Annotated in this window: 45 protein-coding genes and 21 pseudogenes (1 of these 66 only partly in view); 37 read left to right on the forward strand and 29 right to left on the reverse strand. The window is 57.7% G+C overall.

The window, feature by feature from the left end:
• On the reverse strand, nucleotides 1-183 hold the start of the coding sequence (locus H1Y61_RS24270; protein WP_156556108.1) for a transposase. It extends 207 nt beyond the left edge of the window; 183 of the gene's 390 nt are visible here — the first part of the coding sequence; the start codon lies at nucleotides 181-183; its stop codon lies off the left edge, out of view.
• A 480-nt stretch (nucleotides 184-663) separates the two neighbouring features.
• Here H1Y61_RS24270 and H1Y61_RS24275 point away from each other — a divergent pair.
• The 4 genes and pseudogenes from H1Y61_RS24275 to H1Y61_RS24290 form a co-directional block, all read left to right on the forward strand.
• Nucleotides 664-2,875: pseudogene (locus H1Y61_RS24275) on the forward strand (putative bifunctional diguanylate cyclase/phosphodiesterase).
• Nucleotides 2,876-2,889: 14 nt separating this feature from the next.
• Entirely contained in the window at nucleotides 2,890-3,312 is a 423-nt protein-coding gene (locus H1Y61_RS24280; protein WP_409068208.1) for a helix-turn-helix domain-containing protein, read from the forward strand.
• Nucleotides 3,309-4,253 (forward strand): sensor domain-containing diguanylate cyclase, encoded by a 945-nt coding sequence (locus H1Y61_RS24285; protein WP_156556106.1) that lies wholly within the window; start codon nucleotides 3,309-3,311, stop codon nucleotides 4,251-4,253. Before H1Y61_RS24280 ends, H1Y61_RS24285 begins: the two co-directional genes overlap by 4 nt.
• Before the next feature lie 513 nt (nucleotides 4,254-4,766).
• A pseudogene (locus H1Y61_RS24290) lies at nucleotides 4,767-5,447 on the forward strand (IS5 family transposase); the annotation flags it as partial.
• 3 nt (nucleotides 5,448-5,450) lie between these two features.
• Here H1Y61_RS24290 and H1Y61_RS24295 read toward each other — a convergent pair.
• A pseudogene (locus tag H1Y61_RS24295) lies at nucleotides 5,451-5,864 on the reverse strand (transposase); the annotation flags it as partial.
• Nucleotides 5,840-6,229, reverse strand: a complete 390-nt coding sequence (locus H1Y61_RS24300; RefSeq protein WP_156556108.1) for a transposase — start codon at nucleotides 6,227-6,229, stop codon at nucleotides 5,840-5,842. The pseudogene H1Y61_RS24295 and the gene H1Y61_RS24300, both read right to left, overlap by 25 nt.
• A gap of 268 nt (nucleotides 6,230-6,497) precedes the next feature.
• Between H1Y61_RS24300 and H1Y61_RS24305 the strand changes: the two are divergent.
• Together H1Y61_RS24305 and H1Y61_RS24310 are read left to right on the forward strand one after the other, a co-directional pair.
• A pseudogene (locus tag H1Y61_RS24305) lies at nucleotides 6,498-6,971 on the forward strand (IS630 family transposase); the annotation flags it as partial.
• 63 nt (nucleotides 6,972-7,034) lie between these two features.
• Nucleotides 7,035-7,736: an IS6 family transposase gene (locus H1Y61_RS24310; protein WP_071202394.1), complete on the forward strand. Its 702-nt coding sequence runs from the start codon at nucleotides 7,035-7,037 to the stop codon at nucleotides 7,734-7,736.
• Between the two features lie 54 nt (nucleotides 7,737-7,790).
• On the opposite strand, the pseudogene H1Y61_RS24315 reads toward H1Y61_RS24310, so the two are convergent.
• Nucleotides 7,791-8,669, reverse strand: a pseudogene (locus H1Y61_RS24315) (DEAD/DEAH box helicase family protein); the annotation flags it as partial.
• A 51-nt stretch (nucleotides 8,670-8,720) separates the two neighbouring features.
• On the reverse strand, nucleotides 8,721-9,437 hold the full coding sequence (locus H1Y61_RS24320) for an IS6 family transposase (RefSeq protein ID WP_180575595.1): 717 nt from the start codon (nucleotides 9,435-9,437) through the stop codon (nucleotides 8,721-8,723).
• 306 nt (nucleotides 9,438-9,743) lie between these two features.
• Between H1Y61_RS24320 and H1Y61_RS24325 the strand changes: the two genes are divergently transcribed.
• The 5 genes from H1Y61_RS24325 to ku (H1Y61_RS24345) all read left to right on the forward strand — a co-directional run bounded on the left by H1Y61_RS24325 (nucleotide 9,744) and on the right by ku (H1Y61_RS24345) (nucleotide 12,498).
• Entirely contained in the window at nucleotides 9,744-9,974 is a 231-nt protein-coding gene (locus H1Y61_RS24325; protein WP_156557742.1) for a hypothetical protein, read from the forward strand.
• Nucleotides 9,975-10,002: 28 nt separating this feature from the next.
• The gene (locus tag H1Y61_RS24330; RefSeq protein ID WP_180575596.1) at nucleotides 10,003-10,491 is read left to right on the forward strand and encodes a cupin; all 489 of its coding nucleotides are present in this window, start codon (nucleotides 10,003-10,005) and stop codon (nucleotides 10,489-10,491) included.
• Nucleotides 10,488-10,676: a hypothetical protein gene (locus H1Y61_RS24335; RefSeq protein WP_156557745.1), complete on the forward strand. Its 189-nt coding sequence runs from the start codon at nucleotides 10,488-10,490 to the stop codon at nucleotides 10,674-10,676. Before H1Y61_RS24330 ends, H1Y61_RS24335 begins: the two co-directional genes overlap by 4 nt.
• A gap of 109 nt (nucleotides 10,677-10,785) precedes the next feature.
• A complete protein-coding gene (gene ku, locus H1Y61_RS24340; RefSeq protein ID WP_156557747.1) occupies nucleotides 10,786-11,673 on the forward strand; it encodes a non-homologous end joining protein Ku in 888 nt (295 codons plus the stop codon).
• Between the two features lie 3 nt (nucleotides 11,674-11,676).
• A complete protein-coding gene (ku, locus tag H1Y61_RS24345) occupies nucleotides 11,677-12,498 on the forward strand; it encodes a non-homologous end joining protein Ku (protein ID WP_156557750.1) in 822 nt (273 codons plus the stop codon).
• Nucleotides 12,499-12,561: 63 nt separating this feature from the next.
• Here ku (H1Y61_RS24345) and ligD read toward each other — a convergent pair whose 3' ends face one another.
• Entirely contained in the window at nucleotides 12,562-15,243 is a 2,682-nt protein-coding gene (ligD, locus tag H1Y61_RS24350) for a DNA ligase D (protein WP_180575597.1), read from the reverse strand.
• Nucleotides 15,244-15,769: 526 nt separating this feature from the next.
• Here ligD and H1Y61_RS24355 point away from each other — a divergent pair.
• From H1Y61_RS24355 to H1Y61_RS24365, 3 genes and pseudogenes are all read left to right on the forward strand, one after another.
• The gene (locus tag H1Y61_RS24355; RefSeq protein ID WP_012648926.1) at nucleotides 15,770-16,747 is read left to right on the forward strand and encodes a TIGR03885 family FMN-dependent LLM class oxidoreductase; all 978 of its coding nucleotides are present in this window, start codon (nucleotides 15,770-15,772) and stop codon (nucleotides 16,745-16,747) included.
• Nucleotides 16,748-16,806: 59 nt separating this feature from the next.
• A complete protein-coding gene (locus H1Y61_RS24360; RefSeq protein ID WP_156557756.1) occupies nucleotides 16,807-18,468 on the forward strand; it encodes an alpha-amylase family protein in 1,662 nt (553 codons plus the stop codon).
• A gap of 169 nt (nucleotides 18,469-18,637) precedes the next feature.
• Nucleotides 18,638-19,029, forward strand: a pseudogene (locus H1Y61_RS24365) (IS66 family transposase); the annotation flags it as partial.
• 27 nt (nucleotides 19,030-19,056) lie between these two features.
• Here H1Y61_RS24365 and H1Y61_RS24370 read toward each other — a convergent pair.
• Nucleotides 19,057-19,893: pseudogene (locus tag H1Y61_RS24370) on the reverse strand (recombinase family protein); the annotation flags it as partial.
• 50 nt (nucleotides 19,894-19,943) lie between these two features.
• Between H1Y61_RS24370 and H1Y61_RS24375 the strand changes: the two are divergent.
• A complete protein-coding gene (locus H1Y61_RS24375; RefSeq protein ID WP_180575598.1) occupies nucleotides 19,944-20,660 on the forward strand; it encodes an IS6 family transposase in 717 nt (238 codons plus the stop codon).
• A 196-nt stretch (nucleotides 20,661-20,856) separates the two neighbouring features.
• Nucleotides 20,857-22,641: a methyl-accepting chemotaxis protein gene (locus tag H1Y61_RS24380; protein ID WP_156557643.1), complete on the forward strand. Its 1,785-nt coding sequence runs from the start codon at nucleotides 20,857-20,859 to the stop codon at nucleotides 22,639-22,641.
• A gap of 353 nt (nucleotides 22,642-22,994) precedes the next feature.
• Here the strand turns inward: H1Y61_RS24380 and H1Y61_RS24385 are convergent, their stop codons facing one another.
• On the reverse strand, nucleotides 22,995-23,273 hold the full coding sequence (locus H1Y61_RS24385) for an HU family DNA-binding protein (protein WP_156557640.1): 279 nt from the start codon (nucleotides 23,271-23,273) through the stop codon (nucleotides 22,995-22,997).
• 756 nt (nucleotides 23,274-24,029) lie between these two features.
• On the opposite strand from H1Y61_RS24385, the gene H1Y61_RS24390 reads away from it, so the two are divergent.
• The 6 genes and pseudogenes from H1Y61_RS24390 (at nucleotide 24,030) to H1Y61_RS24415 (ending at nucleotide 26,818) form a co-directional block, all read left to right on the forward strand.
• Complete coding sequence (locus tag H1Y61_RS24390) at nucleotides 24,030-24,365, forward strand: ArsR/SmtB family transcription factor (RefSeq protein WP_156557637.1); 336 nt, start codon at nucleotides 24,030-24,032, stop codon at nucleotides 24,363-24,365.
• Nucleotides 24,366-24,536: 171 nt separating this feature from the next.
• Nucleotides 24,537-24,917: pseudogene (locus H1Y61_RS24395) on the forward strand (IS6 family transposase); the annotation flags it as partial.
• A 61-nt stretch (nucleotides 24,918-24,978) separates the two neighbouring features.
• A pseudogene (locus H1Y61_RS24400) lies at nucleotides 24,979-25,768 on the forward strand (IS6 family transposase).
• Between the two features lie 65 nt (nucleotides 25,769-25,833).
• Nucleotides 25,834-26,094: pseudogene (locus H1Y61_RS24405) on the forward strand (hypothetical protein); the annotation flags it as partial.
• 50 nt (nucleotides 26,095-26,144) lie between these two features.
• Nucleotides 26,145-26,505 (forward strand): annotated as a pseudogene (locus H1Y61_RS24410) (type II toxin-antitoxin system RelE/ParE family toxin).
• Entirely contained in the window at nucleotides 26,495-26,818 is a 324-nt protein-coding gene (locus H1Y61_RS24415) for a helix-turn-helix domain-containing protein (RefSeq protein ID WP_156557634.1), read from the forward strand. Before H1Y61_RS24410 ends, H1Y61_RS24415 begins: the two are co-directional and overlap by 11 nt.
• Before the next feature lie 251 nt (nucleotides 26,819-27,069).
• Here the strand turns inward: H1Y61_RS24415 and H1Y61_RS24420 are convergent, their stop codons facing one another.
• On the reverse strand, nucleotides 27,070-27,549 hold the full coding sequence (locus tag H1Y61_RS24420; protein ID WP_180575613.1) for an Lrp/AsnC family transcriptional regulator: 480 nt from the start codon (nucleotides 27,547-27,549) through the stop codon (nucleotides 27,070-27,072).
• 94 nt (nucleotides 27,550-27,643) lie between these two features.
• Here H1Y61_RS24420 and H1Y61_RS24425 point away from each other — a divergent pair, with 94 nt between their 5' ends.
• Nucleotides 27,644-28,576 carry a DMT family transporter gene (locus H1Y61_RS24425; protein WP_156557631.1) on the forward strand — a complete coding sequence of 311 codons (933 nt, stop codon included), beginning with the start codon at nucleotides 27,644-27,646 and terminating at the stop codon, nucleotides 28,574-28,576.
• Nucleotides 28,577-28,832: 256 nt separating this feature from the next.
• Nucleotides 28,833-28,943 (forward strand): annotated as a pseudogene (locus H1Y61_RS24430) (IS6 family transposase); the annotation flags it as partial.
• Here H1Y61_RS24430 and H1Y61_RS24435 read toward each other — a convergent pair.
• A pseudogene (locus tag H1Y61_RS24435) lies at nucleotides 28,928-29,197 on the reverse strand (hypothetical protein); the annotation flags it as partial. The pseudogenes H1Y61_RS24430 and H1Y61_RS24435 sit on opposite strands and share 16 nt — an antisense overlap.
• A 231-nt stretch (nucleotides 29,198-29,428) precedes the next feature.
• Here H1Y61_RS24435 and H1Y61_RS24440 point away from each other — a divergent pair.
• Nucleotides 29,429-29,764 (forward strand): helix-turn-helix domain-containing protein, encoded by a 336-nt coding sequence (locus H1Y61_RS24440; protein WP_012650504.1) that lies wholly within the window; start codon nucleotides 29,429-29,431, stop codon nucleotides 29,762-29,764.
• Nucleotides 29,757-31,001 (forward strand): type II toxin-antitoxin system HipA family toxin, encoded by a 1,245-nt coding sequence (locus H1Y61_RS24445; RefSeq protein WP_156557628.1) that lies wholly within the window; start codon nucleotides 29,757-29,759, stop codon nucleotides 30,999-31,001. The genes H1Y61_RS24440 and H1Y61_RS24445 overlap by 8 nt, the downstream gene beginning before the upstream one ends.
• 454 nt (nucleotides 31,002-31,455) lie before the next feature.
• Here H1Y61_RS24445 and H1Y61_RS24450 read toward each other — a convergent pair.
• From H1Y61_RS24450 to H1Y61_RS24465, 4 genes and pseudogenes are all read right to left on the reverse strand, one after another.
• Nucleotides 31,456-32,345, reverse strand: a pseudogene (locus H1Y61_RS24450) (transglutaminase family protein).
• Nucleotides 32,346-32,438: 93 nt separating this feature from the next.
• On the reverse strand, nucleotides 32,439-33,539 hold the full coding sequence (locus H1Y61_RS24455; RefSeq protein WP_174113313.1) for an extracellular catalytic domain type 1 short-chain-length polyhydroxyalkanoate depolymerase: 1,101 nt from the start codon (nucleotides 33,537-33,539) through the stop codon (nucleotides 32,439-32,441).
• 32 nt (nucleotides 33,540-33,571) lie between these two features.
• Complete coding sequence (locus H1Y61_RS24460) at nucleotides 33,572-33,898, reverse strand: DUF1398 domain-containing protein (protein WP_180575599.1); 327 nt, start codon at nucleotides 33,896-33,898, stop codon at nucleotides 33,572-33,574.
• 40 nt (nucleotides 33,899-33,938) lie between these two features.
• Complete coding sequence (locus H1Y61_RS24465; RefSeq protein WP_174113312.1) at nucleotides 33,939-34,400, reverse strand: MarR family winged helix-turn-helix transcriptional regulator; 462 nt, start codon at nucleotides 34,398-34,400, stop codon at nucleotides 33,939-33,941.
• 460 nt (nucleotides 34,401-34,860) lie between these two features.
• Here H1Y61_RS24465 and H1Y61_RS24470 point away from each other — a divergent pair, with 460 nt between their 5' ends.
• From H1Y61_RS24470 to H1Y61_RS24500, 7 genes and pseudogenes are all read left to right on the forward strand, one after another.
• Nucleotides 34,861-35,370: a response regulator transcription factor gene (locus H1Y61_RS24470; protein ID WP_234627317.1), complete on the forward strand. Its 510-nt coding sequence runs from the start codon at nucleotides 34,861-34,863 to the stop codon at nucleotides 35,368-35,370.
• 17 nt (nucleotides 35,371-35,387) lie between these two features.
• Nucleotides 35,388-36,302 (forward strand): PhnA-like protein, encoded by a 915-nt coding sequence (locus tag H1Y61_RS24475; protein WP_180575600.1) that lies wholly within the window; start codon nucleotides 35,388-35,390, stop codon nucleotides 36,300-36,302.
• A 63-nt stretch (nucleotides 36,303-36,365) separates the two neighbouring features.
• Nucleotides 36,366-36,863 (forward strand): YciE/YciF ferroxidase family protein, encoded by a 498-nt coding sequence (locus H1Y61_RS24480; protein WP_156557620.1) that lies wholly within the window; start codon nucleotides 36,366-36,368, stop codon nucleotides 36,861-36,863.
• 93 nt (nucleotides 36,864-36,956) lie between these two features.
• Entirely contained in the window at nucleotides 36,957-37,238 is a 282-nt protein-coding gene (locus H1Y61_RS24485; protein ID WP_174113311.1) for a hypothetical protein, read from the forward strand.
• 111 nt (nucleotides 37,239-37,349) lie between these two features.
• A complete protein-coding gene (locus tag H1Y61_RS26815) occupies nucleotides 37,350-37,535 on the forward strand; it encodes a hypothetical protein (RefSeq protein WP_234627319.1) in 186 nt (61 codons plus the stop codon).
• 613 nt (nucleotides 37,536-38,148) lie between these two features.
• Nucleotides 38,149-39,009: pseudogene (locus H1Y61_RS24495) on the forward strand (transglutaminase-like domain-containing protein).
• A gap of 136 nt (nucleotides 39,010-39,145) precedes the next feature.
• A pseudogene (locus tag H1Y61_RS24500) lies at nucleotides 39,146-39,587 on the forward strand (cation:proton antiporter domain-containing protein); the annotation flags it as partial.
• A gap of 24 nt (nucleotides 39,588-39,611) precedes the next feature.
• Here the strand turns inward: H1Y61_RS24500 and H1Y61_RS24505 are convergent.
• Both H1Y61_RS24505 and H1Y61_RS24510 read right to left on the reverse strand, forming a co-directional pair.
• Complete coding sequence (locus H1Y61_RS24505) at nucleotides 39,612-40,010, reverse strand: response regulator (protein WP_156557615.1); 399 nt, start codon at nucleotides 40,008-40,010, stop codon at nucleotides 39,612-39,614.
• Between the two features lie 63 nt (nucleotides 40,011-40,073).
• Complete coding sequence (locus H1Y61_RS24510; protein ID WP_180575595.1) at nucleotides 40,074-40,790, reverse strand: IS6 family transposase; 717 nt, start codon at nucleotides 40,788-40,790, stop codon at nucleotides 40,074-40,076.
• 7 nt (nucleotides 40,791-40,797) lie between these two features.
• On the opposite strand from H1Y61_RS24510, the pseudogene H1Y61_RS24515 reads away from it, so the two are divergent.
• Nucleotides 40,798-41,145 (forward strand): annotated as a pseudogene (locus H1Y61_RS24515) (helix-turn-helix domain-containing protein); the annotation flags it as partial.
• An 853-nt stretch (nucleotides 41,146-41,998) separates the two neighbouring features.
• Here the strand turns inward: H1Y61_RS24515 and H1Y61_RS24520 are convergent.
• Complete coding sequence (locus tag H1Y61_RS24520) at nucleotides 41,999-42,700, reverse strand: IS6 family transposase (protein WP_180575601.1); 702 nt, start codon at nucleotides 42,698-42,700, stop codon at nucleotides 41,999-42,001.
• Between the two features lie 63 nt (nucleotides 42,701-42,763).
• Nucleotides 42,764-43,036: pseudogene (locus H1Y61_RS24525) on the reverse strand (IS6 family transposase); the annotation flags it as partial.
• 772 nt (nucleotides 43,037-43,808) lie between these two features.
• Here H1Y61_RS24525 and H1Y61_RS24530 point away from each other — a divergent pair.
• The gene (locus H1Y61_RS24530; RefSeq protein WP_180575515.1) at nucleotides 43,809-44,261 is read left to right on the forward strand and encodes a hypothetical protein; all 453 of its coding nucleotides are present in this window, start codon (nucleotides 43,809-43,811) and stop codon (nucleotides 44,259-44,261) included.
• Here H1Y61_RS24530 and H1Y61_RS24535 read toward each other — a convergent pair.
• Both H1Y61_RS24535 and H1Y61_RS24540 read right to left on the reverse strand, forming a co-directional pair.
• Nucleotides 44,218-44,466: pseudogene (locus H1Y61_RS24535) on the reverse strand (DUF1612 domain-containing protein); the annotation flags it as partial. The gene H1Y61_RS24530 and the pseudogene H1Y61_RS24535 sit on opposite strands and share 44 nt — an antisense overlap.
• Nucleotides 44,467-44,483: 17 nt before the next feature.
• Nucleotides 44,484-45,124, reverse strand: a pseudogene (locus tag H1Y61_RS24540) (Tn3 family transposase); the annotation flags it as partial.
• Nucleotides 45,125-45,186: 62 nt separating this feature from the next.
• On the opposite strand from H1Y61_RS24540, the gene H1Y61_RS24545 reads away from it, so the two are divergent.
• Together H1Y61_RS24545 and H1Y61_RS24550 are read left to right on the forward strand one after the other, a co-directional pair.
• Nucleotides 45,187-45,888 carry an IS6 family transposase gene (locus H1Y61_RS24545; protein WP_174113316.1) on the forward strand — a complete coding sequence of 234 codons (702 nt, stop codon included), beginning with the start codon at nucleotides 45,187-45,189 and terminating at the stop codon, nucleotides 45,886-45,888.
• Between the two features lie 54 nt (nucleotides 45,889-45,942).
• A pseudogene (locus tag H1Y61_RS24550) lies at nucleotides 45,943-46,338 on the forward strand (IS6 family transposase); the annotation flags it as partial.
• Nucleotides 46,339-46,431: 93 nt separating this feature from the next.
• Here the strand turns inward: H1Y61_RS24550 and H1Y61_RS24555 are convergent.
• From H1Y61_RS24555 to H1Y61_RS24595, 9 genes are all read right to left on the reverse strand, one after another.
• Nucleotides 46,432-47,952 carry a sensor histidine kinase gene (locus H1Y61_RS24555; RefSeq protein ID WP_180575602.1) on the reverse strand — a complete coding sequence of 507 codons (1,521 nt, stop codon included), beginning with the start codon at nucleotides 47,950-47,952 and terminating at the stop codon, nucleotides 46,432-46,434.
• Between the two features lie 12 nt (nucleotides 47,953-47,964).
• On the reverse strand, nucleotides 47,965-48,594 hold the full coding sequence (locus tag H1Y61_RS24560) for a chemotaxis protein CheX (RefSeq protein WP_156557723.1): 630 nt from the start codon (nucleotides 48,592-48,594) through the stop codon (nucleotides 47,965-47,967).
• Nucleotides 48,591-48,974: a response regulator gene (locus tag H1Y61_RS24565; protein ID WP_156557725.1), complete on the reverse strand. Its 384-nt coding sequence runs from the start codon at nucleotides 48,972-48,974 to the stop codon at nucleotides 48,591-48,593. Before H1Y61_RS24565 ends, H1Y61_RS24560 begins: the two co-directional genes overlap by 4 nt.
• An 89-nt stretch (nucleotides 48,975-49,063) precedes the next feature.
• The gene (locus H1Y61_RS24570; protein ID WP_156557727.1) at nucleotides 49,064-49,324 is read right to left on the reverse strand and encodes a hypothetical protein; all 261 of its coding nucleotides are present in this window, start codon (nucleotides 49,322-49,324) and stop codon (nucleotides 49,064-49,066) included.
• Nucleotides 49,321-51,282, reverse strand: a complete 1,962-nt coding sequence (locus H1Y61_RS24575) for a chemotaxis protein CheA (protein ID WP_180575603.1) — start codon at nucleotides 51,280-51,282, stop codon at nucleotides 49,321-49,323. The genes H1Y61_RS24570 and H1Y61_RS24575 overlap by 4 nt, the downstream gene beginning before the upstream one ends.
• Nucleotides 51,283-52,149 (reverse strand): CheR family methyltransferase, encoded by an 867-nt coding sequence (locus tag H1Y61_RS24580; protein WP_071204593.1) that lies wholly within the window; start codon nucleotides 52,147-52,149, stop codon nucleotides 51,283-51,285.
• Entirely contained in the window at nucleotides 52,149-53,234 is a 1,086-nt protein-coding gene (gene cheB / locus H1Y61_RS24585) for a chemotaxis-specific protein-glutamate methyltransferase CheB (RefSeq protein WP_180575604.1), read from the reverse strand. The genes H1Y61_RS24580 and cheB overlap by 1 nt, the downstream gene beginning before the upstream one ends.
• Nucleotides 53,231-54,652 carry a chemotaxis protein CheW gene (locus H1Y61_RS24590; RefSeq protein WP_180575605.1) on the reverse strand — a complete coding sequence of 474 codons (1,422 nt, stop codon included), beginning with the start codon at nucleotides 54,650-54,652 and terminating at the stop codon, nucleotides 53,231-53,233. Before H1Y61_RS24590 ends, cheB begins: the two co-directional genes overlap by 4 nt.
• Nucleotides 54,653-54,656: 4 nt before the next feature.
• A complete protein-coding gene (locus tag H1Y61_RS24595) occupies nucleotides 54,657-56,465 on the reverse strand; it encodes a methyl-accepting chemotaxis protein (RefSeq protein WP_234644453.1) in 1,809 nt (602 codons plus the stop codon).
• Nucleotides 56,466-56,546 lie beyond the last annotated feature (81 nt).

A 56,546-nucleotide genomic window follows, 5' to 3' on the forward strand; every position in this document is an offset into this window, starting at 1 on the left:
GACACTGTTCCAATGTCCATAGCGCTCCGGCAGACCGCGCCAGGTGATATTGTTGACGGAGAAATAGTGCAGGGCCTCCAAAAACAGCCGGTCATCTCGACCCTTGTCGCCCCGCCGCGGAAGCGAGGCGCGGAAAACCTCAAGTGCGACCGTCCAGTCCGCTTCTGTCATCTTCGTCAGCATCGCCGATCTCCTCTGAAACCGGCAACCCATGAATCATTCAAATACGGATTTGGGAATCGCAGAAATTAAACTTGCGGCAATCCGTCCACACCGCCTAAAACATTAACCTGTTCCATTGTAAAACAAATTGGGGCTGCGCGCAGCCTTGGGGCGTAGTAACCCCGAAGTACGTCGGTTGGTGCCTGCCGACAAGGTACCGGATTCCTTGACCTTTTTGGGTCGGGGAGCCATGGGCGCATGTCCAGGTTCCTCCGAACTAAAGGTCCATGGGACTGGGCGTACTCGGTTTACTAACTCCCCGATCAAGGGGTCAGGAAAGAGGCTTGGGGGCGTACCGCAGATTCTCCTACTGAGGCGACCGGAAAGGCTGGCTTGAGAACACTCTCCCTTGTGTTAACGGCATGATGCCGTGCTGTTGCGTCGGATGAGAAACCGGCGGTCGGGTCATTGTGATTGCGACACCACGGGAAGGTTCTGTTCATGAAGCCGTTGATTGATAAATTTCGGCGTGCACTGGAGGTTTCGGGCGAAAACCCTGAATTGCTGAAAGCACAATATCTCGCGTTCTCACCGCAAATGCCGTTGATGTACCTCATTTTGCTTTCGAGCACCTGGGTGGTCGCGGGAACCCACATGCCGGTTGCACCTCTCTGGCTCTCGATAGGCATCCCAAGCATTCTGACAATCGGATGCGTTATGCGCATCGTCCACTGGTGGAGATCCCGCCACTCCAAGCCAACGCCATTCACCGCGCTGAATGCCCTGCGATGCACAAACCGATTGGCGTTCGTAATCGCGATCGCTTTCAACGGCTGGTCATTCTTCCTCTATCCTTATGGCGACGCCCACGCCCGCTCACACCTCGCCTTCTATATGGCGATCACGGTGATTTCCTGCATCTTCTGCCTGATGCATCTGCGCTCGGCCGCTATGACGGTAACAATCATCGTCAACGGCGCATTCATTTTCTTTTTCGCTGCGACCGGGCAACCGACTTTCATCGCCACCGCCATCAATATCGCACTGGTTTCGATCGGCATGCTGGTGATCCTCAACATCAACTATGCCACTTATCTCGCAGATGGTGACGAGGCAGACCGAAGCACGCCGCAAGCAGGAGGAACAGGGGCGGCTGCTGCGCATGATCGACGACATGCCGGTAGCGGTGATGACCGTCGAACCCGAAGGTTTTACGATCACCTATGCAAACGAAACCTCGAAAGATCTCATCCGCAGCATCGAGCATCTTCTGCCCCTGAAGGCCGACGGTCTCCTTGGTTCGTCTATCGATGTCTTCCATCGCCATCCCGAGCACGAACGACGCATCCTATCAGACCCCAAAAACCTGCCGCACAATGCCCGCATCGATCTCGGCCCGGAAGTTTTGGACCTGAAGGTGTCCGCGATCATGGCGGATGACGACACATATCTCGGGCCGATGCTGACTTGGGCGATCGTCACAAAGGAAGTGGAAGCGGAACGGCAAATCCGCCACCTCGCCCATTACGACACACTGACCGGTCTCGCCAACCGTGTGACGTTCAACGAGAACATGGATTCCGCCCTTGCCCTTCCGGGCGACGGACCCGCCCTCCTGTTTATTGATCTTGACGGCTTCAAAATAGTGAATGACACCAGTGGTCATCGTGTCGGTGACGAGTTCGCCATTCTGGTTCCGCATGTTGAAACATCCGAACTTGAAACTTTTGCGTCCCGTATCATTGAAACGCTGTCTCTTCCCTACGATCAAATCCTGATCGGTGCGTCCATCGGAATAGCTATCGCGCCAATACACGGCAACACCGGAGAATCGCTGCTGGCGCGTGCGGACATTGCTCTTTACGCTGGGAAAGCGGCGGGCAAGGGGACACACAGGACGTTTAGCGAAAATATGGAGAGCCGGATACAGAAACGGGTCCGCCTCTGTGCAAAGCTCCGGACGTCGCTTGCAACACGTCAGGGCATGTTCGTTTTCTATCAGCCGATTATTGACGCTCACACCAAGAAGATAACTGCACGCGAAGCCCTTATCCGCTGGCTTCACCCTGAGCGGGGTTGGATTTCGCCCGCCGAATTCGTGCCGATCGCTGAAGAAAGCGGGCTGATCGACCAGCTCGGCGACTTCGTTCTAAATACCGCGTGCCTTGATGCGGCCGGGTGGAGCGATGCTGCACGGGTGGCGGTCAACGTATCGGCCGCGCAACTCGGAAAAGGAACCATCGCATCGGCCATTCTAGCGGCACTGACCCGTTCCGGGTTGTCCCCTTACAGGCTGGAAATCGAAGTGACCGAAACAGCTATGCTTTATGATGAACATGGTGCGATTGGCGATTTGCGCCGCATCCGCGACATGGGTGTTCGCGTGGCGCTGGATGATTTCGGGACCGGCTATTCGTCCCTTACCCATCTGCGCGCCTTCCCCTTCGACAAGATCAAGATCGATGGCTCATTCGTGAAAGATGCCGTCGAGCGGCCGGAGTCGGCCGCGATCGTCAGGGCAATCGCTGATCTGGGCAAGCGTCTCGGCGTCACGACCGTTGCTGAGGGCGTAGAGACGGAAGCGCATCTGATCCGCGTTCTTGAAGAAGGATGCACCGAAGTTCAGGGCTATTTTTATGGCAAACCGGTCCCGAGCGAACGGGATGCAGGAACGATAGCAGAGTTGAACCATAGGAAGGTGAAAACAGCATGAGTAATTTCGAGGACATGAAGAGAGGACCAAAGGTACCTAATCCCGTCGATATCGAAGTGGGGGAGCGCATTAAAACACGGCGGCGCATACTTGGAATGAGCCAGGGCAAGCTTGCCGAAGCTCTGGGCGTGACATTCCAGCAGGTTCAGAAATACAAAAAGGGCAAGAACCGCGTCGGCGCAAGCCGGCTGCAGAACGTCGCAACCATCTTTGGTGTGCCGTTTTCGTATTTCTTTCCCGATCAGAGTTCCGGAACTGAGGGCGATATCACGTCGAATCCGGGCAAGGAGATCACCGCGTTTCTCGCAAATAACGAGGGCCTTGATCTGAACAGGGCTTTCGCCCTGATCAGTTCACCACTCGTTCGCAAACGCGTCGTGGGCCTCGTAAAATCGATCTCTGAAGCAGGTCTTGGTGAAGCAGGGAGTGGGGGATGAAGGAACTTTTCGAGCGAGCGGAAACGGGTTCGGCAACATCATTCCGCGACCTGCATATCATCCTCGATGCCATGCCTGTTGCCATGTCCTGGGCGACCCTTCCGGGCGGGGACATCCGTTTCGTCAATCGCACCTTTATCAGGTTGTTCGGATATCCTGAAAGCCGTTTCGCAACCGTCGATGAGTGGATTGCAGAAGTCTACGCAACGTCGGCAGAGCGGCGTACCGCCCGCGAACGTTGGGCCGCTCTCTGGAGGGGAGACCAATCGGGCATTGCGGAAATCGATCCGCTTGAATGCCGGGTGCGTTGTGCTGATGGGACATATCGCACAACGCTCCACCGCGGGACCTTACTTTGGGATGTCGGGATAGGGATCGCTACTTTCGAGGACATTTCAGATCGCAAAATTGCCGAAGACGCCATCCGTCGCATCGCAATGGAAGATCCTCTTACCGAACTCGCAAACCGCCGGGCGTTGCACGAGCGCTGGGAAACCGAAGTCACATCGGCACCAACGAAAGCCAACCTCAAGCTGGGGGTCCTGCTCGTTGACCTCGACGGTTTTAAGCCGGTCAACGACCGTCTGGGGCACGAGGCTGGCGATCAAGTCCTGAAGATGGTTGCCGATCGCCTGCGCAACGCCGTCCGCGATACGGATCTCGTCGGCCGGATTGGTGGCGATGAGTTTGTGGTTCTGTTGTCCAGCCTTCAGAGCGACACACAGGCAGAGGCTATCTGTGATCGCATCAATGCCACCTTTGACGCGCCATTCGTATTTGATGTGGAAACGATAACCCTTGGCGCGAGCATCGGGGTCAGCCGTTATCCGCAAGACGCCACAGATCTGGCCGGTCTTATACGGCAAGCCGATCAGGCTCTTTACAGACGAAAAAGGACAGGGCGGGGTGGTTGGGAATGGTTCTCCAATCCCGCCGCATAAAGCAGAGCAAGCGCCACGGCATCGTAATGTTAACCCCTCGGCGATTGCCCTGTGCGATTTTGCGGCATGACCCAAACCGTTCGTGATCCCCTTTATCGCCACCACCGGTTCCCAGCTGAAGTGATTGCTCAGCGACGGCGTTGTCCAGATCGGCGATTCATGCATCTAGGAGGCCCGGATAGCTAGCCAGAAGCGAGCCAATCCGGGCCTTAGCTTTGCCCAGGCAATGTGGGGCATTCGGGGCAAAGCGTTAGACATCGAGATCGGTGGCAACGATCCGACGGTTATAAAATATACCAAATATTGTTCTTGGTCTTTAAAGTTATTTCCCATCGTGTGATCGTGTAGACGTATTTGATGACGAGAAGTAGCCTCGGATACTGGAGATTGGCGCTTCCTATGCTACCGGCGGATCTGCATCCTGTAAGAGCCTGACTGAAAAAGAGTTGAGTGAAATCAGCCAGTTGTGCTTCCTTTCGGATTTGCTTAAGATTCGATGGAGACCGCAATGGGCTGACTGATTTCATCCGTCGTCAATATGGCCGACGGACGGGGGCGTTATGCAAGTGATGTTACCGACAGGGAGTGGTCGCTGATCGCTCTGTTTATCCCGACGCCACGCAGGCTCGGCGGCCCCCGCAAGACGGAGTTGCGCGAGGTTTTGAACGCACTGCTTTATATCGCGTCTTCCGGATGCCAATGGCGGATGTTGCCGAAGGATTTTCCACCCTATTCAACTGTGCAGGGTCACTTCTACGAGTGGCGGGCGACTGGCCTTTGGCTGCGGATCAACCATCATCTCGTCATGGAGACGCGTGAACTGGAGGGAAAGGAAGCCTCGCCAACGGCGGGGTGATCGACAGTCAGAGTGTCAAAACGACTGAAAGCGGCGGGATTGCGGGCTATGACGCGGGCAAGAAGATCAAAGGTCGCAAGCGTCATATCGTTGTCGACATGCTCGGTTTGATGGTGGGGCTCGTCGTCCACAGCGCTGACATTCAAGACCGCGATGACGCAGTGGCGGCTCTCAAAACCGTCCTCCGACGCTTTGAAGTGCGGCCGCGTCGCTGGGTGGTGGAGCGCACATTCGCCTAGCTTGGCCGATGCCGGCGACTGGCCAAAGATTGGGAGAAGTCAATCGCTTCCGCTGAAGCCTGGATGCTCATCGCCCACATCCGAATTCTCACCCGCAGGCACCTAGGTGTGGACGGATTTGATCAAGATGAAGCCTGCGGCGATTGCGACGATGGAGGAGAAATTTTGTTTGGTCTTCTCGCATCGTAGCGCAACGCGCTTGAAGCGCTTGAGTTTTCCGACTGCTTGCTCGATGCGGGCGTGACCTTTGTAGAGCGCTTTGGGAAAGAAAGTCGGCTTTGATTTTGCCGTTGAACGATAAGGAATGACGGGAACCGCACCCCGCCTTCTTGCGGCCTGGCGGTTAGCCTCGCTGTCATAGCCCTTGTCGCCCATGGCGGCGCGGGGATCTACATCGGGGCCAAGGCCAAGCAGGATTGGAAAGTGCGGAGCGTCACCTTTCTCGCCCCCGGTCAGATCAAAGGCGATGGGATGTCCGTCGAAATCGGTCTTCAGGTGGATTTTGGTCGAGAAGCCGCCTCGCGAGCGGCCAAGCGCTTGGCCATATTGCCCCCTTTTGCTCCTGCTGCCGAAACATGCGCGCGCACCACGGTGCTGTAGAACATCTGAACCAGATCGGCCGACGTGCTCAGGCTGGCAAGGTGCTCGAAGAAAATCTCAAAAACACCCGCCTTGCTCAATCGGGAAAAGCGCTTCCAGACACTGTTCCAATGTCCATAGCGCTCCGGCAGACCGCGCCAGGTGATATTGTTGACGGAGAAATAGTGCAGGGCCTCCAAAAACAGCCGGTCATCTCGACCCTTGTCGCCCCGCCGCGGAAGCGAGGCGCGGAAAACCTCAAGTGCGACCGTCCAGTCCGCTTCTGTCATCTTCGTCAGCATCGCCGATCTCCTCTGAAACCGGCAACCCATGAATCATTCAAATACGGATTTGGGAATCGCAGAAATTAAACTTGCGGCAATCCGTCCACACCGCCTAGCAAGGTACCATTTCTATTGAGTTCTTTTCGAATCAGGTTCCAACGCTACTGATTTCAGCATAAATAACAAGACCAGATGAGCGATTTACGGCGGCAAAGCCGCTAGTAACGTTGAACTAAAGTAGGCATCATTTTATTTTGCTTCTGTTGTAACAGCGGGAGTTTGATTGATGGTCGGCAGGCAAGCGGGCTTTGTCGCTCTGAGCGACGAGGATAGAAATTTTCTTGAGTCTCAGGTGCGTCGGCACAAGGCGCCGCGCTCGCTGTCGGATCGATGCCGGATAGTTTTGCTGTGCGCGCAGGGCTTGCAGAGCAAAGATGTTGCCGAACGCCTTGGCGTCCACGAGCACACGGTTGGCAAGTGGCGCCGCAGGTTCGTGCAGGGTGGCATTGACGGGCTGACCGACGAATATCGCGCAGGTCGGCCACGAACCGTCTCTGACGCCCAGGTAGCTGAGGTCGTCGAACGGACATTGAACACCACCCCGAAGGATGCCACGCACTGGTCTATCCGTTCGATGGCAGCCGACCGCGGGCTGTCGCACACCACCATCCGTCGGATATGGACCGCGTTTGGTTTGCAGCCGCATCGTTCGGAGACATTCAAGCTGTCTTCCGATCCCCTGTTCGTTGATAAGGTGCAAGGGTGTTGTCACGTTAATCGGCTCACAGTTGGCTGCGTTTCGGGTTGGTCGTAGATTTCGACGATGCAAACATCCGATATCAGTTTCAAGCGTCACCGTTTTCCTGCGCAAATCATTGCTCATGCAGTCTGGCTTTACCTGCGGTTTAATCTGAGCCTGCGTGAAGTTGAGGAAATGCTTCTTGAGCGTGGTGTCGACGTTTCTTATGAGACGGTCCGCCGCTGGGTCGCCAAGTTCGGACCCCAGATTGCTCGCAATTTGCGGCGGCGACAGCCGCGCCCAGGCGATGTTTGGCATCTGGACGAAGCCGTTGTGAAATGTGCTGGAGAGAAGTTCTGGCTTTGGCGTGCGGTCGATCAGCATGGCACTGTTCTTGAAGAAATCTTGCAGAAGCGACGCAACAAAAAGGCGGCCAAGCGCCTGCTGGTGGCGTTGATGAAACGCTATTGCTTTGTTCCCAAACGTATCATCACTGATAAATTGCGCTCCTACGGCGCAGCAAAGGCGGACGTGGCACCCCGCCTCGTTCATTGGTCACACAAAGGCCTCAACAATCGGGCTGAAAACAGTCACCTGCCGTTTCGAAAAAGGGAACGAACCATGCAGGGCCACCGATCAACGGGAGCATTGCAACGGTTCGTCTCCATGCACTCCGCTACCCGGAATTGCTTTTCAGTTCCATCCCGCCGCCGAGCCGCACAAACAATTCGCTACCATCGCCTCGAAGCTTTCGACGCATGGAAAATTGCGGCTTGCATCCCCTGAAAATCCGAGAACCTCAACCCATTCTCGGCATGGGAAACTTAACGTGACAACACCCTTTTCCCTGACGAAGTTGGTTTCGTCAGCGACCAGGATGCGGGCATTCGGATAGAGCGCCAGAAACTCGCGGGCGGCCTGCGCCAGGCAATGGCCGGGCACGACGAGCATCGCCTTGTTGATCAGGCCGAGGCGGCGCTGTTCCATGATGGCGGCCGCCATGGTCAGCGTCTTGCCGGCGCCGACGGCGTGCGCGAGGTAGGTGGCGCCGGCGGAGATGATCCGCCAGATCCCGCGTTTCTGATGGCCATACAAAGAAAAGGCGCCTGAGGCGCCGGGAAGCTGGAGATGATCGCCGTTGAAGGCTCGCGGCGCGATGTTGTTGAAAGTGTCATTATAGACCCGCGCCAATCGATCGGTGCGATCCGGATCGGACCAGATCCAGGACTGGAAGGCGGTCTTGATCTTGGCGAGCTTTTCCTTAGCGGCTTCCGTCTCCACGGTGTTCAACACTCGTCGCTCGGTCTCGCCGTCGCGGACGGTGTCGAAGATCTGCGGCACGGACGAGTTCAAGGCGTCGGATAGAAGCTGGCCGGCATGGCGGCGATGGGTGCCCCAGTCGGTGGTGCCGGCAGCCGACCATTCCAGCTGCCGCGCATTGACCGTCCAGGTCGCCAGTTCCGGCAGATGATATATGGAGATATCGGCCTCCATCCTCTGTTTGACGAAGGCGACGACATCATCGGCCGGGATCCATGGCGCACCGAGGCGTGCGGTGATATCCGAGGGCCTGAGATCGGCGGGCTGGACGCGCTCCAGCGCCGCGACATTCCGCAGAAAGACCGGATCCAGGTCCGCCGCCGCCCGCGCGATTACCAGCTTCGACCGGACCGCACGGGACAGATAGGCATCAGCCATCTGCCATGAACCATCGGACGGGCAATGTAAACTTAGCGCTTCGCAGTCATGATTTGGGGTTGAGGTTCTGGTTTAGGCGGCTTGAATGCCAGCGATTTGGTACCATGTTTGCATGGCTGTTTCTCGCAATTCGCGATGATGGGTGGATGGAATGTCGTGGCGGGGAACGTGAAAGAGGTTGGCAATCGGATCGTGGATGGAAACGAACCGTTGAAGGTGCCTCGCTGACTTGAAGCGCCTCATAATCCTTTCACGCCGTCGGACAGGCTGATGAGAATTCTCGGCCCGATTGTTCAGGCCCTTGTGCGAGCGATGTTCGATACCGGGCATGATATCACGCTTCGCCGCACCGTAGGATCGAAGCTTGTCGGTGATTATCACACGCGGCGCACGGCATTGCCCTTTCAGAAGCTTTCGCATCAAACGCTTTGCCGCCTTGGCATCGCGGCGGCTTTGCAACAGCACGTCGAGAACAAAACCGTCCTGATCGACGGCGCGCCAGAGCCAATGTTTCTTGCCGGCGATCGTGATGACAACCTCGTCGAAGTGCCAGTTGTCACCGAGCCTGCCGGCAGATCGCTTGCGGATATCATTGGCAAAATGTCTACCGAACTTCTCCGCCCAGAGCCTCACGGTTTGGTGAGAGACGATGAGGCCACGGGCAGCCAGCATATCCTCGACCATCCGCAGGCTCAGCGGAAACCGGAAATAGAGCCAAACGGCATGGGCAATCACCTCGGCTGGAAATCGATGGCGACGATAAAGAGGATCACGGGCAAATCTGGTCATGCCACAAGATCCCAAATGTTGATCGATGCCAGGTTAACTTTACAGTGCCGCGGCAGCAGTTCGCCTCCCGCAAGACCGGTTCAATAGGGTTGCCGCAGGAGGTTTAGCATAGCGCCGGCCAAAGCCCGAAACCGGGACCGACGGCCCCCGGCGCGCGGGTCCGCTTTTAACCAACCTAATCACGGGCCTTCCAAACTCGTGCCCAAGGTCGTTTCGAAGTCGGCCGCAGCACTGCTTTTGATCGGAGACGGAACCACCAATGCTCTCGAAATGTTTACCCCGCGGAGAAAACCGGGGAGATACGAAATGGAAAACGCATCGAAAGCTCTGGCTGATGAGTATCGGGCCCTCGGAGGCCGCCGAGTGGCTGTGATCGACGACAATGTCGGATCATCACGCGACTGGGATGGCGATACAGCGGAAGCGGCTGCATTCTGGAACGAACGTATCGCAACCTTGCCGGACCGGGAAAAACGTGATGTCGAGACTTTCCTCCCGTCCTTGAACGATGGGAGTGACGAGCCAGCCTCCAAGTGACATCGGCGCCCAGCGTAGGTTATCCCAGATGAATGTCGAGAAAGTGCTTTTTCCACGAAGCGACTGGGTACCGAATAACCAACGGTTTCCAGTTCTGGTCTATCGAGCCGCCATGCTGGATTGCCAGTCTTCCGACTTCGAACATACCTTCGCACGGAATGGATGGATCGGCATCTGGCGCAACGGCGTTTTCGATTATCAGCACTATCACTCCGGCGCTCATGAGGTGCTCGGGGTCGGGCGCGGCAACGCCACGCTCCTGATAGGCGGTCCGACCGGCAAGGCGTTCGAAGTCGCGACGGGCGACTGTCTTATCCTCCCTGCGGGAACAGGCCATCGCAAACTGGAGTCGTCGCCTGATTTCCAGGTCGTCGGCGCTTATCCGCCGGGTCAGCACGCCGACATCCAGACAGAAGCGGCCTCACCCGAAATGCAAGAGGCAATCTCGTCATTGCCACTGCCGGATACAGACCCTCTGTTTGGATCATCCGGTGGCATACTGGAGACGTGGCGATGAGAATTCCGACTTCGGACGATCCGGCACCCGAAAGGCGCCGTGCCCTTTCCCGTCTTCGCCAGATGGAGATCATAGAGGGCCTCCTGGAATTCGACCTCGCCAGCCTTGAGCAATATGCGGACGCCGTCGCCGAGGAGCGGCAAAATCTTACGAAACGATTTTTGCCGACCGGGTCCGGTTGCTAAGTGGCCTTGCTCACGTAATTTTGGCTTGAGCGCCCACTTGGTGAAAGCATTGTCCGGAACAAAGCCGCCGTGCTACCGTTTATGCGCGCAAGGACTTGGAGGGACACAGATGGCAGCGCATCGGGCTCAGTGGAAGGGTCACTTGAAGGTCGGCGAACTGAGCTGTGCCGTCGGGCTTTACACCGCAGCGTCCACATCAGAGCGGCTCAGCTTCCACATGATCAACGAGGCGACGGGAAACCGTTTGAAGCGCGAATTCATCGACAGCGAGACCGAGGAGACAGTAGAACGCGATCAACAGGTGAAGGGCTTTGAGACCGGCAACGGTGATTATATCATGATCGACCCGGAAGAAGTCGCGGCAGTCGCGCCGGACTCCGACAAGATGCTGGAGGCCGAAGCCTTTATCCCCTGCGGAAAAATCGATGACGTCTATTTCGACAAGCCCTACTACCTCGTCCCGGTCGATGATGCGGATCATGACGCTTTCACCAGCATTCGGGATGCCTTGGTCAAGACCAGTGCCACGGCAATTGCGCGGACGGTCCTCTTCCGCCGGATGCGAACCGTCCTGATCCGGGCGCATGGTAAAGGCATTATCGCGACGACCCTCAACTTTGACTACGAGGTCCGATCCTCCCAGGAGGCATTCAAGGATGTTGCGAAGATCAAGGTCGAAGCCGAAATGCTTGAACTGGCCAAGCATATTATCGGAGCAAAGAAGGGTGACTTCGACCCGGCCAAGTTCGATGACCGCTATGAAGACGCACTGGCCGCCCTGGTAAAGGCAAAGGCCGAAGGCAAGGCCCTTCCGAAGCCGAAGCCCGTCAAGGTCTCCAAACCCAACGATCTCCTGAAGGCGCTGCAGGAGAGTGCTGGCATGGGTAAGCCGTCGGCGAAGAAACCGAAGGTCGCCAACGCCAACGCGGGCAAGAAAGCGCCTGCTTCAAAGTCCACCAAGAGCCGGGCAAAACCCGCAGCTAAGAAAGCGAGCTGATCGATGGCACCGCGTCGTCCCTATTGGAGAGGTTACCTCAAGCTTTCGCTCGTCACTTGCCCTGTGGCCATGACCCCGGCGACCTCTGAATCGGAAAAGGTTCGCTTCCACACGCTCAATAAGGACACAGGCAATCGTGTCGTCTCGCACTATGTCGACAGCGTCACCGGAAAACCCGTGAAGGACGAGCAAGAGGCCAAGGGCTACGAGCGTGGCGAGAACGACTACGTACTTCTGACAGACGAGGACCTGGAGTCCGTCGAGCTGGAGACGGTCCGCACGATCGATATCGAGAAATTCATCCCACGCGGAAGCATCGAATGGGTTTACTTGGAAACGCCCTTCTATCTTACGGCTAACGACAAGATCGGCGACGAGGCTTTTGCGGTCATCCGACAAGCCATGGAGGCCGAGGACGTCGTCGGCGTATCTCGCGTTGTCCTGGGTCGCCGCGAGCGGGCGGTTGTGCTTGAACCACGCGGCGAAGGCATCGTCGTCTGGACGCTACGCTTTGGCGATGAAGTCCGGCCGGAAAGCGAGTATTTTACCGGCATCGAGAAAAAGTCGGATGCAAAGGGCGTGTCGGCCGTCGAGGCAGTTATCAAAAAGCGCATGCAGGACTGGTCACCGGAGATGGTGTCCGATCCTATTCAAGAAAGCTTGCTGAAGCTCATCGCCGATAAGAAGAAGGCAAAGAAATCGAGCAAAGCGAAGGCTTCGAAATCCACAAAGGGCGACGACGAGGAAAAGAGCAACGTCGTCAACATCATGGATGCCTTGAAAAAGTCGGTTGCCAAAGAACTCAAATCCCGCAAAGCCGGATGATCTCTGCCTATCTTGAGCGGCGGCGACGCCACCTAATGGCTTCTTGAAGCGGGCAATGTATGGTTACGCAGCCCGCCTCATAAGTTTCTCCAAGCGCTTGATCGCCTGCTCTAGCGGCCTTTGACCATCGCAATAGTCCTGCCACGCCGTATTATCCTTCAGAAGTCCAGGCACCGTGCGAATTGTGAACCGCTTCGGATCGAGGCCTTTTTTTACTTGAGCCCAGTTCAAGGGCATCGAGACGGTTGCTCCCGGCCGGGCACGGGGCGACAGGGGAGCCACCGCCGTCGAGGTGCGGTCGTTTCTCAGATAATCCAGGAAGATACGGCCTTCACGCTGCGCCTTGGACATCTTGGTCAGGTAAAGCTCGGGATTGTCGCGGGCCATCTGCAGACACACGTCGTGCGCGAAAGCCTTGCCTTCGTCCCAGCTCAGCTTCTTGCCCTTCGAAACAGCGAGCGGCGTTACAACATGGAGCCCTTTGCCGCCCGTCGTCTTGCAGAAGCTGACCAGACCCAGCTCTTCAAGCCGATCCCTGATTTCTCGTGCACCTTCTACCACTGTCGCAAAGTCGACATCCGGGCCTGGGTCCAGATCGAAGACGAGACGACCGGGGACTTCAGGCTGATAGGGTTCGCAGTTCCACGGATGTAGCTCGGCGCCGCCGATCTGTGCGATCGCGGCCAAACCCTCGACGCGGCCGATCTGGAGGTACGGCTGCTTGTCGCCTGAGACTTTCACCTGTTCGATCAGGTTTGATGTCCCCTGCATCGCATGCCTTTGGAAGAACTGCTCCCCGCCAATACCGTCAGGCGTGCGAATGATTGAGCACGGCCGGCCCTGGATATGATCGATGAGCCAAGGCCCGACTGCCTCATAATAGTGAGCGAGGTCCACTTTCGTTACGGGTTCGCCATCAAGTGCGTCAGGCCACAACTCCTTGTCCGGGCTGGAGACCAGGACGCCCATGACGTCGACCTTTGCACCCTTGCGAAGACGGGAAGATGTCGTCGGCGTCGGGGCCGGCTTGCGAGCGGTTTCCGGGTCGGGCGTATCGACTTCGGCAGGTTCTGCCGGCTTCTCGGCCTCGACTTCTTTTGCGGGCTTATCCTCTCGCAGCCCCTTGAACGCAGCCTGGCGCACTTGCCCATCAGCCGTCCAGCCGGCGAATTCGATCTCGGCTACCAGTTCCGGCTTCAGCCATACGATCTCGGCGGCTTTTTTTGGGGCGCCTATTCCGGTGAACGGCGATTTCGACGCTTCCAACGCTTGAAGCTTCGGTAGGATCTGGTCGACGACCTTCGCTCCATAGCCCGTTCCCACCCGTCCGACATAGACGAAATGGTCGCCCCGATAGACACCGACCAGCAGCGATCGGAAGGCACCGTTGGTCGTGGCATAGGCTCCGATGACCACCTCGTGCCCGGCCCGGCACTTGGATTTCGTCCAGGTGTCACTCCGGCCGGATTGGTATGGTGCATCGCCCTTTTTCGACACGATGCCTTCCAGCGAAAGTCGGCACGCCGACTTCAGCACGGCGTCTCCGCCTGTCTCGAAATGCTCGACGAACCTCAGACGCGGATCGTCACCCGCATCGGACAGCATTGCCGACAATCGTTCTTTGCGCTCGGTGAGCGGAGCTTCGCGGAGATCTTCCTCACCTTCGAATAGCAGATCGAAACCGAAGAAGACGAGGTCATCGGTCTTTCCTTCCGAAAGTGCTGCCTGAAGGGCGGCGAAGTCCGGCGCACCATGATTGTCGAGAGCGCAGATCTCTCCGTCGATAATACAATCGGGAAGTGACGAGGCAGCCTTGGCGATAGCGGGCCATTTCGCAGTCCAGTCCAGGCCTTTGCGGGTTTTCAGGGTGACATTGCCATCCACCACCCGCATCTGGATCCGGTAGCCATCGAACTTGACTTCGTGGATCCATCCCTCGGCAGAAGGCGGGCGGGAGAGCGTTTCGCAAAGCTGCGGTGGCACGAATTCCGGCATACCGGTGTTCGGCTGCTTTGCAGCAGCGGCGCCTTTCTTGGTCGGCTTTGCCTTCGTCTTCGTTCCGGCCTTTCGCTCGTCGGCGGCCAGGCCCTCGGTGCTATCCCAGACAGCATCAGCCTCGACGACAGAGCCCTGCGTCATGAAAGGTTTCGGCTTGCGGCCCTTTCCCGACGCGATCGCCTCCATCGTGCGACCGGACGCAACGGAGGTGTCGTTCTCCTCCAGGATGGCTGCGCCGTTCTCCTCAACCGCATGGTCGTCGTGGTGCTTAATCAGGAGCCAATTGGTGCGCTTCTCGCCCTCGCGTCCGCGCATCCGGACGAGCACAAAACTACCGTGCAGGCGCTCGCCTTCGAGCGTGAATTTGAAATCGCCCTTGGCCAGGCCTTGTTCCGCCGTTTTGTTTCCCTCGGGTTCCCAATATCCCCGGTCCCAGAGCATGACGGTTCCGCCACCGTATTGACCCTTGGGGATGGTGCCTTCGAAGTCGCCATAGTCGAGCGGGTGATCTTCGACCTCGACCGCCAATCTCTTGTCATGTGGATCGAGTGATGGACCTTTGGTGACCGCCCAGGATTTGAAAACACCATCCATCTCGATCCGAAGATCGTAATGGAGCCGTGTAGCGTCGTGCTTCTGGATGACGAAGCGACGGCGGTTCGATGACTTCACCCCGACTTCACCGCTGGGCTCGGCGGTTTTCTTGAAGTCGCGTTTCTCGCGGTATTTCGAGAGATTATCGGGCATCGGCGTCTCACGGTTGATTTGCAATGCAAATGTTGTCCGTGCGGCGTTTGTTCCACCTCTCGTCTCGCAAAAGCTGTGCATTCATCGGAAGGGGTAGCAAGATCCCAATTGTTAGCGTCATTCAACGAATGTGGAAGCTACACCCAACTCTACCGGTGCCTTCCGAAGCTGCCGAGATGCCCGCTCTCTTAGGTCAGTAGATAACATGTCGACGGTTCTGATCTCTTCAAGTCGCTTATCTCTATACAAGGTCGTTAGGCGCAGTAACGTGCTGAGTTGATAGACGATACGGTTATTCGGCTCACGATTGGGTAACTACCGATTAAGCCCGCGGCCCACGGTGGGATCGCGGTTGGGCAGCAAAAAAACATCTCGCTCAGCAGGCCCAAGGCCACACTCACCCCGTTGACAGGGAACCATCGAACTACGCAGCGCGTTCTCGTTTTTGGTGGATGCCTCGCGGGTGCTCGTAACCCCCATGCAATCGGCCAAACCCACGTCGAGCGAGAATGACAGGAAGCTGCGCATGATCATCGGATACCATGCATCTCATGAGCAGTTTGCGCCCAGCGATCTATTATCATATGTGCAAGCTGCGCAGGATGCTGGTTTTCAAGCCATCATGACTTCTGATCACATCGCCCCATGGTTGAGCCGTCAGGGTAATTCCGGGAACAACTGGGCGTGGCTTGGTGCAGCCATGGCCAAAACGTCGCTCCCGTTCGGCAGTCTAGCGATCCCAGGCGGCTTGCGCTATCACCCGACGGTCCTTGCACATCTTGTCGGAACGATCAGCGAAATGTTTCCCGGCCGATTGCGCTGGATCGCGATGGGGAGCGGGGAGGCTCTCAACGAACATGTCGTCGGCGGCAAATGGCCTGCAAAGGCAGAACGCAATGCGCGCTTACTCGCAGGCACCGAGATTATCCGCGCCCTTCTGCGCGGCGAAGAGGTGGACCGGCATGATCGCTGGTTTACGGTCGACAAGGCGCGGCTCTGGTCACTGCCAGCTACGCCACCAGCCCTGTTTGCCGCGGCATTGTCCAACGAGACAGCACAATGGGCGGGCGAATGGTCCGACGGACTGGTTACGGTCAACAAACCGAAGCAGAAGCTTGATGAGATGAGGGACGTTTACCGCCATGGTGGCGGGCAGGGCAAGCCGCTTGCATTGCAGGTACAAGTTTCCTGGGCGCAAACCGAGGCCCAGGCGAGAGCAGCAGCTTTTGAAGAATGGCGGAACGCAACTTTGCCGCCCGCTGCCTTGGCGGATCTTCCGATGCCCAAGGATTTCGAGAGGGCAACGCGGCACGTCAAGCCCGAGGACATCGATGAGGTCATTCCGCTTGTCACGGGTCCGGATAGGCTATTCGAGCTGATCTTCGTGGCAAAAGACTGCGGATTTGAGGAGATGTTCATCCATAACGTCTCTCGTGACCAGATAGGTTTTATCAATTTCATGAAACGTCAGGTCCTCCCCGCACTGCGCGTATCCGAAACCTGACATGCACGAATTATCGTCGCGCTGAGCGCCTGGGCTTTATTACCGGAAAGGAAAGCAGCTTGATCAACGACCTCTGGTACAAGAACGCTGTCGTCTACTGCCTGTCCGTCGAGACCTTCATGGATGCCAACGGCGATGGAGTGGGCGATTTTCAGGGGCTGCAACGGCGGTTGGATTATCTGGCCGGTCTGGGCGTCAATGCCATCTGGCTGATGCCGTTTCAGGCCTCTCCGGGTCTCGATGATGGCTACGATGTCTCCGACTATTACAACATCGATCCCAGATACGGCACCCTCGGCGACTTCGTCGAATTCACCCATAGCGCAAAGCAACGCGGTATACGGGTGCTGATCGACCTCGTCGTCAATCATACGTCCGATCAGCATCCCTGGTTCAAACAGGCCTGCGCCGACAAGAATTCCCGATACAGGGACTGGTACGTATGGTCTGAGAAGAAGCCGGAAAATGCCGACGAGGGCATGGTCTTTCCTGGTGTACAAAAGACCACATGGACACGGGACGAAAAGTCCGGCGAATACTATTTTCACCGTTTCTTCAAATTCCAGCCGGATCTCAACACCGGCAATCCACATGTCCAGGCGGAAATCCTCAAGATCATGGGTTTCTGGATACAGCTCGGCGTATCGGGTTTTCGCATGGACGCCGTTCCCTTCGTGATTGCCGAAAAGGGTGCAGATGTGAAGGAATCGAAGCCGCAGTTCGATCTGTTGCGCAGTTTCCGCGAGTTCCTGCAGTGGCGCAAGGGTGACAGCATCATCCTTGCGGAGGCCAATGTCGTGCCCAAGGAGAACCTGCAGTATTTCGGCGACGACGGCGATCGTATGCAGATGATGTTCAATTTCCACGTCAACCAGGCTCTGTTCTACGCGCTCGCTAGCGCCGATACCCGGCCCCTTGACAAGGCGATGAACGAGACCCGGGAGCGACCGCAAACGGGGCAATGGGGAATATTCCTGCGCAACCACGACGAACTCGATCTTGGCCGGCTGACGGAAAAACAGCGGCAAGCCGTGTTTTCCGCCTTCGGTCCAGACAAGGACATGCAGCTCTATGATCGGGGGATACGGCGTCGCCTAGCGCCGATGCTGGGCGGCGATACCAGGCGTCTCAGGCTTGCTTATAGCCTGATGTATTCGCTGCCGGGCACCCCGGTCCTGCGATATGGTGACGAGATCGGCATGGGAGACGACCTAGCATTGGAGGAGCGCAACTGCGCCCGCACGCCTATGCAATGGTCGACCGAGCCGCATGGCGGCTTCACCAAGGCGGAAAAACCCGTCTTGCCCGTCATCGAAGGAGGTCCCTATGGGTTCGAACATGTCAATGTCGCGGCACAGCGGCGGGACGCGGAATCGATGCTGAACTGGACCGAGCGGATGATCCGTATGCGAAAGGAAGCCCCTGAAATCGGATGGGGAAGTTTCAGCGTTCTGGACTGCGGCGATACCGGTGTCCTGGCGATGCGCTACGACTGGCGCCACAACGCCGTCGTCATCATCCACAATCTCCACGACAAGCCAGTCGATATCTCGTTCGATCCCGGCGTAGGTGAGAGTGGACGCGTCCTGATCGACATCGCCGACGGCAGCGACAGCAGCGCGGACGAGAAAGGCCGGCATAACATGGTGATCGAGCCATTCGGTTATCGCTGGTACCGCGCCGGCGGGCTCGATTACCTGCTCAAGAGAAGCGACATCTGATCCCGCACCGGAACCTCGGCTTTGCTCCACCCGTTGCCCGATAGGCGAAGCGGCGTCTCTTGCCGTCCGTCATTCCGCCAGCCGACTCAAATCAGCGAGATCCGCAATGCCTGTAGTTGCTCCCGACAATCCGGTTCCCGATATCAAGTGGTGGCACACCGCGACCGTGTACCAGGTCTACAAGAAGCTCTACGGTAACAGATCATCGAGGCCGCCTGCATGGCGCATGTGCGCCGCAAGTTCCATGATGTGGTCAAGCTGAAGCCATCTCCGATCGCTGACGAAGGGCTGTCACGCATCGGTGCGCTCTACGATATCGAGGATCGCATCCGCGGCATGCCGGCCGACGAGCGACGCAAACTGCGCAAGGATCACGCCAAGCCCATTCTATCGGACCTGAAGGGCTGGATTGAGGCTACGCTTTCGACGTTGCCGCAGAAGTAGAAGCTGGCCGAGGCAATGCGATATGCCCTCTCTCGATGGGCAGCCTTGAGCGTCTACATCGACGATGGCCGGGTCGAAATCGACAACAGCGTCGAGCGGACCATCAGGCCCCTTGGCGGACCTGAGTCATTGTGCAATCCTTCTCTAAGTATCGGTAAACATTGGAATCGTCTCCGCATCAGCAATGCGACACGGGCGACCCTTTCGCGCTATCGCGGCTCGGACGGTCGCAGAATTGAGGTCACTGGCCCGGATTTGATACGGTGCGCCGGGAACCACCTGCTCGGCAGACAACACCCTCGTCTTGATCAAGTGTCGTATCCGGTGGTTGGTCACGCCCAAAGCCGCCGCAGCCTCGGTCATGGTCAGCCAGTCGCCGTCTTTGTCGGCTGATTTGTATGCGTGGATGGCGCGTACGCGCCTCACCGAAGCGACACGGTGCGCGGTCCAGGTTTTTCCTTGCCCGGTCGGCATGCCCATTCGATTGAGCGACGCGGCGATATGTTCATCGGACCAGCGTCCAACCATGCTCCGCATCACCGCCAAGGCGTCTTCCGTTGTGGCGCACCCATGTTCACCGCTCTGAGGCTTGCGAACTCTCAGCTCCGAGTGCTGACCGCCCTTCCAATGGATCGTGAGCACCACGTCGCGCACCGCATCATCAACATCGACCACAATGTCGGCGATCAGTGTACGTAGCAGTTGCTGGCGCACGCGCATGGTGACATCGGGCGTCGACGAGGCCGCTTGCAGATTGTCAGCGAGGTTTACGAAATTGCCTGGGTCAACTTCTATGGTTGAGGGGCAATCTGCAGGTTTGCGCACTTCCAGATCACGAACGCGGCGGAGCGCCGTTTCCCAATTCTTCTCTAGCTGTGCAGCAATCAAGCGATTGCCTGGATCGCATGCCGCATAACGCCGCTCGGCAAGGCTTGCCTCGTAGCGGTCCTGCCGCAGTTCTAGGTCGTGAATGTGGCGCTGTGGCACTGTAAAGTTAACCTGGCATCGATCAACATTTGGGATCTTGTGGCATGACCAGATTTGCCCGTGATCCTCTTTATCGTCGCCATCGATTTCCAGCCGAGGTGATTGCCCATGCCGTTTGGCTCTATTTCCGGTTTCCGCTGAGCCTGCGGATGGTCGAGGATATGCTGGCTGCCCGTGGCCTCATCGTCTCTCACCAAACCGTGAGGCTCTGGGCGGAGAAGTTCGGTAGACATTTTGCCAATGATATCCGCAAGCGATCTGCCGGCAGGCTCGGTGACAACTGGCACTTCGACGAGATTGTCATCACGATCGCCGGCAAGAAACATTGGCTCTGGCGCGCCGTCGATCAGGACGGTTTTGTTCTCGACGTGCTGTTGCAAAGCCGCCGCGATGCCAAGGCGGCAAAGCGTTTGATGCGAAAGCTTCTGAAAGGGCAATGCCGTGCGCCGCGTGTGATAATCACCGACAAGCTTCGATCCTACGGTGCGGCGAAGCGTGATATCATGCCCGGTATCGAACATCGCTCGCACAAGGGCCTGAACAATCGGGCCGAGAATTCTCATCAGCCTGTCCGACGGCGTGAAAGGATTATGAGGCGCTTCAAGTCAGCGAGGCACCTTCAACGGTTCGTTTCCATCCACGATCCGATTGCCAACCTCTTTCACGTTCCCCGCCACGACATTCCATCCACCCATCATCGCGAATTGCGAGAAACAGCCATGCAAACATGGTACCAAATCGCTGGCATTCAAGCCGCCTAAACCAGAACCTCAACCCCAAATCATGACTGCGAAGCGCTAAGTTTACATTGCCATTTGTACTCCAGAGCACATCAGCAACCTTAGATAAATTTGGCAAAATACAATTCAGCAAAAAATGGGCATTAAATTACCTGTTGTTAATGTGTCTATAGCTAACTTAAGCGCATCACTAATTCGGCCATTCATGAGGCATTGAATGCGACTTCTATCGATTTTTGGTAACGATCTCGCTTATATCATGAAGGCATTCGATCGCTCTCAGGCGATCATTTCCTTTACGCCGGATGGCAAGATCCTCGATGCCAACCAGAATTTCTGCAAGGCGATCGGCTATACCCGCGAAGAGATCGTTGGCAAGAATCATCGCATGTTCGTTGACCCAAAAGAGGCTCAGTTGCCCGAATACAAGGCCTTCTGGAAACGACTGGCCAGCGGCGAGTACGACCAGCGTCAGTACAAGCGCATTGGCAAAGGTGGAAAGGAAATCTGGATCGAGGCGTCCTATAACCCCGTCATTCGCGGTGGCAAGGTGGTCAAGGTGGTCAAAATTGCAACTGAGATAACCGCTTCAAAACACGAAAGCCTGGAGAGTAAAGGTAAGCTTGATGCGCTTTCGCGCGCCCAGGCGATTATCGAGTTCATGCCCGACGGCAAAATCCTGACAGCCAATAAGAATTTCCTCGAGACACTCGGTTACACGCTTGAGGAGATTGTTGGCAAGCATCATGGAATATTCTGCGAACCCGATTTCGTGGCATCGCGCGAATATTCGGAATTCTGGACGAGGCTTGCCAAAGGCGAATACTATAGCGATGAGTTCAAGCGCATCCGCAAAGATGGTAGCCCAGTCTATATACAGGCAACCTATAACCCGATCTTGGACGAGGACGGCAACGTCTTCAAGGTCGTGAAATTTGCGACCGATGTATCCGGGCGCGTCTTGGCGCTGCAAAAGATTGGATCGGGGCTCGAGCGCCTTTCAGACTGCAATATACGTGTTACTATCGACGAACCCTTTGTTGAAGAATTCGAACACCTGCGTCATGACTTCAACGAGTCGCTCGCCAAATTCCAGGAGACGCTGGAAGACGTTTTGTCACAGACCACCATGCTCTCTTCAAAAAGTGGAGACATGAGCGAGAGCGCAAACGGCATTGCCCACCGCTCGGAGCAGCAAGCAGCAGCACTGGAAGAAACCTCGGCTGCACTGGAAGAAATAACTGTTACTGTTCGTGAGTCCGTTGGGAGAACAGCCGAGGCAAGAGACCTGGTTCGAGACGCTCGATCCGCCGCCTCAAAATCGGTTCAAGTCGTCAATTCTACCGTGAATGCGATGGGGCGAATCGAGGCTGCGTCGAGGGAAATCACAAACATTATTGACGTGATCGACCAGATCTCATTTCAAACAAATCTTCTCGCCCTGAACGCCGGTGTTGAAGCAGCGCGCGCTGGTGACGCCGGCAAGGGCTTTGCGGTTGTAGCACAAGAGGTACGAGAGCTTGCTCAGCGGTCAACCAAAGCCGCCAAAGAAATCGCCGTTCTTATCGGCAATTCTTCAAATGCGGTGAAGGACGGTGTGCGCCTTGTAGGCGAAACGGGCGATGCCCTTAAGAGCATCGAAGGCTATGTGCAGTCGATAGATGCAAACATCGATGGTATCGCGTTGGCATCGTCAGAGCAGTCGACCAGTCTCAATGAGATCAACTCAGCTGTGAACTCCCTTGACCAGATGACTCAACAAAATGCTGGCATGGTGAGCAGCATGGGCACCATTGCCGAAGCTGTGGCATCCGGCGCTGCGGAGCTTGAAGCGCTTGTTAAACGCTTCAAGCTCAACCGTCGCGAGTGGATTCGCGAACCGGGTTCAGAGGCAGCAAAGCTTGGTCCGGAAAGCAGGGGGTATGGTAAGAATACGATTTACCAACCCGAGCGTGCTCATCAACAGACGAAAGGCTCTTCTAAGATGAAGCTTGCCTCGTGAGTGTTTCTGAAGAAATTTCGCTATTTCAATGCGGCAGGATGTGAAACAGCACAGAAGGGTGACCCGTTCGAAAAGGTGGGAAGCGCCTGACTTTATCTGCAGAATCGCACCGAGAGTGGGTCATCCTCGGCGCTGTTTCATAGAGATGACGATTTCAATCGAACAGCATATCGAGGAACTCCGACTGGAAGCACGCGAACCGGCAACCAGGTGCGAACGCCGCCAAATCGGGGCTGAACTCGGTCTGGCGCTGGCCGAGCTTGCAGTTATCACGACCGAGCAGGGCGCAACGTCAGCGCGGAGCCTCCTTTCTAGGAGGCTTACATCGTACCGCCGCCGGCAGCCTTTTCGCCTCACGCGTTCAGCGCATCCTTGACGGCCTTGCCGGGTGTAAAGGTCAGCTTCTTCGATGCGGCGATCTTGATCGTTGCGCCCGTGGCCGGATTGCGGCCTTGGCGTTCCGGAGTGTCCTTGATTTTGAATTTGCCGAACGACGGAATCGACGTTTCCGCGCCGGCAAGAGCAGCATCAGTGATATGTTTAAAGACGCTTTCGACAATGGTCTTGGCCTGCGCCTTTGTTAGGCTCTGCTCGGATGCGATCTTGTCAGCAATTTCGTTTGTGGTGGTCATGGAAAGACATTTTCCTTGGGTACGGTGTCTTCCCAGTATCACAATGAAGATGCGGCGGGGAAAGGGGCGTGAGGCACCTCGCGTCTGCAGATCGTCCGAAAATCACAGGAAATTTAGATTCGCGGACTTTTGCGGTATTGCACCGCTTTTTATCGACAACCTGCGGCAGGTCCAGGACGCTGTACGGCCGAATACAACGAGGGCCGTCAATCACCCCGTGGTAGCAGGGCGTTCCAGCGTGATCCACAACCCCTTCGGTGTCGGGCACATGTTGGGGGAAGAAGTCGAAAAATCGTGCTGGAATGGGCAAGAAGTTTTCACGACACTCTTGAGCGGAACATGAGAGTACGGTCGGCAGCGATTGCCATACCTGATACAGTTCCAACGGAGAACGTCACATCGATTGTCTCTGGTACCGTCATGGATGACACGCTGCCGCACGTTGCTGTAGGCTTTAACCCTTTGGAAGCATATTGCCGTGCAGTCCTTTCGCTTGTTAACGAAAGCGGCAATGAACTTGCAGCCCAATATTTGAGGTCAGCACTGAACGTACTTTCGACCCAGCCTGAACGCGAGTGATACCACTGCCAAATCTGCTGTGACACCTCCATGATGTATGCGGACATTTTAACTTTCTGAATTAGCGCTCTATGATAGAATGTATGCACTGACAACAAGGTCCTGATTTGTCAATATTTTGGCGCTTTCTTGCTGGTTTTGGCATATGCCTGGACCCAAGCCACCACGAGGTACACGATGAACAATATCTCCCTAGCAGAGCAGCCGGACTTCGTGGAAACGAGCGCAGCGCTCCTGCAAGCGATGGCGAACCCTGCCCGCATTAACATTCTGATTATTCTGGCTGAAAGAGAGGTTTCCGTCGGCCCGCTCAGTGAACTTGTCGGCTTGAGCCAATCGGCGTTGTCACAGCATCTCGCCAAATTGCGACAGGCTGGTCTTGTGTCGACCCGCCGGGAGGGACACACCGTCTATTATATTTGCAAGTCCAGCGCGGTTCTGCGGGTTTTGGCAATGCTCTCAGAGTTCTATCGGCCTCATCCTACGCATGTTTCGAATGCAGCGAAGCCTTAACATAGTGCCCTGCCAGACTAAGCGTACTTTTTTCGATACTTGAAGCCTCGTCTCTCCTACCCAAGCGATGGTTTGTTCGAGAAGCTTGCCCATCGTGCGGAAAGTTGACCCCTTATTGGATCTTGCCATAGATCTGCGTTGAAGATGAGCAGGCATGTTGAGTTCCAGATGATGGTCGATTTCAAAGGCAGTCACTACCCTAAAGACGTGGTTTTATACGCGGTGGTTTTCTACGTCCGATATGCATTGTCCTATTGTGATCTGGAAGAGATTCTGGCCGAGTGCGGTGTTGCCGTTGACCACGCGACGCTGAACAGATGGGTCGTAAAATATTCGCCGCTTATTGCTTGCCAGGCCCAGTCCCGCAAATCCGTGACCAGCCGTTCCTGGCGAATGGACGAAACCTATATACAGGTCAAAGGCAAGTGGACCTATTCCTATCGCGCTGTTGATAAATTCGGCAAAACCCTTGATTTCATGCTGTCCGAGCATCGTGATGAGGCTGCAGCCAGCGCCTTCTTCGCCCGCACGATCGAAACAGTATCTCAGCCATCATTGAGCAAGTTTATATGGCTCTGTTGCAAAGATTCCTTTTGTGCTGGAAATAGGGGAGATAGTTTTCAGCGAGACTTTTGATGAGCGATGCAAGTGGCGTCATTTTCAGGGCGAGGTGATCTTGTGGGCAGTTCGCTGGTATTGCCGCTATGGGATGTGATCTACCGCGACCTTGAGCAAATGATGGGCGAACGGGGCGTAGCCGTTGATCATTCCACGATTTATCGCTGGGTCCAGAAATATGCCCCGGAAATCGAGAAGCGGCTGCGTTGGTACTGGCGGCGGCGCCAATCAACGAGCTGGCGGGTCGATGAAACCTATGTGAAGGTTCGTGGCAAATGGACATACTTGTACCGCGCCGTTGACAAGTTCGGGAACACGATCGATTTCTATCTTTTGCCGACGCGCAATGCCAAAGCGGCCAAGCGCTTTCTCGGCAAGGCTCTGAATGGTCTGAAAGACTGGGAAAGCCAAGAGTTATCAACACTGACAAAGCCCCGACCTATGGAATTGCCATCGCGCAATTGAAAGCTGAAGGCAAATGTTCCGATGAGCTTGTGCATCGACAGGTCAAATACCTGAACAATGTCGTTGAAGCCGATCACGGCAAGTTGAAATAACTGATAAAGCCAGTGAGAGGGTTCAAGACGCTGAAAACGGCCTATGCGACGATTAAAGGTTTCGAGGTCATGCGGGCGTTACGCAAGGGTCAAGCAGCTATTTTCAACCTTACAAAAGACATCCGCGGAGAGGCCCGCATCGTTGAACGGGTTTTCGGGCTTGGACCAAGCGCTCTGACTGAAGCCGCAGCTCTGCTCGCCCAGAATCTCCAAGCTCGCACCGCTTAACAGCAGAGAATACTGGAATTCCCTCGCCGTTTGAAATCTTTGCAACAGAGCCCTACGAAGCTTGACGAACCGTGATCCAGCGCTATGGGATCTATAATCCCTACACCGGCCGCGGTGCCATCAAAGATCTACTACCGCACGGTCCTCACAATCTTCGGGACATTTTGGCAACCCATATTCTCAAACAGACCGGCTCTTGCGAACAGGCAAGCTATGCGATCCAGGACACCCCGGATGTCGTGCAGCAGCACTATGGGCGGTTTCTGCCGCAGGACAAGGCTGCCCTTGCGGCCCGGATTCTGAATCAGGTACGGGAAGCGGCATAGTTCCTCTCCTCCTATCTTGATGGATATAGCACTTAGTGCTATATAGGCTGATGTCAGAACGAGTGTTCAAAACAGCATGGTTCGCGAAGGCAGCAAAGAAAGCGCGCATCTCCGACAAGGCGCTGTCAACGGCAATCCGTCAGGTAGCCGTTGGACAGGCCGACGATCTTGGCGGTGGCGTTTTCAAGAAGCGTCTCAACGACAACATGCATCGTTCAATCGTTCTGGCCAAGGCCGGCGAGTTCTGGGTGTTCGCCTATCTTTTTGCCAAGAAGGATCGGGCCAAACATCGATGACAACGAGCTTCTAGCGTTCCGGAAGCTTGCTGATCTCTACCGCCGCAAGACGCAAGCCGACATCGAGGCGGAACTCGAGACCGGTGCCCTATTGGAGATAGACCATGGCGATTAATCGCAAGTTCAAGAGCGATGCTTTCGAGGCAATCCATAGTGCTGTCGAAGGCATGTATGCGGCTGCGACCATCGACAAGGAAACGATGCGGACCTTCGATGAAGATTGCCTAATTATCCCCCAGGAGCTTACGCCTGAGGAGATCAAGGCGCTCCGGGAGACGAACCATGTCAGTCAGCCCGTCTTCGCCCGCTATCTAAACACCAGCCAGTCGACGGTGCAAAAATGGGAGACCGGCGCCAAACGGCCTAGCGGGCCCGCGCTAAAGTTGCTTTCGCTTGTGCAGAAGCACGGACTGCAGATGCTTGCGTGACGGAAACTCCGTTCGACGGGTGCGAATTCCATTTTTGTCTTTTTTCGCCTTGAAAGGAGCCGAACCAACGGCCCTGCTCCCAACAGCATCTGTCCGCATAAAACTCTTTAGCCCCGACATTAGCCTAACTTTGGCGGAACGCCGCCTTGTGGCCTGGAGCCTCTCACCCCGCCCGATATCATAGTGCGGTCGCTATCGTTTTGAACTCGGGTTCGACCGCATTGGCGAATAACCGTATCCGATCGGGCCTCCTACAGCGGTGGCAAGCGGCGCTTGACGGACTGACCCTTGATCACCGCCGTGCTGGTGACGGCATGGTCGGACAGCCCTTCTAGCACCGCGTCCATCTCCTCGACAGACCGCACAACCAGCCGTGCCAGAAGCAGGTCCTCTCCCGTGATCCGGTCGCATTCGACGATCTCCGGCGTCTCCTGAATGAGCTTTTCCACCAGATGCAGCTTACCCGGCAGCGGCCGGATGCGCACCAGCGCCCGGATCGCATAGCCGAGCGCGCGTGTGTCGGTCTCCACGGTAAAGCCGGCGATAATGCCCGTGGCCTCCAGACGCCGAACCCGCTCAGCCACACTCGGCGCCGACAGGCCGACCAAACGACCAAGTTCGCTCATCGACAACCGGCCTTGCGCGTCGAGCGCCGTCAGCAGGTGCGCGTCGATGGCATCGAGAGCAGAGTTTTCGGATCGAAGGGAATGGCCGTCTTTTGCTTTCGTCATGCAGTTCAGATTAGCGGCTTCGCCTTCGATCCGCCATGGATTTCGGCCGACGATCCGGCGATGCTGAACACCTCTCGTTCCAAGGCTTTCCATCATGATCATCGGCATCCTCTTCGGGCTCGCCACCTGCGCGTTCTGGGGCCTCACATTCGTCGCCGCGCGCGCGGTCGCGCCCTTTACCCCCATCGATCTTACCGTTTCGCGCTACGGCCTGTTTGGCCTCGTCTCGCTTCTGCTGATGCTGCGTCCCCGCTTCCGCTCGGTCGCGCTCAGTCTGCGGCAATGGTGCATCGGTCTTGCGCTCGGCGGGCTTGGCTATGTCGGATATTTCGTCAGTGCTGCCCTCGCTGTCGGTCTTTCCGGACCGGCCATTCCGCCCCTCGTCACCGGACTAGTGCCGGTAATCCTGCCACTGATCGCCAATCTCAGCGATAAGGCCTTGGCCTGGCGCAGGCTGGCAAGCCCTCTGCTGTTGATCGCCTGCGGCATCGCCTTCGTCAATCTCGGCACGTTCGCAGATGTGGCGTTAGAAGGCCGGGCAAAAGTTCTGTTTGGCGTGGGCCTGTCCTTTGCGGCCCTCGCTGTCTGGGTCGTCTATGGACTGGCGAACTCCGCGATCATGCGCAATGACGGAAATGCGCCCGACAGTCTCGCCTGGACGGGCGTTCAGGGCATTGGCGCTCTGATCGGTAGCATCCTGTTGCTCCCCTTCACATCGCTCGGCGCGCAGACCGCGTTCACGCCGCCGCAGGTCGAGTCGTTCATCCTCTGGTCACTGCTGATGGGCCTTGCCGGATCATGGCTGGCGACCGTGCTATGGGTGGTCGCTTCGCGCCGCCTGCCTCTGTCGCTCGCCGCTCAATTGATCGTCGCGGAGACAGTCTTCGGCCTTGGCTATGGCTTCCTCTTCGAGGCACGTCTGCCGACATTGGCAGAGGCAACAGGCGCAGGACTGCAAATCGCAGGCGTTTGTCTCGCCATCGCCTTCTTCACCTCAAGCTGCCGCAACGGGATGAGCGGGGCCTGATTTCAGCGCTTTGGATCAGGCTTCATCCTCGTTCGAGCACTCGGTTCGACATCCTCGGAAGCCTGAGCCTGCACTTGGAGCGACGGGCTTGGCTAAAGCAGCATCTTTAAACGCCCGGATCGCAATGACGACACCTGCGGTTAGCACCGCGATCCCTCCAGCCTCCATCAGTGTCGGTAGTCGCATTTGATCAATCTTACCCACGATGGCACTGTAAAGTTAACCTGGCATCGATCAACATTTGGGATCTTGTGGCATGACCAGATTTGCCCGTGATCCTCTTTATCGTCGCCATCGATTTCCAGCCGAGGTGATTGCCCATGCCGTTTGGCTCTATTTCCGGTTTCCGCTGAGCCTGCGGATGATGGCGTCGAGGCCGGGACGGAGCTGCTTTTTCAGCTCCGTGGTCAGGTCCTCTTCGATCCCGCAGGCATCCGCAATGGCCGCCCAGTGGATGCGGCCATTCAGCAAGGGCGGTGACTTGCGATAAATGATCAGGCTGACGAGGTAGGGCTTGATATTCTCTAAGGTCCGTTTGGATGTGGCCGGTGCAATGCGCACCTCACAGAATTCCGAGATTTTTCGTTGAAACTGACGTGAGGCAATATCTTGTTTTGGCATGCTAATATTCCTTCTCGGCCCCAATGCCGAGGACGAGCCGAAATAGAAGCTCTCGTTTAACAAAGGATGTAACGTCCAGAGCGAACAGGTACTCAGGTGACGCATGTCTTAAAGGCCCAGTGAAGCATCTATACGCATGGGCCATGCCTTCGAACAAAGCGGTATGCCTAACTGGAAATATTGTCAGCTTCGTGCTACATAAAGCTAAATTCTGTAGCGCGAAGGGACCACATGCCCACTCCCCATCAACCATCGGCAGCTGTCAGGCGGGCTTTGCGAAAGCTTGGTGCGGATATCCAGGATGCTCGCCGCCGCCGTAAGTTGCCGATGGCAGTCGTGGCAGAGCGAGCCTTTACCTCTCGCTCCACGCTACAAAAGATCGAGGCGGGCGACACGAATGTCAGCATCGGAATCTATGCGGGCGTCCTTCAAGCTCTCGGTCTCCTCGACGGGCTGACCCAGCTTGCTGACATCAGCAACGACAGCGTCGGCCAGGCGCTTGCCAGTGCGGATCTGCCGAAGCGTGTTCGCCTGAAGCCCGCGTCGGGATCGTCTCGCGATGACTGACTTCGAGGCTCATATCGACCTTGCTGGAGAGACTCGTAGAATTGGTCTTGCGAGGAGCAATCGCATCCGCGGCTCCGAGACCATACTGTTCGAGTATGACGATGCCTGGCTGAAGGATCCTGATCGCTTCTCGCTGGAACCCGCGCTTGCATTGACCCGTGGGGCCTTCGCTCCGCCGGCAGGATTGGCGACGTTCGGATCGATCGGCGACTCCGCCCCCGACACCTGGGGACGACGGCTCATGCAGCGCGCCGAGCGTCGCAGTGCGGAACGCGAGGCGCGAGCTGTTCGCACCCTCGCCGAAAGCGACTACCTGCTGGGCGTCGCCGACGAAACCCGTCTCGGCGCGCTTCGATTCCGGTGGGTCGGGGAGGAGGTCTTCCAGGCTCCGATCCAGACCGGCGTTCCGGCCGTCATCGAGCTTGGTCGGCTTCTGCAGATTACTGAGCGCATTTTGCGTGACGAAGAGACTGACGAGGACCTCCAGCTCATTTTCGCTCCCGGTTCGTCACTGGGCGGCGCTCGACCGAAAGCATCTGTCATCGATCAGCATGGCCATCTTTCCATCGCCAAGTTTCCAAAAGAGACCGACGAGTACAGCATGGAGACCTGGGAGGAGATCGCCCTCCGACTCGCCGACCAGGCCGGCATCGCCACTCCGCAACACCAGCTTATCGAAGTGGCCGGAAAAGCCGTCATGTTGTCTCGTCGCTTCGACCGCAACGGCGCCATCCGCGTTCCATTTCTGTCAGCGATGGCAATGATGGGCGCCAGGGATGGCGAGCGCGGCAGTTATCCGGAAATTGTCGATGCGCTCGCCGAGCACGGGGCGCAAGGGAAGAGCGACGCCCATGCTCTTTATCGGCGCGTGGTCTTCAACGTGCTGATCTCCAATGTTGATGATCACCTGCGCAACCACGGATTCTTATGGTTGGGGAAAGCTGGCTGGTCGCTGTCGCCGGCCTACGATCTCAATCCTGTTCCAACCGATCTCAAGGCACGGGTGCTGGCCACCAATATCGACCTTGACGAAGGCACGTGCTCGCTTGATCTTCTGGAAGCTGCATCGGGATATTTTGCGCTCACGCTGGCTCAGGCACGCGTCATTATCAAAGAGGTCGCAACCGTTACCTCTACTTGGCGAGATACGGCCAAGGCGATCGGCGCGCGGAATAGCGAAGTCAATCGCATGGCCAGCGCCTTCGAGCACGAGGACCTACAGCGAGCGCTTGCTTAGTTTTATTATGTAAGTGCAGCGAGCAGGCATGGAATTCTCGGTTTCGGCATGAGTTTTTTTTCGCTAAGAGCAGCCTGTTGGTTTTCACGCGGAACTGAGCCCCCCTTATCTGCCTAACCGGAGTTCTGCGTGGAAACCAACACTCAAGGTTACCGGTACAATCACCTCGGAGGTTCTGACGGCTTTCGGGATTGCGGCAGTAGTAGGATGCGGCATGGGCATGAAGGTAAGTCCAGAATTCTAAATTCGACAGATCTTCGTACGAATAACCGTTTTCAAAACAGCGTTTTCAGGCTGCCTACGTCGGAATGCACAAGGGCTGTCGAGCAACTCAATGAAGCTTCTGATTTTGCAACTGAAGCGTAGCAGTTTTAACGGGTCAAAGGTTCAGGTCGGTTCAAGACCAAAGGTGCAGCTCGACAACGCGAGAATTGAGCCACGTCAATCCACCGTTCTACAGCCGCGCCGCTGAGGCCGGGTCGATTGCTTTGACTTCTACGGCCACGTTCATTAACAGGAAGGCGTTCGACCCGCCTATGAAACTCCCTGAAACCGGAACGGCGTGGGCGATGTCGCGGGTCACCGCGACTGGGATGAGGTTGGCGCCGCCCATGCTGCGGTTCGTCGGGTCGAGTGTGATCCAGCCGGCGCCGGGGACGAAGACCTCCGCCCAGGCATGCGTCGATCCACTATCGGTCGATCCTGTGAGTGCTCTGTTCGGATTGAACAGATAGCCTGAAACGATGCGAGCGCCGAAACCCAGGCTGCGCACAGCCTCTGCGAACAAAACGGCAAAATCCCTGCAGGAGTCCCAACCCCGATCGAGGGTCGTCAGCGGCGCCTGCGTGCCTTCCTCTTCCCGGCTCTGGTACGAGATAGAAGACGCGATGCCCAGACTGATGTCTTTGAGGAGGGACAGGGTATCCGTCGGTTCGCCAGCGACGAACCCGCGCACCCACGTTCGAAGCCGCTGGTCGACATCGTCAAATTGTTGAACCGCGAGAGCTCCGAGATCAGTCCAGTCACGATCGGCGTAGAGGAATGGGTAGTTGATCGCAGACGCTGCGATGTCGAACACGGGCCATGCCGACGCAGTCAGGTCGACGGTCGCCAGACTGTCCACCACGAGGCTGTCACTGTGGGTCCGAAACGTCGCCGAAGCGATCGCGTTTCCGAATACGTCGTCGACCAGCTCAGTTCAGCCTCAGGAGACGTCGAGATGTCATGGCCCAGCAGCTTCAGCTCCCGGCCCTCTCCGGGCCGGAGCATAAGGCGGTGCACCAGCAGCGATACGTCCTCTCGAAAACTGTAGGTCGTGCGGTGATGAATGGTGAGCATCGGCATGGAACAGACCTCCTCGGGCCATGGTGAGGCAGACCGTTGCTGGGAAACACGATGAACGCGATCCGTGTCTTCGACACACTGCGCCAGCCTAAATTATCGAATTAGCCCTGCGGCGCGAAGCGCGTCGTTGATAACCTTGCCGACGCCGTGATCATGTCGATCGCCGACGTTATTCACAGCGCCTGGTTTTGCATATGCCATTGCCTTGGCGATAACATTTTCAATGCCTGAGGGAATCGCGTCGTGCTTCAAGTCAGGGTTGAATACCGCCTCGGTTGCGGCGACATCGGCATCGTCGGCAAGGCCCCATGTCCTGGCAATGCGCGTCGTCGAAGAAATTCCGGCCTCCAGCATGAACGGTCCGGAGTGCCCCAACGGGGCTTTGGCTGCGAACGACAGGGGAACACCGTGCGCCATTCCCTTGATGAGATAAACCTCCATGACCGCTTTGCCGCTTTCATCGAGCCAGGCCTTACGGCTGTGGCCATTGACGGACTCGATCAAGTCCGGTGTCGCGGAGATCTGATGCATGCCGCCCCACTGATGGGCAATCTGCTCGGCATTGATCGGCTTGACCGTCTGGTCGTGCGTCCCGTGCCAGACAGAAATCGGCGGCCATGAACCCCAGCTGGAAGCTGCGGACATCAGGGCCGATTGAAGCTGACTTTCGCTCGGCGGGTTATGGCCCCGCATCCGTTCGAAAGCCTGACCCACTCCTGAGGCCGTTCCGTAAGGAAGCCCGCCAATGATCGCGCCGCCGGCAAACAATTCGGGATAGGTCGCCAGCATGACGTTCGCCATCGCGCCTCCGGCCGACAGTCCCGTGATGAAGACACGTTCAGGATCTATCCCCTGCGACTCGATGACGTGCCCGATCATCTCCCGGATCGCAAGAGCTTCGCCCTGATCACGCCGGGTGTCGCCCGGCTCGAACCAGTTGAAACACAGATTGGCGTTATTGGCGCGCTGCTGCTCCGGAAACAGGACCGCGAATCCCTTCTCTTCCGACAGCTTCGACCAACCGGAGCCATGATCATAAGCTGCAGCGTTCTGCGTGCACCCGTGTAGGACGACGACGAGCGGTGTTTTCGGAGCCAGGATGGTCGGCAGATAAAGCCAGCACTTCAGCTTACCGGGGTTCGCTCCGAAGTTTTTCACTTCGATCAGTTGCCGTGAATTGGAGGTTAACGTCACTTCCGTCTCCTTTGCCCGTCTTGGCTCAAGGACTATAAGTGGGTACGAATGCTGCGCTGCACAAATTTTTTCGAGAGGAGATTAAACCGAGCGACTCGCTCAAACGAATTGCCGGTCACTGATCGCTTCCTTGACCGTGGCCGAGTCGAAAAGCTGGGCGACCGGTTTGGTCCGCGTTGCTTCCAGTTCGACGGCTTCGCCGTCCGGAGGTAATAGATGGCGGTGGCGCGGCGCAAATCGACCGCATAGCCGTCAAAGCCGGCCTCGATCAGTGTGCCGACGATCTGCGGGAAGGTCATGGTGCCCGATTCCGCGCCCTCAAGGCAAGTGCGGGCCACATTTTCCCATTTGGTCGTCATGTCAGTGTCCTTTCGTGGTGAGATGTGAGGGTGTCCGTCATCAATAGACGGGCATGGATTTGAGACCGTGTTTCTCTACGATCTCCCGCAGGGTGCAGAGCAGAACCGCGCGGTCATCCGGTGCCAGGTGATCGAAGAATTCGGCATCGTTGAGGTCGGCCAGCGCCGCCAGTTTCGGCACAAGGGCGCGGCCAGCGGACGCGAGTGAAAGCGTCTGGGCCCGCCCGTCCTCCGGATCGGCGACGCGCACCAGCATCGATTTGGCGATCAGCCGGTCGGCCAGCTTTGAGATGGCGCCGCGTGTCATGCCCATACGCTCAGCCAGACGGCTCGGAGCAAGGGCTTCGTCCTCCAGTAGATGGCGCATCAACACCCATTCCGCCACCGTCACACCATGCGCCTCAACCTTGCGGGCAAAGGCTTGCGAGACGTGGTTGGAGACGTGGCGTAGCCAGTAGCCGAGATGGGCGGTCAAGTCCGACGCGGGTTGGATTGACGGCATGGGGCTCTCCAGTGATTGACAAGGAAACTATATCAGGAAAGTTTCCTTGTCAATCATACTCTTGTGCAGACGGCGCCGCGGTCTGCCTTTGATACAGCGGGCGAGTGATACAGCGGGCGAGGCTTCAAGACCGAAGAGAATGAGGTGTTTCTGCACAGGCTGCCCCGCGACGCCCCATCAGCCTCTTACCGGGGTTCCTTGGGAAGAACGATATGATCCACTCGTGGTGCAATGAGTCGCAAGTGAATTGGTTCAAGGCTCATATCCCGTGTATTCGCGACAGACTTCAAACGTGAAATGGCAAAGGAGTTCGCGCCAACCGCCCTCGCGGGCACGGAAGTCGAAAAATCATGATCCAAGACATGATCGAAGATGACAGCCTGATCCGCATCAAGATGCCTGTGACCTAGGCTGACCGACTCACGGTCTACGATGCCGAAACTCGGCAGAAGCGCTGAACGTGCTGCTGCGGCATCCGAAAATCAACATGCTGTTCACCGATGTTGATATGCCAGGCGACATGGATGGCTTGAAACTCGCCGCCTCGGTCCGAAATCGCTGGCCGCCCATCCGACTTATCGTCACGTCTGCATTGCGCGCCGTCACCTCCGCTTCGTTGCCGGTTCCCGCGCGGTTTTTCCCCACGCCTTACAACACCCAAGCGGTAATGCGTCCGATGCGGGAGATGGGGCTTAATTCTGGCTGCCAGATGGAGAGGTTTGCGGCTGGAGCGGCGAGACTAACGGTTTCCGATACGGTCCTCAACACCCAGTTGATATCGAAGACGAACGCCGCGAAGGCGCCGTCCGCAAGGATGGCACGCTCGGTATCCGTCGGGACTGATCTATCCATGCAAAAGCATGAGAGCGGCGGTGTCACCCCACACTGCCATTCTCATTTACGGCGCGCGGTAGCCCAAGCGGAACATCGACGACATTTGCGAGTTATGGTGGCACTCACGATCCCGTGAACACCTAAGGGGCCACCATGACCGAACCCGTTTCTACTCACCTCTCGCGCGATATCGCCTATGGCGTCGATGGCGGATCGACCGCAGCGCTCTACAAAGTCTCGTGGGGCGCCATCCTTGCTGGCGTTTTCGTCGGACTGGCTGTCCAGTTTCTTCTCAACCTCCTTGGCGTGGGTATCGGCGCAGCGGTTATCGACCCGGCGCGTTACGATAACCCCGATGCCAGCACATTCTCGATCGCCGGCGGTCTGTGGTTTGTGGTCGCCGGTCTGATCGCCTCCTTCGTCGGTGGCTACATCGCCAGCCGTCTTTGCGGCCGTCCGAGCAATTCGACCGGCGGCTACCAGGGTCTGACCACCTGGGCGGTGACCACGCTGGTTATTCTCTATTTGCTGACCACCTCCGTCGGCGCTCTGGTCGGCGGTGCGTTCAGCGGTCTGTCGAGCATTGTCAGCGGCGTTGGCAGCACGACGGCGACAGCGGTGACCGCAGCAGCCCCAGCGATGGCCAACTCGGCAAACCCAATGGCCGGGATTGAACAGCAGATCCGCGATGCCTCGGGCGGCAATGATCCGGAAGCGCTGCGCAATGCTGCCATCTCCGCAGTTCAGGCCGCCGTCACCGGCGACACTGCAAAGGCCGACGATGCCCGCAACCGTGCCGCGGACGCGATCGCCAAGGCCCAGAACATTCCGGTTGATCAGGCCCGCACTCAGGTCGATCAGTACATGAAGACTTATAATGACAACGTGCAGGCTGCCAAGGCCCAGGCGTTTGAAGCTGCACAGACCGCGACCAAAGCCGTCTCGGCCGGTGCGATCCTCGGCTTCATTGCTCTCCTGATCGGTGCAATCGCCGCCTGGTTCGGTGGGGTCTACGGCACCAAGCATAACCTTTATGCCACCGAGACCTCCGTTCGCCACGTCCGTTAACCTTGCCGGCCCTCTCCACAAAGGGTTGGCTTCTTTTTTCCTCTCATCATTTGGAGCGCCATCATGGCCAAAGCTATCAAAACCCTCGACGAACTGTTTCACGACACGTTGAAAGACGTCTACTTCGCCGAGAACAAGATTGTCGAAACCCTTCCAAAGCTGCACAAGGCTGCCAAGAGCAAGCAGCTCAAGGACGCTTTCGAAAAGCACATCGGCGAGACCAAGGTCCACGTCGAGCGTCTGGAGCAAGTCTTCAAGATCATCGGCAAGAAGCCTGAAGCCAAGACCTGCGATGCGATTCTGGGCATCACCGACGAGGGAGACGAAATCCTGGAAGAATACGAAGGTTCTCCCGCCCTCGACGCCGGTCTGCTTGCCGCCGCACAGGCGGTCGAGCATTACGAGATGTCACGCTACGGCACCCTGCGCACCTGGGCGCTTGAGCTTGGCCTGAAGGATGCAGCCAAACTGCTACAGACGACGCTCGACGAGGAACAGGCGACCGATATTGCGTTGACTGGTATCGCCACCTCTGTCGTCAATCAGAAGGCAGAAGGCTGAGGCGAATTTCCGACTTTCGCAGCCGAGGCGGGGTTCCGCTCCGCTTCGGCCTAATACCGTCTAACGATCTCCTCTCGGCGTTGGAAGTAATCAATGGCATTGGTTCTGCGAGATCTTCCGGCCTTCATTGCCGACGAAAATGCGCATATTCCGATGCGCGACAGGCATGTAAACTGGCTGGTCATTGTGACACGGGAGGCTCTTGGACAGAGCGGCTGGAGCGCGAACGCGCCGGATAGAGAGCTGTCGCCATTATTGCCAATGTTCCAGGTGATAGCCACATACAAACTTGAGCACTGGCTTACCGGCGAAGAGGCGACGATCTGGCTCCTTGAGCAAGACATTATCGATGGGCGGTCCAGGCCACGCAACTGATCGGATGTCCATCAGATTCTACACATCAGCGGCATCGTCAGCCTCTAGCAGGCACTTGATGCGCCGGAAACCGCAGCTAGTCTTTACTCAGCTCGAGCTGGTGAGGCTGTCATGAACCAAGTCGACAAGGAGGCAATCGCTTCTTTGCTGCGAGATATCGCCGAATGGCACGACGTCAGCCGGGAGGCGGTCGAACAACTGTTTGCCGGCTTGTCGCAGGTGGTGGCGTTCAAGGGCAGTTCAATCATCCGAAGTTCGGCGGCATGGGTCAGTGGTCGCAGGGCGGCATGCTTGTGATCGGCGACATGTTCAATCATAACCTCAAGGCGACGGTGGCGGCTCTCTGCGCCGCCCTCGCCGAGCTTGCCCGCCACGCGGCGGATGCGCAGCAGAGACCGGCGCAACATCAGGCTCAGTATCAGGTTCGCGGCGGAGAGGATCTTCGCATTGCGACCCCCCAGCGAATTGGTGGTCGAAGGAGTTGGGTACGCCGTCGGCGACGGGAGCTCAGAACGATATGCGCTACGCCTTCTTCCCGCGAGCAGTCGGCTCGCTCTGTCGCTAGGTGGCCAAGTCACGGCTTACGACACCCGAGATCATCTCATCAACGGAGTCTCGCAGCAACAGTCGGGCGCTCAAATCGTGACGTTCAGCTCGCAACATGGGCCGATAGACCTGTCACAGCTGGCATCGAAAGATGCCTGGTCAGCAGTCGAGTAGTCCAGCCCGCAGCGCCGCGAATGCCGAAGAGGATATCTTCGAAAAAATCGAGCGGCTTGCCTCGCTCCATGCGGAAGGGCATTCTGACGGACACGGAAGTCGAAGCGAAGAAGAGCGAACTTCTCGCTCGCCTGTAGAAGTGCCTGAAGCCTCGCGACCAGGGGTGCACTGCCGAAACAAGGGGGCGACAATGACGGTACGTTATAAGCTCGGCTGCGAACTATCCTACGAGGTCAAGAGCCCGACCACTTTCATCTTCAATCTGGAGGTCGCCAGGCTCATCCGCCACCACAACCTGGTCGAACAGCTGACCATCAGTCCGGATCTGTCACGGCGGATCTATATCGTGCCCGATGTTCGCAACCGGTATTTCAGCGTCAACGCGGATCTTGGAGCTCTGCAGATCCGCTATAAGGCTGAAGTGACACTTGAGGTTTTCCGGGCGGACCCGCCAGTATCAACGAAACGCCTCTGACGGAAATGCCGCTCGACATCATCCCGTTTCTGCTGCCATCTCGATATGTCTCGTCGACTCGCCGCCTTTGCCGAGCGCGAGTTTGCGAGCCTCCCGAAAGGCCATCGACGGGTCACGGCGATCTGCAACTGGATCTATGACAATATCGACTATCAGCGCGGATCGTCGAACGAGCAGACCACGGCAGACGAAAGTCTCTTGAACCGGGCGGGGGTCTGCCGAGACTTCGCCCATATCGGAATTGCCTTCTGCCGCGCGCTGGCTATACGGGCCCGCTTCGTCAGCTGTTATGCCTACGGCCTTGAGCCGTGTGATTTCCACGCCGTCTTCGAGGCGTATCTCGAGGGTCGGTGGTGGCTGTTCGACGCGACGCGGCAAGCCAACCTCGATGGTCTGGTCAGGAATGGCGTCGGCCGCGACGCCGCCGAAATCGCCTTTGCCTCTCCATTTGGCGAAATGGAGGCGGGACCGGTGAAGATTACCATCGAGCATGCCGACGGATCGCCAGAAGCTCCGGGCCGGACAAATGATGCGATTTCAATGGAGGAGCCAGGGCCCAATGCCGGTGCGAACTGAAGGCGCGACCGTACCCGCATCAGTCTCGTAGAGTGCTCGCGATTTCATCCGGTTGCTTGCGAACACGTATCATTACCGCTGAAATTCGAACCCGGCGCCGCCCGCAAAACACCACTTAATGCCACGTTAGCACCACATGAACACCGGCCGGCGGAGCGTCGACGATCTTTATGTAATTACGCTGACAATTCTCGGTTTGTCATCCTGATGACGGCCTGGTTGCCGATGGTGCTGCGACGACTTCCGCTGTCGCTGCCAATTTTCTGCCTTGCGATCGGCGCCGTGCTGGCATGGTCGCCGTTCCGCTGCTGCCGCGTTTCAATCCGCTCGACAACAGGGTGTTTACCGAGCGCCTGACCGAGGTCGTCGTCATCGTCGCCTTAATGGGGGCGGGCTTGAAGATCGATCGCCGCATCGGATGGCGGTCCTGGGCAATGACCTGGAGACTTCTCGGGAGCGCGATGCCACTGACGATTGTAGCGATCATGCTGCTCGGTTCCTGGATTCGGGATCCCGGTTTGGCGTCCGCGCTGTTGTTAGGCGCATCGCTCGCTCCGACAGACCCGGTTCTGGCCACCGGAACTCGACGACAGCATTTTCGCTCATGAGTTCGACGATTGCTGGCCGTGGTTGCGCAAAACCTCTCGGACCAACTCAGCGGAGATGGGCTTCGCAATAAAGCTGGCGTTGCTTGGCAGGTCATTTGGCCCCGGACGCGCCGCTGCCGAGGCGACGACAACCTGAATATGCGGCCACCGCTCTCCAACCATGCGGGCAAGCTCGAAGCCGTTGAGTTGTCCGGGCATCTGGACGTCGGTAAACAGAAGCTGGAGGCTCGGATGGCTTTTGAGGAACGCAAAGGCCTCGTCAGCGGTGGATGCTTCGATCACCGCGTATCTTTCGTCGCTGATCATGTCGGACGTATCCATCAGGATGAGCGGTTCGTCATCGACGACGAGGGCGATGGGCTGACGTAAGTTCGCAAATTCGGCATTTTCCATGAACCTAAAGGGGCAATGTAAACTTAGCGCTTCGCAGTCATGATTTGGGGTTGAGGTTCTGGTTTAGGCGGCTTGAATGCCAGCGATTTGGTACCATGTTTGCATGGCTGTTTCTCGCAATTCGCGATGATGGGTGGATGGAATGTCGTGGCGGGGAACGTGAAAGAGGTTGGCAATCGGATCGTGGATGGAAACGAACCGTTGAAGGTGCCTCGCTGACTTGAAGCGCCTCATAATCCTTTCACGCCGTCGGACAGGCTGATGAGAATTCTCGGCCCGATTGTTCAGGCCCTTGTGCGAGCGATGTTCGATACCGGGCATGATATCACGCTTCGCCGCACCGTAGGATCGAAGCTTGTCGGTGATTATCACACGCGGCGCACGGCATTGCCCTTTCAGAAGCTTTCGCATCAAACGCTTTGCCGCCTTGGCATCGCGGCGGCTTTGCAACAGCACGTCGAGAACAAAACCGTCCTGATCGACGGCGCGCCAGAGCCAATGTTTCTTGCCGGCGATCGTGATGACAACCTCGTCGAAGTGCCAGTTGTCACCGAGCCTGCCGGCAGATCGCTTGCGGATATCATTGGCAAAATGTCTACCGAACTTCTCCGCCCAGAGCCTCACGGTTTGGTGAGAGACGATGAGGCCACGGGCAGCCAGCATATCCTCGACCATCCGCAGGCTCAGCGGAAACCGGAAATAGAGCCAAACGGCATGGGCAATCACCTCGGCTGGAAATCGATGGCGACGATAAAGAGGATCACGGGCAAATCTGGTCATGCCGTAAAAGCACATCTGGCGGGCCGAGATCATCCTGCTGAGTGGAGATGGCGTCGGAACTGTCGAGATCATGCGCCAGACCGGAAAATCGAAGAACTGCGTGTGGCGCTGGCAGGAGCGCTTCGCCACAGAAGGCGCCGAGCGTGTGGTGGCGCTGAAGCTTGCCGATCCGCCGGGCGAGACGACGCACTGGACGGCCGACATGATGGCGAAGGCCGCTGGCATCAGCGCCAGCGCAGTCGGGCGCATCTGGAAAGCGCATGGCCTGGCACCTCACCGGTGGCGGCAGTTCAAATTGTCCAACGACCCGAAATTCATCGACAAGCTGCGAGACGTCGTCGGTCTCTATGTCAACTTACTGGCTGGATTGCGGCGCGGCGAAATAGACTTTCTGATCAGTGCGTTACGCAGCCCGTCGAAGACGTGGAACAGCGCCAGCTATTTACCGGCACACTGGTGTTGCTTGCAGGAAGGACCATCCGCTATCGCGGCAGCATCAAATTACCCTCGAGGAACTCGCATCTTCCCTGGGTCGTGGCTCAAGCGGCACGCCCATTCGCAATCATTTTGACGCCCTGTTCGCCCGTCTCGGACTCATGCCCGAAAAGCATCGGTCGAATCCGAGTCGGTCATCCTCGTGCGCGAATTGCTGAACCGGACGGAGCATCTCGGCTGTATTTCGATGCTGCAAGCGGACGCCGAGATGGCAAGGGTGGTAGCCTTCCATCATCTTCGCGTCAGGACTTTCCTCGGGTGCGGCGCGATCCGGTTCTTCCAAAGGATAGGGAACTTCTTGCTATGTCCAGCGTTAATTAATCACATTAATCTGCTCCGGAGGTTTTATGAGCAAGCCAAAGTTATGGATAACGGTCGCGGCGATTGCTGCGGTAGTCGCTACGTCGCCAGCTTTCGCCGACACGGTTATTATTACCCATGACAAGCCGGCAGAAAAAAAAGATCCACCGCCACCGCCACCCCCACCGCCGGAATGCGGCATACCGCCGGCGCCACCTTGCCCGCCGACACCGCCGCCGCCGCCGAAGAACTGACTGAAGGTGATCGAAGATAATTAAAAGTGCGGGCATCACTAGGCAGTGTGGACGGATTTGATCAAGATGTAGCCTGCGGCGATTGTGACGATGGAGGAAAAATTTTGGTGTTGTCACATTAACTTTGTCATGCCGGCAAAGCCTCTTGCACTGGAATTTTCAGGCGGTGCAAGCCGCGCTATTCCAGGCATCGAAGGCTTCGAGGCGATGGTAGCGAATTGTTTGTGCGGCTCGGCGGCAGGATGGAACTGAGAAGCAATTGCGAGTAGCGGAGTGCATGGAAACGAACCGTTGCAATGCTCCCGTTGATCGGTGGCCCTGCATGGTTCGTTCCCGTTTTCGAAATGGCAGGTGGCTATTTTCGGCCCGATTGTTGAGGTCCTTGTGCGACCAATGGTCGACGCCGGGTGTGACGTCCGCCTTTGCTGCGCTGTAAGAGCGGAGCTTATCGGTGATGATCCGTTTGGGAACAAAGCCATAGCGCTTCATTAACGCCACGAGCAGGCGCTTGGCCGCTCTTTTGTCACGCCGCCTCTGCAAGATTTCTTCAAGAACAGTGCCATGCTGATCGACCGCACGCCAAAGCCAGAACGTCTCTCCGGCGCATTTCACAACGACTTCGTCCAGATGCCAAACATCGCCCGGCCGTGGCTGTCGTCGCCGCAAGTTGCGAGCGATCTGGGGTCCGAACTTGGCGATCCAACGGCGAACCGTCTCATAAGAAACGTCGACACCACGCTCAAGAAACATTTCCTCAACTTCACGCAGGCTCAGATTGAACCGTAGATAAAGCCAAACTGCGTGAGCAACGATTTGTGGCGGAAAACGTTGACGTTTAAAACTGATAGCGGATGTTTGCATCGTCGAAATCTACGACCAACCCTAAACGTAGGCAATAGCGGGCCGGTTAATGTGACAACACCGCACGTCGAGAACAAAACCGTCCTGATCGACGGCGCGCCGGAGCCAATGTTTCTTGCCGGCGATCGTGATGACAACCTCGTCGAAGTGCCAGTTGTCACCGAGCCTGCCGGCAGATCGCTTGCGGATATCATTGGCAAAATGTCTACCGAACTTCTCCGCCCAGAGCCTCACGGTTTGGTGAGAGACGATGAGGCCACGGGCAGCCAGCATATCCTCGACCATCCGCAGGCTCAGCGGAAACCGGAAATAGAGCCAAACGGCATGGGCAATCACCTCGGCTGGACATCAATGGCGACGATAAAGAGGATCACGGGAAAATCTGGTCATGCCACAAGATCCCAAATGTTGATCGATGCCAGGTTAACTTTACAGTGCCCCCCAGTGCCCTTCACTGCCAAATCAAATAGGCGAAGGCCTATCAAGCCTCGATACTCTGCTGGCCGCCGCAAACTCCGCGCGCCATGCTGAGGCGAAAGCTCAAACGGAACTGGCCGAACTTCGACAAAAACTTGCTGAAGTATCACGCAAGCGCGAAGACCTGCGCAATATCATCGCCAGCCATGCTACCGCACGGGAAGACCTGACCGGAAAGCTCGCCGTCGCCTCCAGCGATCGCGCGCTCAGCCTGCGCACAGCCGAAACTGCGAAGGCACAAGTTACACGCCATGCGAAAGCGATTTCGCCGCTGCTGGAGCAACTCGGCGAAACCCTGGGTGACCCCGATATATTCGACCGGCTGGAAAACCGGGTCTTAAAGATCACCAGACTGCGCGAAACCCGCAATACGACTACGGCCGCACTCATTTCCCTCGCCCCCTTGATGGCAACGGCTGAAAGTCAAAGTCGAGCGGAGAATTCCGCCAAAAACCTTGATCTGGGCAAAGACGCAGTCACCACACGTTTGAATGCATTGCAAAGCCTCCAGGCAGAGCGTGCACCGCTCTTGGGTGGCGAAGCCACATCGGCGCATCGAACCCGCCACAACGAGGCGCGCAAAGTTGCGGCAACCGCATTGGATACCGCCCGCGAAGCCTTGGCGGCAGCCATGAATATTTCGGCGGCGGCCCAGGCCAAGTCCGAAAATACCGCTGATGAATTATCTGGCGCCCAAAAAACACTTGAGACTGCAGAAGCGACGCTTGCGGACGCACTCGTCCTTTCCGATTTGGTCCAAGATGATTTGGACCGAATATTTGCTCTCGAAGAGACAACGATTGTCGCCCTGCGTCAACGTCTTCACAAGCTTGACGACGATGTCATTTCAGCGCGCGCCGCGCTAGATTCGCGCCGCAAGGATCATGCCGAAGCGGAAGCGGCAGGCCTGCCGGAAGATCCGCCAGAGCCATTGACAAGCGCACTGTCCGCACTGGAAGCAGCCATACGAACGCGGGCCGAACGCATCGGCGGAATCGACAGCGAACTCCAACGCGATATTGCCGCGCGGGCCGCCCTTGCCGGGTTTCTCGATCACGATGCCGGCGCCGATCGACGGGAATAGTTTTCAGGCCGAGATTGATGGCGGCCAGATGGGCGCCGGTGGTGATGCCGGCCTGCCGTAAGATCGAGGCGCAAAGCAGTCGGCCGAGCCAGGGGACATGTTGCAGGACCAAAATCTCGTTCCAGGCGTCGAGGGCGATGATCGCCTGCAGCACTGGCGGCAAGTTCTCCGTCTGGCGCAACACGCCACGCCATTCATCGAGCCGGGTATACGGTAGATGGATCAGACCGAGAACGGCAGTGGTCGGCAGCCCGAATCGTCGAGCGCCGGCTTGTCTTCCCATATGTAATCACCGGTGAGATTTACGTGCTCCCAGGTTAGCGGTGACAGGCTCGACAGCAGATGATCGGGCACATGCTGCCCGGCGCGATACAAGGCCTCGATGACACGGCCGGTATAGATTGTGTTCCAGTGAATAATGGCTGTGACGACCAGATTGAGAGCGGATGCCCGGATCGAAAGATTTTCCTGGCTGCGATCTCGGAAGCGACCGAGGCGATGGAGATTGACCGCACGCACGAGGCTGTTGCGGCTTTCCCCTTTGTTCAGCTCTGCCGTTGTCGTCTTTCTCAGATCCTCGTCATTGATCCAGTCCAGGGTGAAAGGGTTCGTTCGATCCGGCCCATCTGGCGTAGTGCCTGAGAGAAACCGCTTTGGCTGGTTTTCGCCGACAGCCTTTTGAGCATGAGCGAGGCGCTGACGGTGCGCGTGCGCAGCGAAGTAATCAGGCGCAGAATATCGTCCCAATGCGCTCGGATCAGGTCGGCATCGATGCGATCGCCCATGACATTTTGGAGAATTCCATATTGCTTGCCAGGTCCGAAGCCATAGAGGCATCGTCCGTCGAGATCAGGAATGCGCGGCGTGTTGTCACATTAACCGGCCCGCTATTGCCTACGTTTCGGGTTGGTCGTAGATTTCGACGATGCAAACATCCGCTATCAGTTTTAAACGTCAACGTTTTCCGCCACAAATCGTTGCTCACGCAGTTTGGCTTTATCTACGGTTCAATCTGAGCCTGCGTGAAGTTGAGGAAATGTTTCTTGAGCGTGGTGTCGACGTTTCTTATGAGACGGTTCGCCGTTGGATCGCCAAGTTCGGACCCCAGATCGCTCGCAACTTGCGGCGACGACAGCCACGGCCGGGCGATGTTTGGCATCTGGACGAAGTCGTTGTGAAATGCGCCGGAGAGACGTTCTGGCTTTGGCGTGCGGTCGATCAGCATGGCACTGTTCTTGAAGAAATCTTGCAGAGGCGGCGTGACAAAAGAGCGGCCAAGCGCCTGCTCGTGGCGTTAATGAAGCGCTATGGCTTTGTTCCCAAACGGATCATCACCGATAAGCTCCGCTCTTACAGCGCAGCAAAGGCGGACGTCACACCCGGCGTCGACCATTGGTCGCACAAGGACCTCAACAATCGGGCCGAAAATAGCCACCTGCCATTTCGAAAACGGGAACGAACCATGCAGGGCCACCGATCCCCGGGAGCATTGCAACGGTTCGTTTCCATGCACTCCGCTACTCGCAATTGCTTCTCAGTTCCATCCTGCCGCCGAGCCACACAAACAATTCGCTACCATCGCCTCGAAGCCTTCGATGCCTGGAATAGCGCGGCTTGCACCGCCTGAAAATTCCAGTGCAAGAGGCTTTGCCGGCATGACAAAGTTAATGTGACAACACCCGACGTGCTGTTGCAAAGCCGCCGCGATGCCAAGGCGGCAAAGCGTTTGATGCGAAAGCTTCTGAAAGGGCAATGCCGTGCGCCGCGTGTGATAATCACCGACAAGCTTCGATCCTACGGTGCGGCGAAGCGTGATATCATGCCCGGTATCGAACATCGCTCGCACAAGGGCCTGAACAATCGGGCCGAGAATTCTCATCAGCCTGTCCGACGGCGTGAAAGGATTATGAAGCGCTTCAAGTCAGCGAGGCACCTTCAACGGTTCGTTTCCATCCACGATCCGATTGCCAACCTCTTTCACGTTCCCCGCCACGACATTCCATCCACCCATCATCGCGAATTGCGAGAAACAGCCATGCAAACATGGTACCAAATCGCTGGCATTCAAGCCGCCTAAACCAGAACCTCAACCCCAAATCATGACTGCGAAGCGCTAAGTTTACATTGCCGATAACGCCTCAATAGAGATCTGACCCCGACAACGCGAGTTTTACCTTGCGGTCTCTAGTGGCATTCGGAAGATAAAGCAGGTCGATGTGTCGTCGGATGTCGCACTGACGGTTCCACCGTGAGCTTTTGCGATTTCACTTGCGATATAGAGTCCGAGCCCAAGACCCTGCTTGCTCGCGTTTCCTTCACCTCGAGAGAAAGGCTGAAACAAGCGCTTCATGGTGGCCTCTGAAATCTTCGTGCCACCATTGCTAATCGCAAGCTGAAACAGGTTACCCTCTACTTTTGCAGAAAGCGTTATAGGCCTGTCGCTCGCGCCATGCGTTATCGCGTTCCCGAGGAGATTGGAAACCAATTGCTCCAGCCGGGCGTGATCCACATCGACAGGCCGATGCACATCAAAGTCGGTTTCGATGATACGCTCGGGATGCGCGACCAGAATTTCGTTGATGATCCTTGCGAGAAGCGATTCGATAGGCGCTGCCTTCGTTATATTAAGGGAGATACCGTCTCCGAGACGGCCGCGGGCGAGGTCCAGTAGATCGTCTATCAGGCTGCTCATACGCTGTACGCTTTCGCCCATAAGGCGCAAGATCCGTATCGTACGCTGATCGGTCACGTCTTTCGAAATCACTCGCAAACCAGCGGACATTGACGCGAGGGGATTGCGCAAGTCGTGGCCGAGCACAGCAATGAACTGTTCTCGTTCGTGGGCAATGCCGGCCAGTTCCTCGTTAGCCTCCTGCAATCTTTCTCGGATCTGTCTGGCCTCCGTCACGTCAAAAATGACCCCGACATAGCGATGCCCTCCGGAATCAACATCATCGACGTATTCGCCACGACGCGTCAGCCACCGTTCTTGGTCGTTATCCGCCCGTCTTATGCGGAATTCGATGCTGCTGACGTCCTGGTGTTCATCGGGAAAGCTAAGGTCGATTACCTTTCTATCGTCTGGATAGATGAGCTCGTTCAAGGTGGCGACCGCGATTACCCGAGCGGGATGAAGGCCGAACAGACGGCAGAACTGTTCCGAAACAGTGATCGTCGCCCACCCCACTCTGTGTTCGAACGTACCAATGCCCCCCGCCGACTGAGCAACACGAAGCTCTTCGGTGATCCGCTTTTGCTCCGTAATGTCGACCATATTACCGACGAACATGGTCGGCTCGTCGTCCTGATCGAATATCGCGCGGCCTCTGGCGTGCACCCACCGATACCCGCCATCGTCTTTCAACAGCCTGTAGTCTTTGGAAAAGAGTTCCGAGCCGGCCATGATCCCTGCGACAGCGAGCTTCACCCGCTTGAGGTCATCGGGATGGATCGAGTTGAAGAAACAGTTTGTAGAGGCGCCGTCCGCAAGGGCAGCCGGATCCTGCCGTGTGATTGCCGCAAACCGGGCATCGGCCACAAGCCTGTCGCGTCGAATATCCCATTCCCAGGTACATGACGCTCCCGCGACATCGAGCGCGAGCTCAAGTTGCCCACGTGCCACTGTAATATCAGGACTCGCACGCTCAAGCTCGGATTTCGCGCTATTGTCAGGGCTGTTGATGATCGTCACGCGTTTGCCCGTTTATGCAATCACCCGGTCGATGAAATCGGCGATAAGTCTTTTCAGTTTCTCCAGAGAGGGCAGGTCCATCAGCATGGCGATGTACCCGCGTACCTTTCGATCCTGGACGGAAAAGTTAATGTAGAGGAACAATACGAAGCTTTGGTCACTGGTGTTGTCGAAAACGTCGAACAAAGCGGCGCTGTTACCGCGGCGAACACTGGGAAGCGACATTTTCAGCGTGTGCTGCAACATATTCGCCATCGAGCCGAGACAGCCGTTCAAGATAACGTTCCCGGTTTCGGCGAGAGCTTCATCCTCAATTTCAGCGACGCCCGCGTCGTCCATGTCCTCGCCAATGATGGCACGGACGAGCGACAGGCCATTGCTTTCAGGAAAAATGAGAAGCGCGCGCCCTGAAAAAGGGCCCTCGAACTGCTGTTGCACGGCGATGAGATCTTCGTTCTCTCGCTGACCAATCAAGGCAGCCGCAGACTTTCGTGTAACGACCTCGACAGAGGGGACAGACAGGATGACTTGCCTGTTGACCATCTTTCGCAAACTCGCCGCGGCACGGCTGACGCCGATATTGACGAGTTCTGTCAGGGCATCGCGTTCGAGATCGTCCAGCGCTAACGAACCACTGCTCATATGGCGGCTTTCCTCAGGCGAAGTGCTGCGCCGGAGATGAAGCCGCTCAAAGCTTCTTCCGTGACAGGCTTGGCCACGAAGGTCGCGTTCAGCGCGCGGACTCCTGCAATGATTTCATCCTGAACATTGGCGGTAACGACGGCGATCGGCATGTTGGGATGTAAACCGCGTAGTTCTCTAGCGAGTTCAAGCCCATCCTTATCAGGCATGTTGAAGTCCAGAACGGCCACGTCAATCCTCTGGGAGTTAACGACAGCCAAAGCATCGGCGGCGCTTCCTGCCTCAATGCGCGTCCAATCGGGCTGTAATGCCGCGATCGCCTTACCGGCTACGATCCTGGCTAATTTGCTGTCGTCAACCATAAGGACTATGACCGTCATCTAAAACTCCACCAAAGGGCTGCGATCCACTTGGACGCCAACATAAACCTCTCTTTTAAAGGGCCTATGGGAACTCCGCAAGTTTGCCACTAGGTTTTTGACGCGTCCATGAGCGAAGTTTTTACTACGTGAACCAACAGGTCCGCCGTAGTAGACCCTTGAGGGGTGCCATTGAGTTGTGGGCCGTATACTAGTAATGCTTGCCATAGAGCCGTGTGAATTTCCGTTGCTGCCGCCACATCGACGGCAAGGTCGCGGTGATTTTCCAGATAGCTGACGAGCGTCTCCGCTTCTTCGATACCACATTTTCCAGAGAGGACGATGGTACCATTGCCAAGGTCCACTGTCATGACACCAACTCCTCTATATTCACGACCAGCAGGACCTTTCCATCCCCCAGCAGAGTCGTTCCTGCAATTCCAGGTAGGCCCTCCAGCAAGCCCCCCAGCGGCCGGGTCAGGGTCTCGGCGCGCTCGGCAATCTCATCGACGGCGACCCCGATCTCGTCTTCCCCAGCCTGCACGATCAGCACCTTGAGATCGCTGGAATGCGCGCTCGGCGATTGCACCTGCAGGAGTTCGCCGAGATGCAGCAAAGGGATCGTTCTGTTGCGCAGCACGAAGGCCTTGCCCGCCCGCAGGGACTGGATCGCGCTCATCGGCAGCTTGTGTGTCTCGATGACATCCGAAATGGGGATGCCATACCGCTCATCGCCGACCTGAACGACCATCAACTGCGTCATCGAAAAGCTGATCGGCAGCCTCAGGACGAAGGATGTGCCGGTTCCGACCGTGCTTTGCAGCTCGAGCGTCCCGCCAAGCCTTTTGACGGAACTCTGAACAGCGTCGAGGCCAACCCCGCGGCCGGACAGGTCGGAGACCGAGGATGCGGTGGAAAAGCCGGGCGCGAAGACAAATTGCAGAACGTCCCGGTCGGAGAGAGCTGACGCCTGGCCTTCCGATATTAGACCGCGATCCATCGCTGTCGCCCGGATGCGTTGCGGATCTATGCCGCGGCCATCATCGACCACTTCGATCTCGATCTGGTCGCCACGCTGCCGGGCGCGCAACAGGAGACGACCTCGAGCGGTCTTGGACTGCTGCTGCCGGTCGGCTTCCGGCTCGATGCCATGGCCGAGACCGTTTCGTATGAGATGCAGTAGGGGTTCGAACAGGTTCTCGACGATTTCCCGGTCGGCTTCGACGGCCTCACCCTCGATGATCAGGTCGAGCGCCTTGCCGAGCCTTGCCGATGTCTCGCGCACCAGCCGCGGAAAACGGCGGAACGTGTGTTCAAGCGGGATCATGCGCGCCTGAGTGACGGCGCTATAGAGCGAGGCGACGAGACGCTCGATTTCATGATGGTTGGCGAGGATCCGTCTCGCGAGCTGGCCATTGCCGTGGCTGCGCGCTTCATCCGCCAGCGGCACGAGGCCGTTCTTGGCGGCGATCAGCTCGCCGGCGATTTCGACGAGTTTGTCGATACGCGCGGAATCGACCCGTATAGTTGTCGACTGACGATCCGTAGGGCGGTTTGCCGATACCTCCAGCTGGGCGGTTTCCCGTTCCTCGGATGCTCCGGGCAAGGCGAAAAGCTTGACCTGATCGGGGATCAGCCGGAACACGCCTTCCGCCTCCGCTATCGAACCGCCCGAAACGGCTTCGATCAGCAGATTGCAACGGAACGGATCGTAATCCTGCGGCGCCGGCCGGGGTTCCTTGAGCGAAAGAGCCAGATGCCTGAGGTCAGAAAGCCGCGATATCGTTGCCAGCGGATCGTCGCCATTGAAGAAACATTCGGGATGCGGCTCGTAACGGATGGCAATCAAGGTTCCTGCCGCATCCGTCGTGGGAACCTTGTGATGCAGAGACAACGCCCAGTCCGGAACTGCCGTGGGTGCAAGGGCAGTCTCCCCGGCGTCGCGCTCGGTCATTTCGCCGCTCACCAGCCTCACCAGCCTCGGCGCCTGCTTCTCCTGCGCTTCGGAAAGACGCCCCGTCTCGGAGATGCCTTCTATGCTGTTGTCAACCCATTCGATCACCGCGAGAAGCGGATCGATGAGCGTCGCGTCCACGACGATCTTGCCGGCGCGTGCTTGCGACAGAAGATCTTCCGCCTGGTGCAATATTCCGAGCATTGGACCGAAGTCGAAAAGGCCGACCGAGCCCTTCAGCGTGTGGATCGCCCGGAAGGCGCTTTCCAGGCTTTCCCGTTGGCGCGGATTGGCCTCCAGCGACAGCAGGTCTTCCGAGGCCTGCTGGACCAGTTCGCGCGCCTCGATGGCGAATTGGGCGATCAATTCAACCATTCATTTGTCTCCCGCCTCTCGGTAGACGATGGCGTCGGGAAAGCGGACCGGCTCGAAAGTCTCCGAAATGCGTGACATGGATTCCGTATGGCCGAGGCAGATATAGCCGCCGGGATAAAGCAGTTCATGAATATTGCGGGCGGCGATTTCGCGGGCCGCCTCGTCGAAATAGATCAGCAGGTTGCGGCAGAATATCACATCGAAACGCCCGAGTGACGCAAGGCTTGGCCGATCGACGATGTTGCCCTTAGCAAAGGTGACGGATTCCCGCAGATCGCCGATCAGCCGACGTTGCTGATCCTTTTCCGGTTCGAAATACCGGTCAAGGATATCTTTCGGGATTTTCGAAAGCGACCGCTGCCCGTAATGGCCGTCCACCGCCTGCCGCAGGATGGCGGTATCGATATCCGAGCCGGTAATCTCGATATTATAGGCATCCACCAGCGGCCAGTTTTCGAGCAGCCAGATGGCGATAGAATAGGGCTCCTCGCCGCTCGAACAGGGCATGGACCAGATACGGATACGATCGCCCGGACCTTTTGCTTTGATCACATCGGGCAGGATGGAATTGCTGAGGCAGGCGAGCTGGTGCTGCTCGCGATAGAAATAGGTCTCGTTGACGGTGAAGCTGTTGATCAGCAACTCGGTCTCGCGCAGGTCACCGCGCAGGATAGAAATGTAGTTTTTGGCCGATTGGGCCTTGCGCTGGCTGATCAGGTCGGTGACGCGACGCTCGATATAATAACGCTTGGTCTCGCCGAACACCATGCCGCTGCGCTGGTAGATGATCGCGCAGATTTCCTCGAGATCGGCGCCCGAAAGCGGGTCCGCACCAAAATTTCCCGAATTGGCCGGAGGGATCACCATCAGCAGACCCGATCCAGCAATGAAGCCCCGATGTCTTCGACGCGTCTGATCTCGCTCGCGCCATTGAGGCGTACCAGCTCTCCCGGCATGCCCCAAACGACGGCCGTCTCTTCGGATTCGGCGATCGTGTAACCGCCGGCGGCCTGCAACTCGGCCATGGCGGCGGCGCCATCATTCCCCATGCCGGTCATCAGGATGCCGACGAGATCGGTTGCCGGCACATGTTTCATCGCCGAGCGCACCATCCGGTCGACGCTCGGATGCCACCGATAGGCCTGAGCGCTCGGAGCGGCCATCGCCACCAGCGATCCGGCGCGCGCGGAGATGACGATATCCGCATCCCCCTTGGCGATATAGATGTTGCCCGGCTCCAGTTTGGTCTGCTGGCTGACCTCGCTGACGGTCAAAGCGCAGAGCTTGTCCAGCCGCCGGGCCAGAGGTCCGGTAAACGAGGCCGGCATGTGCTGCGCCACGACCACCGGCCAGCCAAAGTTCGCGGGCAGATGGGCGAGCACCGCGTCGAGCGCCGGCGGCCCGCCGGTCGATGTGCCGATCAGCACGAGACCGGTTCGACTTGAATCCCGGACCGGTCGTTGGGGGGCGGCCCCGCGACCGCGAGACGGGATTATGGTTTGCGATGGAACGACCTGCGTCAGCCGGACGCGCTCGGCGAGCCGCCGGCTGCGACGGATCCGCACTGTCGCTGCCATCCGCACCTTTTCGACAAGACGTGGGGTCAGTTCATTGATCGAAAGTGAAATCGCGCCGCCAGGCTTGGCGATGAAATCGACCGCGCCGATCTCCAGCGCAGTCAACGTCTCCTCCGCGCCCTCCTCCGTTAGTGACGACACCATCACCACTGGGCACGGATGTTCGAGCATGATGCGATCGAGACAGGCGAGCCCATCCATCAAAGGCATGTGGATATCGAGGGTCACCACATGGGGCTGGAAGCTCGAAACAGCCTTCAGAGCCTCGACACCGTCGCGGGCGAATTCGATCTCGAAATCCCCTTCCGCGCTGAAAATCTGGCCCAGAACCTTCCGCATCAACGCAGAATCCTCAACGATGAGAAGACGGATCACGGAACAGCCACCGCCGGCTTGTCTTCGGTGATCGCCGCCACGATATCCCGCTCCGCCCGGCTCAGAAGCTCCTTTGGATCGACGAGCAGGATCATCCGGCCGTCGGATTCGATATGGGCGATGCGATCGAAGACCTCCGTCCGGTCGGAAGAAAACTCGGGTGCGGCCGACAATGCGGCCGAGGAAACAGCCTTCACTTCCGATACGCCATCCACCACAAAACCGGCCTGCAACGTGCCGAGCGTCACGATGATGGCGCGCGCCTTGTCCATCTGCGCCAAAGCCAACGTGTCGAAACGGGTGCGCTGGTCGATCAGCGGGATCGCCTTGCCGCGCAGGTTGATGACGCCCATCACGAAGGCTGGCGCGCGGGGCATGCGGGTGACTTCGCTTGGAACCCGCACGACTTCGTCGACCGAACCGATGGGCAGACCGTAATTCTCGTCGCCGAGCTGGAAAATCAGGAACTGTTCGACCGTCTCTTGCCTCTCACGTGTCGTTCCCATCGGTTTGGCTCCTGTATTCTGGCCGATCGCCTGGGTGACGGCGTGGTGACCAAACAGTTTTTGCGGCGACAGGATGGAAATCAGCAGTCCGCCATCGGCAATCCGGCCGATCGCCTCGATGTGCGCATCGCCGCGCCCGCGCTGCAGAACGGCTGGGACCGTACCGATGGCATCCTCGGGCAGCCGGCGGATCACATCCATGCCATCAACGACCAGACCCACCAGATCACCCTCGTGCTCGACGACGATGATCCGGGAGCCCTCGACCGCCGAATGCACGCCTTCGAGGCCGAGAAGCGATGCCAGCGACACCAAGGGCAGAACACTGTCGCGCATCGGAATGAGACCGACCACCGCCGACGCCGCATTCGGAATGACCGCGATATCGCCGGTCAACATCGCGACTTCGCGGATATCGTCGAGCGGCAGGCCATAGAGCTGCCCGGCGACGCGAAACGACAGCAAGGCGATGAGCTGAGCGCTCGCCTCCACCTCTTTACCACGGTCGCCATGGGCGGTCCGTTCAGACGGCGAGCGCCTCGTCACCTTGAACGCGGCATCCAGCAGGCCATTCAGATCCTGAAGCGGTGCGGCCGTCGCATCCGCCGAAAGTCGCAGCACGTCATCGACGAGAAGGCCGACGGCGCCACCGTGATCGTAAACGATGATCTTGCCATCCGGGCGCGCATTGTGGCTGCCGTTCAGGACCTTGCCCATTGACAGGACCGGGACCGGCTTACCGCGGAGATTGGCGATGCCGGCCAGCGCCTCGGGCCCATGCGGAACTCGGGTGATATACGGCACCCTCATGACCTCGATCACAAGGCCCGCTTCGATCTCGTGGCTCTGCTCTCCGACCCGGAATACCAGCCGCCGCCGATCGACATCCGCCGGGGAGGGTAACACTGCCATGGCTTCAGTTTCCGGACATCTGGAGTTCGTCGGCCAGCGATGCGATTTCCTCGACCGCCGCCGCTAGGTCCTCCGCCCCGCGGGACTGCTGCCTTGCCGCGGTCGCCGCCTGCTCGGAGGCGGCACTCGCCTCCTGCGCCACAGAGGCAATCTGCTGCGTTCCGGCCTGAACCTGCTTGGCGGCGACGAGGATCGCCTGCGTCGCATTGAGGATCGATGCGTTGCCGCGCACCATCAGGTCCACATCGGCTTCCGCCGCGATCAGCCGATCGACGATCTGCTTGTTCTTCGCGATCTCGGCCTCGGAGGCCACGACGATCATTTCCAGTTCCCACTGCACGGCGGCGATCTGCACTTGGATCTGCCGCACGATGTCCTTGACGCCATCGATATTCTCGGCGGCATCCTGGGCGAGTTTGCGGATATCGGTCGAAACGATCGCAAAACCACGGCCCGCCTCGCCGGCCCTTGCCGCTTCCACCGAACCGCTGACCGCGAGCATGCTGGTCTGCACCGCGACGAGCACGATCCGGTCCACCGTGCGCTCGATCTGAAAACCGATCTCGCCGAGCGAATTCAGATCCGTCAAAGCGTTCCGCGTTTCGCCGAGAGCATCGGAAACACCCGCCGCGATCGCATCCAGGCCGGCCTTGTTTCTGCCGAGGAACGTCTTGATCTCCTCGGCGCGCTGGCTTGCCTGCTCGGCACTCTCCTGCGTCTGGGAAGCGCTCTTTTCGATCTGAGGCATGGCCGCATTGGCCTGCTGCGTGGCAGCTGCCTGCGCTTCCGCCCCGCGGCTGATCTGCTCGATCGCAATGAGAATTTCACCAGCCGCACCGGAAAGCTCCTGAACGGTGGCGGACAGCTCTTCTGCTGCAGAACTCAGCTCTTCCGTCCGCGAGGCCCGGCCGCTTTCGTTCATCAGCTCATCGGCAAGTGTGGCCAGAGATTGCGCCGTCTGCTGGCTTTCCTCTAACGCCGCGCTCTGTTGCTGGACCGCGCGTTGCGCCTCGGTCGCAGCCGCGGATTGCTCTTCGGCCGCTGCCGCAACAGCTTCGGCACCCTTCTGGGCCTCGCGCGTTGCGACTTCCGCTTCGACCGCAGCGATCAGGATCACCTGGCTGTTCTGCGACAGGGCGGTGAGGCCCGAGCGGATGGCATGTAGTTCCTCGGACACCGTCCGACCCGAAGCCGTCTGCTCCTGCGCCTTGGCGGCAGCGGACCGGATGCGATCGGCAATCCGGCGAACGCCATCGACGACCGTCTCGGCATGCTGGCTGACATCGCGGGAGCTTCGCTCGGCAATTTCCGCCAGCGACCGGACCTCGTCGGCGACGACCGCAAATCCACGGCCTTCGTCACCGGCCCGCGCCGCCTCGATCGCCGCATTGAGCGCGAGCAGATTGGTGCGGTCCGAAATATCGGCAACCGCGACGGTCGTAGCGCCGATGCTTTCCGCCTGGGATTGCAGCCTGTCGATGACGGCAACGGAAGCGATCTGGCGTGAAGCATTCGCATCGATTGCGGAGATCGACGTATCGATCTGCGCAGCGGATTCGAAGACAGAGGTCTGAAGTTCCTCGGTGCGCCTGCGCGCGGCTTCCGCTTCCGTCCTAGCCTCGGAGAACCGCGCCGAAAGGTGGGTGGTGGCGGACAAAGACTCATGCGCCGCTCCTGCTGCTTCTTCGGCCCCGCTGGCGATCTGCTCAAGCGCCCGGCGCAACTCTTCTGCGGCTGCCGCGGCTTCCGACACGCCCGTCGCAAGTTGTTCCGTCGCAGCCCCGATTCGCTCGGCCGCCTGCTGTTGCCGCACGCGCGAACGATCCTGCGATCGTCGGCTGACGGATCTTGTGTTTGGCTCCGCCACAGCTCCCGTCTGGCCGGCCTTCGGAGG

Source organism: Agrobacterium vitis (assembly GCF_013426735.1).
Taxonomy (GTDB): domain Bacteria; phylum Pseudomonadota; class Alphaproteobacteria; order Rhizobiales; family Rhizobiaceae; genus Allorhizobium; species Allorhizobium vitis_D.

Bases quoted from the DNA above. Each gene is read 5' to 3' on its own strand.
- H1Y61_RS24280 (WP_409068208.1), top strand. From the start codon at position 2,890: ATGAAGAGAGGACCAAAGGTACCTAATCCCGTCGATATCGAAGTGGGG.
- H1Y61_RS24285 (WP_156556106.1), top strand. From the start codon at position 3,309: ATGAAGGAACTTTTCGAGCGAGCGGAAACGGGTTCGGCAACATCATTC.
- H1Y61_RS24300 (WP_156556108.1), bottom strand. From the start codon at position 6,229: ATGCTGACGAAGATGACAGAAGCGGACTGGACGGTCGCACTTGAGGTT.
- H1Y61_RS24310 (WP_071202394.1), top strand. From the start codon at position 7,035: ATGCAAACATCCGATATCAGTTTCAAGCGTCACCGTTTTCCTGCGCAA.
- H1Y61_RS24320 (WP_180575595.1), bottom strand. From the start codon at position 9,437: ATGACCAGATTTGCCCGTGATCCTCTTTATCGTCGCCATCGATTTCCA.
- H1Y61_RS24325 (WP_156557742.1), top strand. From the start codon at position 9,744: ATGGAAAACGCATCGAAAGCTCTGGCTGATGAGTATCGGGCCCTCGGA.
- H1Y61_RS24330 (WP_180575596.1), top strand. From the start codon at position 10,003: ATGAATGTCGAGAAAGTGCTTTTTCCACGAAGCGACTGGGTACCGAAT.
- H1Y61_RS24335 (WP_156557745.1), top strand. From the start codon at position 10,488: ATGAGAATTCCGACTTCGGACGATCCGGCACCCGAAAGGCGCCGTGCC.
- ku (WP_156557747.1), top strand. From the start codon at position 10,786: ATGGCAGCGCATCGGGCTCAGTGGAAGGGTCACTTGAAGGTCGGCGAA.
- ku (WP_156557750.1), top strand. From the start codon at position 11,677: ATGGCACCGCGTCGTCCCTATTGGAGAGGTTACCTCAAGCTTTCGCTC.
- ligD (WP_180575597.1), bottom strand. From the start codon at position 15,243: ATGCCCGATAATCTCTCGAAATACCGCGAGAAACGCGACTTCAAGAAA.
- H1Y61_RS24355 (WP_012648926.1), top strand. From the start codon at position 15,770: ATGATCATCGGATACCATGCATCTCATGAGCAGTTTGCGCCCAGCGAT.
- H1Y61_RS24375 (WP_180575598.1), top strand. From the start codon at position 19,944: ATGACCAGATTTGCCCGTGATCCTCTTTATCGTCGCCATCGATTTCCA.
- H1Y61_RS24380 (WP_156557643.1), top strand. From the start codon at position 20,857: ATGCGACTTCTATCGATTTTTGGTAACGATCTCGCTTATATCATGAAG.
- H1Y61_RS24385 (WP_156557640.1), bottom strand. From the start codon at position 23,273: ATGACCACCACAAACGAAATTGCTGACAAGATCGCATCCGAGCAGAGC.
- H1Y61_RS24390 (WP_156557637.1), top strand. From the start codon at position 24,030: ATGAACAATATCTCCCTAGCAGAGCAGCCGGACTTCGTGGAAACGAGC.
- H1Y61_RS24415 (WP_156557634.1), top strand. From the start codon at position 26,495: ATGGCGATTAATCGCAAGTTCAAGAGCGATGCTTTCGAGGCAATCCAT.
- H1Y61_RS24420 (WP_180575613.1), bottom strand. From the start codon at position 27,549: ATGACGAAAGCAAAAGACGGCCATTCCCTTCGATCCGAAAACTCTGCT.
- H1Y61_RS24425 (WP_156557631.1), top strand. From the start codon at position 27,644: ATGATCATCGGCATCCTCTTCGGGCTCGCCACCTGCGCGTTCTGGGGC.
- H1Y61_RS24440 (WP_012650504.1), top strand. From the start codon at position 29,429: ATGCCCACTCCCCATCAACCATCGGCAGCTGTCAGGCGGGCTTTGCGA.
- H1Y61_RS24445 (WP_156557628.1), top strand. From the start codon at position 29,757: ATGACTGACTTCGAGGCTCATATCGACCTTGCTGGAGAGACTCGTAGA.
- H1Y61_RS24460 (WP_180575599.1), bottom strand. From the start codon at position 33,898: ATGACGACCAAATGGGAAAATGTGGCCCGCACTTGCCTTGAGGGCGCG.
- H1Y61_RS24465 (WP_174113312.1), bottom strand. From the start codon at position 34,400: ATGCCGTCAATCCAACCCGCGTCGGACTTGACCGCCCATCTCGGCTAC.
- H1Y61_RS24475 (WP_180575600.1), top strand. From the start codon at position 35,388: ATGACCGAACCCGTTTCTACTCACCTCTCGCGCGATATCGCCTATGGC.
- H1Y61_RS24480 (WP_156557620.1), top strand. From the start codon at position 36,366: ATGGCCAAAGCTATCAAAACCCTCGACGAACTGTTTCACGACACGTTG.
- H1Y61_RS24485 (WP_174113311.1), top strand. From the start codon at position 36,957: ATGGCATTGGTTCTGCGAGATCTTCCGGCCTTCATTGCCGACGAAAAT.
- H1Y61_RS26815 (WP_234627319.1), top strand. From the start codon at position 37,350: ATGAACCAAGTCGACAAGGAGGCAATCGCTTCTTTGCTGCGAGATATC.
- H1Y61_RS24505 (WP_156557615.1), bottom strand. From the start codon at position 40,010: ATGGAAAATGCCGAATTTGCGAACTTACGTCAGCCCATCGCCCTCGTC.
- H1Y61_RS24510 (WP_180575595.1), bottom strand. From the start codon at position 40,790: ATGACCAGATTTGCCCGTGATCCTCTTTATCGTCGCCATCGATTTCCA.
- H1Y61_RS24520 (WP_180575601.1), bottom strand. From the start codon at position 42,700: ATGCAAACATCCGCTATCAGTTTTAAACGTCAACGTTTTCCGCCACAA.
- H1Y61_RS24530 (WP_180575515.1), top strand. From the start codon at position 43,809: ATGAATATTTCGGCGGCGGCCCAGGCCAAGTCCGAAAATACCGCTGAT.
- H1Y61_RS24545 (WP_174113316.1), top strand. From the start codon at position 45,187: ATGCAAACATCCGCTATCAGTTTTAAACGTCAACGTTTTCCGCCACAA.
- H1Y61_RS24560 (WP_156557723.1), bottom strand. From the start codon at position 48,594: ATGAGCAGTGGTTCGTTAGCGCTGGACGATCTCGAACGCGATGCCCTG.
- H1Y61_RS24565 (WP_156557725.1), bottom strand. From the start codon at position 48,974: ATGACGGTCATAGTCCTTATGGTTGACGACAGCAAATTAGCCAGGATC.
- H1Y61_RS24570 (WP_156557727.1), bottom strand. From the start codon at position 49,324: ATGACAGTGGACCTTGGCAATGGTACCATCGTCCTCTCTGGAAAATGT.
- H1Y61_RS24575 (WP_180575603.1), bottom strand. From the start codon at position 51,282: ATGGTTGAATTGATCGCCCAATTCGCCATCGAGGCGCGCGAACTGGTC.
- H1Y61_RS24580 (WP_071204593.1), bottom strand. From the start codon at position 52,149: ATGGTGATCCCTCCGGCCAATTCGGGAAATTTTGGTGCGGACCCGCTT.
- H1Y61_RS24590 (WP_180575605.1), bottom strand. From the start codon at position 54,652: ATGGCAGTGTTACCCTCCCCGGCGGATGTCGATCGGCGGCGGCTGGTA.